The organism is Lapidilactobacillus mulanensis, assembly GCF_003946215.1.
GTDB classification, from domain to species: Bacteria; Bacillota; Bacilli; order Lactobacillales; family Lactobacillaceae; genus Lapidilactobacillus; species Lapidilactobacillus mulanensis.
Window position 1 is genome coordinate 1 of sequence record NZ_RHOW01000012.1, and the last position, 57671, is coordinate 57671.

The following is a 57671-nucleotide window of genomic DNA, read 5'->3' on the forward strand; positions in this document are numbered from 1 at the left end:
AAAAACTCCTTCCTAAGTGTACAAGCTTTGATTATTTGCTTGTCTACTTAAGTAGGAGTATAGCCACGCCTAAGCGTTTTGCTTTTTAAAAGTCTCAATTAGTTTGAGCTGCTTGATGAACTTGTGTAGCTAGAAAGAACATCCTTCAAATCGCTATCTTTAATATCAACGTTAGCTTTCTTGATGACCTTAGCCAAAACTTTTTGCATAACAGTTGAATCAGATAACCATGTATTGTAGATACGCGTCTTCAATGCAGCAGTATGATCAGATTGTTTGCCCTTACCAGGGTTCTTGATCATCCGGATCACTTGATAACCATCACTCGTCTTAACAGGAGCTTTCGTATATTCGCCAGTCTTCAGTTTGAAGGCAGCGGTCTTGAAATCAGAGTTAAGAGAAGTATCCGTATCATCAAAGGTTGTACCTAATTTGCCTTGATTGTCTTTCGTCGTTGTATCGGTTGACTTTTCTTTGGCAACTTTACCAAAGTTTGCTGTGGTATTTTCGGCAGCATCTAATTCTTTGATAACTGCTTCGCCTTCAGCCTTAGTCTTAGTCAAAATATATTGTACTTCAACTTTTGGTTCGTAAGTTTTCCACTGTGCGGCTAACTTCTTCGCAGTGATCTTCTTGCTATCCTTCAAAGCTGCTTCAGTCAGCATGTTAGTTCTGATGTTGTCTTTCAACTGGCTAGCAGTCAGACTATTGCTTGCAAGGACAGATGAGAAGTTAGAGCCGTATTCTTTCTTGAATGTATTAAATTCTTTAGTGACTTTAGACTTAGCAACTTTACTGCCATATTGATCTTCCAAGGCTTTGGTGATGATCATTGTTTGCAAGGTTGATTGGCCAGAAGTCGACTTCTTCATTTCCTTGTAGTATTCGTCTTGGGTGATCTTGCCGCCCTTCATGGAAACAACAGTTTTACTGCTGCAACCTGCTAACGTTACAACTGCAACCAAGCTGGCTGCTGCAAGGACAAGCTTTTTCATAGAGTTCTTCATTATATCCAATCCACATCCTATTAGTTTTTCTACATGACTTAACCTTAGTAATATAACACATTTTATTAATAAATAAAACGCTCACGGGAAATTTAACAGAACCTTCACGACTTGCCAGTTAAATATTCATACTTAAAACACGAATAAGTCGCAAATGCATAAAAATTAATTTTTTGAGTTTCCAGATCATTCCTGAAACTTATCTGTCATTGATTTGATCCGGTTCAGGCGTGGTTCTGTATCAATTTGAAATTCGGTGAGATCGTGTTGAATTGAACTGACCGTTGGCTTCAAGGTAAGTTCGATTTCGTTTTTGAGATTTTTAAGTGCTTTTTGGAACTCTTTGACATTCTTGGCGGCACTCTTGGTTTCAGAGGTTAAATCGTTGACGTAGTTATTGACCTCGTGTTGCCGTTGCGGACCGGTTTTTTTACTAGTCAAGAATACATAAGCTGTTCCTAACACCGCGCCTAAAAGTAACCCATGTCCAAATGTATGTTTACTCATTAATTAATTGACCTCCAATTGTTGCTTGATTTTAGCACCGATCGCTTGTAATTGTGCTGTCGTATATTGGTTCGTGTGATCACCGAAGTGAATGCTGAAATCATCGGCGTCGGAATAGCGGGGGATGAAATGAATATGGGAATGCAGCACGGATTGATAAGCAACTGCACCATTATTATTGCAGATATTCAAACCCTTCATCTCTGGAAATGCCGCGCGTAACCCACGTGCGATCATCGGTACGTGATCGAAGACACGCGTCGCCAAATCGGTATCGTAGTCGAAGATATCTTGAACGTGCTGCTTAGGCACTAACAGCGTGTGTCCTGGCGTGGTCTGCGAAATATCGAGAAACGCCAGCACATCATCATCTTCGAAAACTTTAATACTCGGAATATCACCCTTAATTATTTTACAAAAAACACAATCATCCATTAAATTCACCCTCAATTGTTATACTCATACTAGTGCGATCCATGTTATCATTATACAATGAAATGGTATTGTAAACAAAAACGAAATCATGAGTGACACGGATGATGATAAATCAGGCTTGCTAGCCAAAAAAACTCGTCGAAAATTTCAAAGCGAGTTTGAAATGACTAGCGCCGATCACAACTCCGAAATGTTCACGGTCCGTCACTCGAAAGGATTGCTCATGTTAAAAGTTGAAAATCTAACTGGTGGTTATCAACACCTGAAAATTTTAGACAACGTTAGTTTCGAAGTTGCCGATGGCGAAGTCGTGGGTCTGATCGGCTTGAACGGCGCCGGGAAATCGACGACGATCAAACATATTCTAGGACTATTGCGCCCGCAAAGTGGCACGATCGCGTTAAATGATCAGAACTTGACCCAAGATGCGATTCATTATCGCCAACAAATTGCCTTCGTTCCTGAAACACCGATTTTATATCCAGAATTGACCTTGAAAGAACATTTAGAGCTAACGATCATGGCCTATCAATTAGATGCGGCTGTCGCGTGGGAAAAAGCCAATGAGTTGCTCGAGATTTTTCGACTCGATCAGATGCTGGACTGGTTTCCGATTCATTTTTCAAAGGGGATGCAGCAAAAAGTGATGATCGTCAATGCCTTTATGACCGAGGCTGATTTGCTGATCATCGACGAGCCGTTTACCGGACTGGATCCATTAGCCGTTCATAATTTGCTGGATTTGATCGCGGCCAAGAAGGCAGAAAATAAGTCTATTTTGATGACAACCCATGTTTTGGCAACCGCACAAGCGCAAGCGGACCGCTTTATTCTGTTGAATCACGGTCAAGTGCGCGCACAAGGAACCGTGGCGGAGTTGGCCTCGCAATTTGGCGTTGAGCCACAAAACATTGATCAAATCTATTTGCAGATGGCGAGGGAGAATGGCGATGCATAAGTTTGATGATTTATGGCCGACTCGCCGACGTCGCCATCTGCTTAAGCAAAGTAAATATTTACAGTATGTCTTTAATGACCATTTGATGATCGCCCTGATTTTTCTAGGTGGCGCACTTGCTTACTGGTATAGCCAAAGACTGGCACTGATCAAGCAGCCGGTTTGGTGGGGACCGTTAGTTTTAGTGCCAATGTTATTATTAAGCTTGTCGGTCGGTCACTTGGCCACCTTATTGCGACCGGCGGATCAAATCTTTCTGTTGCCGGCGGAGCATCAATTGCGGAAATACTTCGATCACGCACGCGTTTATAGTTTAGCCATTCCCTTCGTGGCGATCATTGCCATTGTCGGTATTCTGACACCTTTTGCATTGCGAGCCACGCGTATCGATTGGCTGAATTGGCTGTTCATCTTGATCAGTCTATTGCGGTTAAAAGATGTTCATTTATCTTTGCAGTTGGCAGAATTATATGATTTTGATCCTCAATTCAAACAAAGATGGACCGGCCTCTTTTGGCTATTTTCAATGATCGGTATTTTGATCGGTGTCTATGGACTTGGCTGGCTGTTTGCGATATTGACACTGGGTCTGACAATTCTCGGGCAATCACAACTGTACAAATTACTTCCTGCGCGACGATTGCTCTGGCAAACCGCCATCGATAAAGAAAGCCAACGTCAATCCGTGATCGATCGGTTCTATAATTTGTTCGTCGATATTCCCGGCATCAGCGGGAAAATTCGCCGACGCCAATGGTTGGATCCACTCTTGCACCAATTTGCCGGAACGAAATCGGCAGCCTATCAATATTTATACAGCCGTGCTTTGTTAAGACGGACAGAATATGGCAATATTTGGCTTCGCTTTTGCTTAGTGGGCGTTTTATTGATTTTTGTGATCAACCAACCGCTTATTTTATTGATCATTGTTTTATTGTTCCTATTTTTGACGGGCTATCAACTTTTGCCCCTCTATCATCACTTCGATCACAACGCGTTGACTTCGATTTATCCGATCGACCATCACCAACAACAACGCTCATTTCTAAAATTGATGCGTCGGGTTTTATTGATCGAGTGGTTCGTGGATGCAATCGCGCTAGTGATCAGCTTCCGCGCGCAATTGTGGAGTTGGATAATCATTGCGGCCGGGTTGGCGGTTGTTTTGATTTTTGCACAATTATATTTACCATTTAGACTGAAGAAGAAACAGAAGGGAAACTAAAAATGCGTTTACGAAATAAACCGTGGGCACCAGAATTGATCGCGGCTCATCCAGAATTGATTGCGACGGCGGAAACGAGCGACTTGGCTGGCAAATGGGCGCAGCGTTTTGCCGATCCAAAATTGCCAGTCGAACTCGAAATCGGTTCGGGCAAGGGCCAATTTATTATCGGCATGGCGCAAGCCCATCCTGAAATCAACTATATTGCGATGGAATTGCAGACACCGGCGATCGGCATGATCTTGAAAAAACAGCTCGAATTACAGTTGCCGAATTTACAATTATTTTTAGGCGATGGCGCCGATTTGACCGACTTCTTTGCAACAAATGAAATTCAGAATCTGTATTTGAACTTCTCGGATCCCTGGCCGAAAACCAAACACGCGAAACGTCGCTTAACTTATCGAACGTTTCTCAATCAATATCATGCGGTTTTACCGGCTGATGGGCAGCTCCGTTTCAAAACGGATAATCAGGGCTTGTTCGAATATTCATTGATCAGCTTGAATGCCAATCAGTGGCAGTTCGATTTTATCTCGCTGGACTTACATCAAAGTGAGCGCCAAGAAATAAATATTGAAACGGAATATGAGCAGAAGTTTGCAGCAAAAGGGCAAGTGATCTACGCGCTAGACGCACATTATCGAACAGAGACAACTTCATAGGCGAATGATCGATGTGCTGTAAACGGGTAGGTTACTTTTTGGGGTGAAATATTGAAACAGAAAAAGAAATATCAGTTGGAACTGCCACCTGACGTGGTGACCAGTCTGCATTTAGAACATGATGCGGCTGTGGAATTAACGGTTAAGGGTGAAGCGGCAACGATTCGGGCGATCGATCCCAACAAAGATAAGATTCAGCGGCAACTCGAATTGTGGGCCGGGATTCCTGCCGTCATTGCGACGATCGTGTTTTGGGCAGTTGCCACTTTTCGAAATGTCAAGCAAGTGCCGATCAGTGGGGAATATTCGATTGCGAGTTGGCTGATCATCGCCAATATTTTCGTTGGCACGATTATTTTTACCACTTTTTTTGTAAAAAGTCGGCGCGCCAATAGTAGTGCGGCTTCCAATCGCATTTATTGGCGAAACTTTCCAGTGATCGTCATGGCCTTTCTGTTGATTCTGGGCTTGGCGTTGCTGGGGATCTCGTGGCTCATGGGGCAGGTTTTCGTGGGTGTTTCGTTTGATCTCGTCACTTCTAGTTTTATCTTTTTGATTTTTGCCTTCGTGATCAATTATGCGATGGCTTTGGCCGCAATCAATATTGATTCGTCGATGCTGACCACCTTGTTCACAGTGACAATTGTTAGTGGGGTGATCATTTCGATGATCGATAACGGCCGCGATCGTTGGTGGCAACATAATCTGAGTTTTCTCGGCACAGATTTAGCCAAGAACAGCTGGCAATTTAACTTTACGTTGGTTTTCTCCGCGCTGATCATGGTCGCATTAATCGATTATCTCTTTGTTTCCCTACAAGAGACCGTGCCTCGCACCTGGAAAATTAATTTGTTGCGCGCGTTATTGACGGCAACCGCCATCGATTTAGGTGCAGTCGGGGTTTTCCCGAACAACGCGAACTTCCACGTTTTGCATGATCGCTTGGCTTTCTTGCTGGTGGATTTAATGATCATCTTGATTGTGGGGATCAGGTGGTTGTTGCCACAAGTTTCCAAGGAGTTTTTATTGGCGTCATACATTTTAGGCGCATCTTTGGTTGCCTGCGAAATCGCCTTTCAATTTGTGGGTTATCTATCACTGACCGCCTTTGAAATTATCAGCTTCGTGGTGGCGTTCGGTTGGGTGATCTTGCTCTTTCAAAAAATCCGCAACTTAACCGATGGGGTGCAATTTGTGGTGAAGGTGCCGATCAAAGTTAAAAGAGTCCCGTATGAAAAATAAAGAACCGCTTGATTGCATCATCTGCAATCAAACGGTTCTTTTTGATCAGTTGGTTATTTGATCTTTTCGAGTTCTAATAATTCTTTCGTGCGTGCATCAAACATAAATTGATACTGAATGAGTTCGTTGTTTTCTTCGCGCGTAATACCACCGACGAAGACAATATGATGTTCGTTCTGATATGAAGTCAATCTTGGGGATGATTCGATCCATGAGCCGTCAATTGGGCCTTCATGAAGAAATAATTTCTTGATTTCGGCCAGGAGTTCATCTGGCAAGCGTTTCATATAGCGATGCCAGCAAAACGCGCTAGTCAGCCCAATCGTTAAACCCTGAATAAATCCGTAAGAAGCATATTTAATAATCTTTTTGGTTGTGTCATCCATGGTATGATCCTCCATTACCCAATGTTAAAAACTATTCTCCTTTAGAATACGCTGTTTTGACCAGATGAGCAACCAATGTGCCACTTTATATGGGAAAGTTAAAGAAGTTCGGTCACAATAGGCACCCTAAAATTAAAATTTAAAGCTAGCTATTTTTTTTAAATCAATTGGTTGACCCTTACTAAAAGATAGCCTATTATAGTGGTTATGACTGGAGGTTACGCACATGAAACAATTAGACGAATTAGAAAAGAAAGATTTAGCCAGCATTACCGCTAAAGATAAAACAATGTTATTCTTCACAGCAACTTGGTGTGGTGATTGCCGCTTTATCAAGCCACAAATGCCAACGATCGATGCAGAATACCCTGACATTAATTTTGTCGAAGTGGATCGCGATAAATTCATGAGTTTGGCTCAAGAGCTGGGCATCATGGGAATTCCTAGCTTTGTCGCTTACCAGGATGGCGAAGAAGTTGGCCGTTTTGTCAATGGTGATCGTAAGACGAAGCAAGAGATTGAAAATTTCATTAATAATTTAGCTTTCGCAAAGTAATACTTTAAAAATGAATTGAACTATCATACAATATAAAGCGTGCGTGTCTAGCCTAACGAGAAAATCGTTTCTAGACAGGGCATGCTTATTTTTTTGAATGGTTAATGAAAATAATGAAAATTAATAAAAAAGGAAGTTTTTCGATTGCTGATTTCAAGCTACAATCCGACAGCTTTAGGCGATGTCTTGATGATGATCACCGGGCAGGCAACCAATGCTGAACAAGAAGTTGAGCTTAAGGGTGACGTTGCCAGAATATATCGTACCAGCGATCAACAGTTGGTTGGCGTCAATTTACTGAATGCCAACAATTACGTCGACAACTTGACGGGAAACGGCCAAATCTTTCTTGATGATCAACAAGTTGAACAAGTGAATCAAGCTTTGAAAACAAATGGCTTTTCAGATCGATTGCAGGCAGATCACGAACCTAAATTTGTGGTTGGTTTAGTCGAAACCTTGGTTGCACATCCGGACTCAGATCATTTGCACATTGCCCAAGTTGACCTTGGCCAGGAAAAGCTGCAGATCGTTTGTGGTGCGCCGAATGTTGGCGTCGGTCAAAAAGTAGTCGTCGCTAAAGTTGGCGCCATGATGCCAGATGGCAAACTGATTTGGCCAGGAAAATTACGTGGGGTCGAAAGTTTCGGAATGATTTGTAGTGCGCGTGAGCTTGGTTTGTCCGGCGCACCGCAACGTCATGGAATTCTTGTTTTAGACGCCACGAGTGAAGTTGGCGTCGCGTTCGATTTTGATCAAGATTATTCGCGTAATTATTAAGCGCTAGAAATTAGATTTTGGAGATAATACAATGACAATTGAAAATAAAAAAGTTTATTTTATTGGGATCAAAGGTTCAGGGATGAGCGCACTCGCGTTGATTTTAAACGATCTTGGTTATGAAGTTGCGGGTTCTGACATCGATGAGTTCACATTCACCCAGACACCATTGAAGCAGGCTGGAATTCCCATGTATTCGTTTAGTGCCGACAATGTTAAACCAGGTTGGACTTATATCAAGGGCAATGCTTTTCCAGAAAATCATCCGGAAATCGTTGCTGCAAAAGCACAAGGCGATCAGGTGGTCAGCTATCCCGATTTCCTCGGTGAATTGTTGAAGGGTTACACGAGTATTGGCGTTTCTGGTACACACGGAAAAACGAGTACGACTGGGTTGTTGGCTCACGTTTTGAGTGGTGTCGCTAAAACCTCTTATTTGATCGGTGATGGCACTGGTAAAGGTGTCATGGATGCTAAATTCTTCGTTTATGAAGCTGACGAATATCGTCGTCATTTCTTAGCCTATTATCCAGATTATACGATCATGACTAACGTTGATTTCGATCACCCCGATTATTATCAAGATTTGAATGACGTTGTGACCGCATTTCAGTCAGAAGCCAATCAGACGAAAAAAGGAATTTTTGCGTGGGGTGACGATCCTAACTTGCGCGATCTGAAGGCAAGCGTGCCGGTTTATTACTACGGGTTCAAAGATAGCGACGATTTCCAAGCCATTAATATTAAGCGGACGGACAAAGGCTCTGTGTTTGACGTTCAGCACGATGGGAAAAACTTAGGTCATTTTGAGATCCATTTATTTGGCCAACATAATATTTTAAACAGTCTGGCTGTTATTGGCATTAGTTATTTGGAAGGCTTGTCGATGGCTGAGGTCACTGCCGAGTTATTGACTTTCAAAGGCGTCAAGCGCCGTTTCAGCGAGACAGATATTAAACAATACACAATTATCGATGATTATGCACACCATCCTTCTGAAATTAAGGCAACGATCGATGCTGCCCGTCAGAAATATCCTGATAAAAAAATTGTGGCGGTTTTCCAACCCCATACTTATTCACGGACCAAGGCCTTGTTGCCTGGTTTCGTAAAGAGTTTAAATTTGGCGGATGAAGTTTATTTAACGGAAATCTTCGGATCCGTGCGTGAACACCAAGGTGATATTTCTAGTGCTGATTTAGGCGCTCAGATCAGCCATGGTGGGTCCGTGATTCATCTAGATGAAATGGACCGGCTATTGAATGAAAGTGGCTCAGTGATCGTTTTTATGGGCGCAGGCGACATTCAAAAGTATGAGGACGCATTTAAAAAGTTAATTCAAGATTAATGAGAGAGACTGGCGATGTATTTTGTCAGTCTCTTTTGTAGCTTGTTAGTTAAGTTGTGGGGGACTGAAATTAACGGCTCGTTCTGTTGGTGTCGTTAGTTCTACGAGATTAAAGACGACTTGGGTGCTGGACTTTTGGGGTGTCGCTTTTTTTGGCGTTAGTTCTGCGTGATCAAAGACGACTTGGGTGCTGAACTTTTGGGTGTCGCTTTTTTGGCGTTAGTTCTGCATGATCAAAGACGACTTGGGTGCTGAACTTTTGGGGTGTTGCTTTTTTGGCATTAGTTCTACGGGATTAAAGATGCCTTGGGTGGTAAAAAAAATTTGGTTCGTCGATTTTTTTGAAGTCAGTTCTGTGTGATCAAAGATGCGAATGTCTTGAAATTTCGCCTTGTTTATTTTGGTTTATCCTGTTTCTCTGCTAAAATGAACTTAACGCAACATCATGGAGGCTGTTATGGCACAAACGGATCAGAATGAGAAATTATTATTACTTGATGGCAATAGTTTAGCGTTTCGCGCTTTTTTTGCGCTACACAATTCGCTGGATCGGTTCACGAACCAGGAAGGCTTGCACACCAACGCCTTATACACTTTTAGCAATATGCTCGACAGCTTATTAGCGAGCGAACAACCGACACACATGTTGGTTGCTTTTGATGCGGGTAAAACCACTTTTCGGACGAAAATGTTCGACGATTATAAAGGCACGCGCAGTAAAACACCGGCGGAATTATCTGAGCAGATGCCGTACTTTAATAAATTGCTCGATGCTTATGGAATCGCGCACTACCAACTAGCCGATTATGAGGCCGACGATATTATTGGTACTCTTGCAAAAGAAGCTAATGGGGAAATGCCCGTGGTTGTCGTGACGGGTGATCGAGATCTTACCCAACTGACGAGTGACAACACGACGGTTAAAGTAACGGTTAAAGGCGTCAACGATGTGGAAGCCTACACACCAGAACATTTGCAAGAAAAATTAGGACTTACACCGACTCAATTTATCGATCTCAAGGGATTAATGGGCGACAATTCGGATAATTATCCTGGTGTTACAAAGGTCGGTGAGAAGACGGCTCTGAAATTGCTAGATGAATATGGCAGCATGGAAAATCTTTACGAGCATGTTGACGAACTCAAGAAAAGTAAGTTGAAAGAGAATCTGATCAACGATAAAGATCAGGCTTTTTTGAGCAAGCAATTAGCCACCATCAACACAGACGCACCACTGACGGTTTCACTGACTGATACCAAAAGACAAGAGCCAGATCAAGCCGCGTTGATCCGGTTTTATCAACAGATGAACTTCCAGTCAAAATTGGCTAAATTACCGCAAGCAGCAGGTGAAGAAGCATCTGCAGTTAAAATGCCTGAAATTAATTTTACCGAACTGACCAAAGCTAATTTAGAAGTCGCATTAGCGCAAAAAATGCAACGGAGTTTAGTTATTGATATTTTAGGCGACAATTATCACGTTGAAACGCCGATCGGATTTGCTTTTGGCACGCCGGATCAGTGGTATTACAGTGATGATCTCAGCTTATTAACAACAGCTGAAGTGACGCAATGGCTGAACGATCCTGAGCAAGAAAAAGATGTTTTTGATAGCAAAAAGACCAAAGTTTTGTTGACGCGCTTAGAGGTACCCATCGAAAATATGTCCTTCGATTTGTTATTAGCGTCGTATTTACTCGACACCAATGACAACAGTAATGATTTGGGCGTGTTGGCGCAGCAGTATGGTTATACAGATGTACAGACAGATCTGGACGTTTATGGTAAAGGAGTCAAACGCGCCGCACCAACGGATTATCATGAACTCGGCGAACATTTAAGCCGTAAAGCGCAAGCCATTTATCAATTGCGACCACAATTATTGAAGCAGCTCCAAGAAAACGATCAAGATCAACTCTATGATGAAATTGAGGCCCCATTGGCGATGGTTCTGGCTCAGATGGAATTGGCTGGGATCACGATCGACAGTCAACGTTTGAAACAAATGCAAGCCGACTTCAGTCAAACTTTAGTTGACATCGAGGCCTTGATCTACGAAGATGCGGGTCACGAGTTCAATATTAATTCGCCCAAGCAATTAGGAACGGTTTTGTTTGAAGAATTGCATTTGCCGATTATCAAAAAAAATAAGACCGGCTATTCAACGTCAGTCGAAGTTTTAGAGCAGTTACAAAGTGCGCATCCGATCATCGACCGCATTTTAACTTATCGGCAAATTTCTAAGCTACAGTCAACTTATATCAATGGCTTACTGAAAGTAATCCATCCTGATCATAAAGTGCATACGCGCTATTTGCAGACGCTCACCCAAACTGGCCGGTTATCTTCAGTCGATCCTAATTTACAAAATATTCCCGTACGGTTACCTGAAGGACGCAAGATTCGTCAGGCATTTGTGCCTAGTCATCCAGATTGGGAAATTTTTTCCAGTGATTATTCGCAAGTTGAGCTCCGCGTCCTAGCACATGTTTCCGGCGACGAAAATATGCAAGCGGCGTTTAAACGGGGGTTTGATATTCACGCGAATACGGCGATGAAGATTTTCGGGTTGGATGATCCGAGTGAGGTCACCCCAGATATGCGGCGTCAGGCTAAAGCCACGAATTTCGGGATCGTTTACGGCATTAGTGATTATGGTTTGTCGAAAAATATCGGGATCTCGCGCAAACAAGCGGCCACATTTATTGCGGCGTATTTTGAACAGTATCCTGATGTGAAGAAATATATTGACGACATCGTTGCCTTGGCTGAGAAACAAGGTTACGTTGAGACAATCATGCACCGCCGTCGTTATTTACCTGAAATTAATTCTAAAAATTATAATTTACGTTCATTTGCAGAACGAACCGCAATGAACACGCCAATTCAAGGAAGCGCCGCCGATATTATCAAGGTGGCAATGATCAACATGCAAAGCCGCTTGCAAAAGGAAAATCTGCAGGCTAAAATGCTCTTGCAAGTGCATGATGAATTGATTTTTGAAGCGCCAACTGAAGAAATACCAATTCTAGAGAAAATTGTACCAGAAGTCATGGATTCTGCTGTCAGCCTAGATATTCCATTGGTAGTTGAAAGTGGTCATGGCAAAACCTGGTATGATGTCAAAAAGTAGGGAGATCTAAGCGTGCCAGAATTACCAGAAGTCGAAACCGTTCGTCGGTCCTTGTTGCCTTTAATTCAGGGGCGCACAATTACAACAGTCGATATTTATTACGCCAAGATCATTGTGGGTGATCCGGATATTTTTGTGGAAAGTTTAATTGGTCGGCAACTTCAAACAATTGATCGTCGTGGCAAGTATTTACTTTTTAGATTCGATCACGACTTGACGATGATCAGCCATTTACGAATGGAAGGTAAATATTTCGTTCGTCCGACAGCAAAACCTGAGAATAAACACGTCCATGTGGTGTTTGAGTTTGCGGATGGCACGAATTTGCAGTATCAAGATGTGCGAAAGTTTGGGCGAATGCAACTCGTTCCCACTGGAACCGAAGGACAAATTGGTGGCCTGAAAACTTTAGGACCTGAACCGTTCAGCCCGGAATTTACTGCGACAGGTTTATTGGCGGCTTTAAAACGACACCACAAGGCGATCAAACCGGTTCTGTTGGATCAGCATGCGGTTACCGGCCTAGGCAATATTTATGTGGATGAGGTATTGTGGTTAAGCCGAATTAGCCCCTTATTGCCGGCAGATCAACTCACATTACCCCAAGCTGAATTGTTACACGACCAAATTATTGCGGAATTACAAATGGCCGTGGAACATGGCGGCACGACGATCCGCAGTTACGTGGATGCACAGGGAAATTCTGGCCAATTTCAATTTGATCTCCATGTTTATGGACGTGCTGGTCAGCCCTGCCAGCGTTGCGGAACCATTATTCAAAAAATTAAGCTAGATGGCAGAGGCACACATTTTTGCCCGCAATGCCAGCAGCTCCCTCAAGAAACGGAGTAGGTCGATGACGAAAGTTTTAGGATTAACTGGTGGAATTGCCACGGGTAAAACCGCAGTCGCCAAATTATTTCTTGCTCGCGGCGCCGTTGTGATCGATGCAGATCAAGTTGCCCATCAAGTTGTTCAAAAAGGCCAACCTGGTCTGGCCAAAGTGGTCGAAGCATTTGGCACGACTGTATTAACGTCGGCAGGTGAGTTGGATCGCGCGAAGCTAGGTAAAATTGTTTTTGCGGACGCTCATCAGCTTGAATTACTTAACGCAGCGACCCATCCGTTGATCCGTGAACAAATTTTGGCGGCGATTGCCGATTATCAAGCTCAAGGATATCCGCTGGTGGTTGCGGATGTGCCCCTATTATTGGAGTCGGATTATCGATCGATCTGTGATGCGGTTTTAGTCACAGACATACCACTTGATATGCAAGTTCGGCGGGTCATGTCTCGTGATCATTTGACTAGCGAAGCGGCTCAGCAACGGATCAACTCCCAACTGGATCGCAGGGCTCGTTTGGACGCTGCAGATTTCGTCATAGATACTTCTGGCAATCTTGTCCAACTCGAATCGACTTTCGATGAGCTTTGGGAGAGCGATAAGTTTCAAAAATTTTTAATTTCTTAGACGTTGTCGAATTGCTTGCAACCCGAAATAAATAGTGTTAAAAATACCGCGTCGATTTTGAACGCGGTATTTATTTGGAAGGGTCGTAGATTTGCGCGTGAACTCATCGCACTCTTTTTGGCAATGGGGTATAATATGATTAAAAGAGAACTGTAAATGAGGGGTGTGCCATGCAATGTCCACGTTGTCATCATAATTCGTTAAAAGTTGTCGATAGTCGTCCTGCAGATGAGGGACGTGCGATCCGTCGGCGTCGTGAATGTGAGAACTGTAATTATCGGTTTACCACCTTCGAGCGGATCGAGCAAACACCGTTATTGGTTGTTAAGAAGGATGGTACTCGCGAAGAATTTAACCGTGAAAAAATTATGCGCGGTCTAGTTCGTGCAGCAGAAAAACGGCCGATTACGATGGACCAGATGACTGAGATCGTCGATAAAATCGAACATGATATTCGTCAAACTGGCGAGAATGAAATTCGTTCCGAAGATATCGGTGAATTAGTGATGAAATATTTAGCCGCGGTGGATGATGTTGCCTATATCCGCTTTGCAAGTGTTTATCGTCAATTCAAAGATATGAATGTGTTTATGAAAGAGGTCCAAGAAATGATGGCCAGGGAGAAAGATAGTGACTCAAAGCATGAAAGCTGACTTAGCCATCGATCCGCAACTTGGCTATTTTTTAGTTCGCGCGGATCATTGGAGCGACTTGAAACAACGCGTGCTCACTAAGCTATACCAGCCTTTGCTAGATCCGAATGCTTTTACACTTTACTTAACGCTGTGGAGCGAGGTCGATGATCATCAACTGATTTCTCAGCGATCGGCTCATTTCAGATTATTCGATTTAGTGGGCTTAGATGCGCCGACATTTTTACATGCTCGTCAGGAATTAGAAGCTTGTGGTCTGATGAAGACGTTCAAGCAACATGACACTTTGGGTGATTATTTAATTTACCAATTGTTTGCCCCATTAGCGCCAGCAAAATTTTTCCAAGAAGAAATTTTAGCCACTTTTTTACTCGAAAAAGTTTCACGCGCCAAGTTTATGGCTCTACAACGTGAATTTCAGTTACCGGACGTGAGCGTGCACGCAAATCAGGAAATTACCGCTGGATTTTTAGACGTGTTCCATTTATCAACCAGCGCACTTTTAACACCACCTGCAGAAGTACACGCGGGGGCTGCCAAGTTCAAAGACAATCAACCGACTGCGTATGTGGGCGAAATCAGTCCGGCGGAATTAGCAAGTTTCGATTGGGAAACATTGATTGCGTTAGTCGGTCGTCAACAAATCGAAGAGTCAGAAATTTTGACGCATAAAAACGATATTTATGGTTTGCAAAAATTCTATGGATTCACGGTGACGGATATTGCCCGGTTGATCGGACGTAGTATCAATCTCGAAACCAACAAAATTAATTTCAATATGCTGGAAGAACGGGCGTTGGCTTTGTATCAGCAATTAAATCCGACTGAATCTAAGCCGACGAATGAACCAGCTGAATCTGTGAAACCGGCGAGTGTCCAAGGCTTCTCAGAAATTCAATTAGACTTGTTGAAACGAGCCAATGAGCTAACACCGGCAGATTTTCTCCGTGAAACAAAACAGCGCCAGCAATCTTATGCAGCTGAAAATGAATATCGCAACGTGAAGAAGCTGCAACAACGCGGCGTCTTGAATGATGCGACGATCAATATTATGTTGAACACCGTTTTGTCGAGCTATACCACGCTAACGCAAGCGTTGATCGATACTTTTGCGCAAGATTGGTTGAAACAAGGCATCAAAACACCCGAAGCTGCGTTGAAATATCTGGCACAGAAACAAACCGCACCGCTCAAACAACAACATCGTTCGCAGAAACGTCAGCAACCCGCGGGTGTCACGCCTAATTGGTTTAAAAAAGGCACGCAAGATGCAGCGGCCAATCAGACAACAGATTCCAAGCAACGCCAACAAATTGCACAGAAGCTAGCCAATCTGAATAAGACGAGTCAGCAACGGGGTGAATAAATGCAAAACATCAACGATTTTTTCAAAAAATATTTAGCACAAAATCAATTTACAACGAGTTATCGTCAGCTGATCAATCAAGCCTTAGCCGATCCTGATGTGCAGGCTTTTTTAAAGGTGCATCAAGATGAACTCCATGAAGAGACCATCGAGAAATCTGCGGCGGCGATCTATGAATTTGTGACCATTAAAAAAGGTCATTCTGACGATGAAACGATTTCTGCGGCCGGTTATGAACCAGTTTTGCAGATGAATAATGGGGATATTGAAGTCGGCTATCGGCCAACAGCAAAATTAGTTGATCAACGCCAGGCGGCCGCACAGGCAGATCGTATCAAGGTCGTGAATCTACCTAAAGACTTAGCAGATGTGACCTTCGATGATTATTCGCAGAAATTTGCAGGGCGGATGACGGCGTTTGAGGCTGCCATTGATTTAACCACGCAATTGATCGGGCGCGAAACGTCGGAGACTTATGTGAAGGGCGTTTATTTAAGTGGCCCATTTGGTTTGGGTAAGACGTTCTTACTGGGTGCGATGGCCAACAACATCGCCAAAAACGGCATTACCAGTACACTCGTTCATTTTCCGACCTTTGCAGTTCAAATGAAGCAGGCAATTAATGACCACAAGGTTTGGCAACGACTACAAAATTTAGAGGAGACGCCAGTATTGATGATCGATGACATCGGCGCCGACGCATTGAGCCCGTGGATCCGCGATGAAGTCTTGAGTGTGATCTTACAGTATCGGATGCAAGAAAGACTGACGACTTGCTTCACGTCTAACCTGAGTATGTCTGAATTGCAAGCTTATTTGAGTCAGACGAATCAAGGAGTCGATGAGATCAAATCGGCGCGGATCATGGAACGAATTCATTTTCTAGCAACAGAATATCAGATGACGGGACCAAATCTACGACAAGAAAACCTAACTCAAGAATGATCTAACAAGTTTCAACAGTTTCCAACTTTCCAGATAGTTTTTTACATTTTTTCTTTCAAAAAGCTTGCACCGATAATTCACTTGTGCTTTAATGATTCATGAAGATACCACAGATTAAGTTGAATCGTTCAGAGAGAAAAGTCTTGGCTGAAAACTTTTCCGTTTCATCAATTTGCGACCACTTCGAATCAATTGGCTGATCTCTTTATCGATCATCAAGAGGGTATTGTGTCTGACATAATACTGAATTCGGGTGGAACCGCGTTAAATAAACGTCCCTAGGTCATCATTTATTGATGGCTTAGGGATTTTTTTGTGGCAAATAATAGGAGGACGAAAAAATGGCAGAAATTTCATTAACTTTTCCAGATAACAGTCAGCGTCAGTTTGAAGCAGGCTCAACAACATTAGACGTTGCCAAAAGTATTGCGAGCAGCCTGGCTAAAAAAGCCGTTGCGGGTCAATTAAATGGGACTTTAGTTGATATTGAACAACCATTGACTCAAGACGGTAACTTTCAAATTTTAACCAGCGATGATGCAGAGGGTCTCAAAGTTCTACGGAACACGGCGACGTTTGTGTTAGGTGCTGCTTTGAAGAAAATTCATGCGGACATTCATTTTGGCGAGCATCAATCAAGCGACGATGGTTTCTATCTCGATACCGATCGTGCGGCTGGTCAAGTGACCGTCACTGAATTACCTGAGATCAAAAAAGTAATGGCGAAGATTATTTCGGCCAACCAACCAATCGAACGCCGTGTCGCTGATAAAGCAGATTTATTAAACGAGTTCAAAGACGACCCTTATCAAGAATCATTACTGAATGCACAAGATGCCGTTCAAGTTGCCGTTTATCAATTAGGTAACTACACCAGTTTTGGTGATCGTGCTTTACTCAAGAGCTTAGCACCTTTGAAACATTATGAATTATTATCGGTTGCCGGTGCTTATTGGCAAGGCAAGTCAAGTAATCCCATGCTACAACGGATTTACGGGACTGCATTCTACAAGGCACCTGAATTAGAGGCAGATTTGAAACGTCGCGCTGAAATTAAAGAGCGTGATCATCGGACGATCGGCCGCGACTTGGACCTATTCTTTGTTGATCCAGAAGTTGGTGCAGGCTTACCATATTGGATGCCAAATGGTGCTACGATCCGTCGCGTGGTTGAACGCTATATTATCGACAAAGAAGTTGCCAATGGCTATCAACATGTTTATACGCCAGTATTGGCTAACTTGAATTTATACAAGACGTCTGGTCACTGGGCACATTATCGTGAAGATATGTTTCCACCAATGGACATGGGTGACGGCGAATTTCTAGAATTACGGCCCATGAATTGCCCATCTCATATCCAAATCTACAATCACCATAATCGTTCATATCGTGAATTACCGATCCGTATTGCTGAATTGGGGATGATGCACCGTTACGAAAAATCTGGTGCCTTATCCGGTTTGCAACGTGTCCGTGAAATGACTTTGAATGATGGTCATACTTTCTTGGCACCTGAACAAATTCAAGATGAATTCAAGAGCGTTTTGAAAATGATGATGGAAGTTTATGATGATTTCAATATTACCGATTACACTTTCCGTTTGAGTTATCGTGATCCTGCCAATACTGAAAAGTATTTCGATGATGATGAGATGTGGAATAATGCTCAGGCGATGTTGAAGCAAGCCATGGACGACCTTGGCTTAGATTATTATGAAGCAGAAGGCGAGGCCGCATTCTATGGTCCTAAGCTAGACGTTCAAACGAAGACAGCCATGGGCGGCGAGGAAACCATGTCGACGATTCAATTAGACTTCATGTTGCCAGAGAAATTCCAACTCACTTATACAGGTGCAGATGGTCAAGAACATCGTCCAGTCATGATGCATCGTGGTATTGTTGGCACGATGGAACGTTTCGTTGCTTATTTGATGGAAATGTACAAGGGGGCTTTTCCAACCTGGCTCGCACCAGTGCAAGTTGAAGTTATCCCTGTTAACTTGGATCTGCATACCGATTACGTTAAAGACATTCAGAAACAAATGGCTGCTAAAGGATTACGTGTCAAAGTCGATCTACGTAATGAAAAGATGGGTTATAAGATCCGTGAAGCACAAACACAAAAGGTGCCATATACTTTAGTTGTCGGTGATCAAGAATTAGCCGATCAAAGTGTTTCGGTTCGTCGTTACGGTGAAAAGGACGCTGCGGATGAACCACTGCAAGAATTTATTCAAAGTGTTCAAGCCGATGTCAACAATTACAGTCGTACGACTGAAACCTCTGCTAATTCAAGCATCGAAGCAAAGCTTGACAAGTAAACTGGCAGTTGGTATACTAATTAAGTTGAATTAAGCAGAAGTTCCCGCTTCTCACCCACGCTTCAGGCCTCTGGGTTTATAGACGTTAGTTAATTTGCTGATGAATCTTCACGCTGCGGGTGCTTTTGTGCCCGCAGTTTTTTTATGTTCTTGGGTTTTGACGATAAACGTCGTCAATTACATTTGGAGGTGGCTTCTCATAGCAAAAGATTTAATCGTTAATGAAAACATTCGTGCACGCGAAGTTCGTTTGATCGGTGCCGATGGTGAACAACTAGGTGTGAAACTTAGAGCTGAAGCTGTTCGTCTAGCCGATGAAGCAAGTCAAGATTTAGTTTTAGTTTCGCCGAATGCAAAACCACCAGTTGCAAAAATCATGGACTATGGTAAGTATCGATTCGAGCTCCAGAAGAAAGATCGTGAAGCTCGTAAGAAACAAAAGGTTGTTAACGTCAAAGAAGTTCGTTTAAGTCCATCAATTGGTGAGAATGACTTTAATACTAAGCTTAATAATGCACGTAAGTTTTTAAGCAAGGGTGATAAAGTTAAAGTTTCGATCCGCTTCAAAGGACGCGCAATCACCCATAAGGATGTCGGACGTAAGGTGCTTGAACAGCTTGCTGAACAAGCTTCTGACGTTGCCAATGTTGAGGCGCATCCCAAGATGGATGGCCGTAGTATGTTCTTAATGTTGGCACCAAAAGTTAGTAAATAAAGCTTTATTCGACATCAGATTAATTTAGGAGGATTTTTTCATGCCAAAGCAAAAAACACATCGCGCTTCTGCAAAGCGTTTTAAGAAAACGGCAAGTGGCCAATTAAAGCGAGGCCACGCTTACACAAGTCACCGTTTCCACGGCAAGACGAAGAAACAACGTCGTCAATTAAGCAAACCAGGTATGGTTTCACATAGCGACATGCGTCGTATTCGTCAAATGCTTTCACAAGTTCGTTAATACTTGTGAACCTGTTAAATTAAGCCAGAAAGTACTCAAGGAGGAAATTAAATATGCCACGTGTAAAAGGCGGTACTGTTACCCGCAAACGTCGTAAGAAAGTTCTTAAATTAGCTAAAGGTTATCGCGGTGCTAAACATTTACTTTTCAAATCAGCTCATGTTCAATTAATGAACTCATATCACTATGCATTCCGTGATCGTCGCCAAGTTAAGCGCGAATTCCGTAAGTTATGGATCGCACGGATCAATGCTGCAGCTCGTATGAACGAATTAAGCTACAGCAAGATGATGCACGGTTTGAAATTAGCTGGTATCGATATCAACCGTAAAATGTTAGCTGATATTGCCGTTACAGATCCAGCAGCTTTCACCGAAGTTGCTAACCAAGCAAAGTCAGCTCTGAAATAAATATCAATGAGATAAACAATGATTATTTTGGTCATTGTTTTTTCTTTGTCTAAAAGTGGACCAGGTTTTTTTTTGATCATTTGCGTTCGTGTTTACAAGTAAAATCGTCGAGAAATTAGGGCGCATTATGCTATACTGGATTGTGAATGGGAGTGATGCTATGGCTATTGCGACATTTAATTTTTATTCGCAGAGTCTTAAGAAACAAACACAGTTCAATGTTTATTTACCTACACAATTGCAAAAGCAGCAGCCCGTATTATTCTTGTTGCACGGTATGGGTGATAATCAAAATAGTTGGCTAGATAATAGTTCTTTATCGCGTTATGCGAATGAATATCCGTTTGTGATCGTGATGCCGGATGCTGGGCGAAGTTATTATGCAAACACGGCCTATGGTGCCAACTACTGGGATTATTTGACAGTTGAATTGCCCACCTATTTGCAGACTTGGCTAAAGCTTGATCTGTCGAAAAAAAATACGTTTGTTGCTGGTTTATCAATGGGTGGCTACGGTGCTTTTAAATGGGCGCTAAGAAATCCAGATCGAATTGGCGCAGCAGTCAGTTTTTCGGGTCGCTTGGACATTGGATCATCATGGAATGAGCGTATCGAGAATTTTCAGCATATCTTTGGCAGCCAAGCTAGCTTTCAAGATAGTCAGAGTAATTTACTCAATTTGGTAGCTGATCGACGAGTGCGTCAATTACCACTGTTTCAGTTGATTGGAACTGATGATCAGCTGCTGGAAAACAATCGAACTTTCCACACATTTGCGCGACAATCTCTGGATAAACTGGATTATCGTGAACAGACTGGTAATCATGATTGGAATTTCTGGGACACTTATTTACCAACGGCATTGCGGTGGTTAACTGAGCAATATCGACTACTCAATCGCTAAATCAATTAAGACACACACTTTAATGGATGATGGAGGTTTCTTTATGAGTTTAACTGATACTTATACCTTAAATAATGGCGTTAAGATTCCGGTGGTCGGTTTTGGGACTTGGCAAACACCAGATGGTAATGTGGCATCGTCAGCCGTTTTAAGCGCCTTGAAAGCTGGGTACCGTCATATTGACACGGCCACTGCGTATGGCAATGAAGAGAGTGTTGGCCAAGGTATTCGCAAGAGCGGCCTGCCTCGCGATGAAGTTTTTATTACGAGTAAATTATGGAACAAAGATCATGGTTACCAAGCAGCCAAACAAGCAATTGATTATTCGTTGATGCAACTCGGTATCGATTATTTAGACCTTTATTTGATTCACTGGCCCAATCCAGTGGCATTTCGTGATCACTGGCAAGATGCTAATGCTGAATCTTGGCGGGCAATGGAAGAAGCCGTTCAAGCAGGCAAAATCCGAGCAATTGGTGTTTCAAATTTCCATCCTCACCATTTAGATGAATTGTTGAAAACAGCGACAATTAAGCCAGCCGTCAATCAAATCTTTCTGAACCCGAGTGACTTGCAGCCTGAAGTCACAGCTTATAATCAGAAACATGATATTTTAAGTGAGGCATACAGTCCACTTGGCACTGGTAAAATTTTCAAAATCAGTGAGCTGCAAGACATCGCCGCTAAATATCAAAAGACAGTTGCACAAGTTGTTTTAAAGTGGAGTCTCCAACATGGATTTTTACCATTACCAAAATCAGTTCATCAAGAACGGATCGTTGAAAATGGTCAGCTGTTTGATTTCACATTGACAGATGCTGACATGATAGTAATCGATGGGTTCCATGGACAAGCCGGGCTAGCAACAGACCCCGACACGATCACTTGGTAAAGTAATTCTTTATTGAGAATTGGCAAAATAAAGTCACAGATAATACAGGTCAATGAAAAAAGCCGTGATATTTGAGTTGGAGCACTTAACTCCCAAATATCATGGCTTTTCATTATTTTACAATTATTAATTGACCCAAACGACGAGCTTTCCTTGGTGATGTGACTCAATCAACTCATGAGCCTTGACGATTGCTTCTTGTTCAAACGGAAATGTTTGTTGAACGGCTAGTTGCAGAGGATGCTCCGCTAAAAAGTCGCTCCAAAAAGCAAAGACATCTGCATCTTTCAAATCTTTGCGGAAACCTACAGCAACCGTATCCACATTTGGCAAGTTTAAATCATCGGGAACACCGGTGAAAAAGACCAGTTGACCGTTTTCTTTAACGAGTTGTTCACTTAAGTGCTGATCTGAACCAGCAAAAATCGTATTGAAAACGACATCTGCTTGATGTTGCCACGTTTCTTCTTCCGGGAGTTGATCATATGCGATGAATTGATCAACCTGTAGTTCTTTTGCGAGCTCTTGGTGACGGCCCTTGGCAACGCCAATCACGCGATGACCTGCGGCGTGCGCAATTTGCGCAATTAAGGAGCCGACTGCGCCGCCTACACCGACGATGCCGATCACATCATTTGATTGGATATTTGCAAAAGCGTGCCAAGCATTGTATGCTGCAATTCCGGGCGTGGGCAAACTAGCAGCCTGTGCCAGATCTAATCCTGCAGGCAACGGCATTATTTTAGCAGTCGTTGCGGTAACATATTCACTATAAGCACCACTTGCACGATGATTGATCACAAAATCGCCGATTTGATAATCATTAACGGCCGTTCCAACTTCAACGATTTTCCCAACTAAATCAGAACCTAAAATATACGGGAATTTCAAGGCACGCTGATCTTGAAAATTACCACGGCGCATTGAGGCATCATAAGGATTGATCGCAAACGCAGACACTTTAATTTTAACCTGATTGTCCTTAGGAATTGGTTCATCTTTGGTGTATTCTTGAATGACAGAAGGTGGTCCATAACTTTGAATGCCAAAAGCTTTCATTTGTATCGCCTGACTTTCCTTAGAGTTGATTATAGCGTACAACATTGGTCACCAAAAGTCTGTTGATTTGATTGAAATGTCCGTTACGCTGTTTCATATTCTGGTTGTGATTGTACTTAGGGACTTTTTCCCTTATAATGAAAGGATATAAATGAGGTGGGTCATGGCGTTGTTTAAACCTAATTGGTTAGTGAATCGAATATATAATTTAACTCCAACAGAATTAAAGCGGCATCAAATCAATGCGATATTAACGGATCTTGATAATACCTTGATTGCTTGGCATGAACCCAATTATTCTGCTGAGTTGCAGGAATGGCTTGAAGTCATGAAACAAAATCATATTCAAGTGATCGTGGTTTCCAACAATCGTAAGAAGCGGGTTGCTCTAGCAGTTTCTGATTTGCATATCCCGTTTATTTGGAACGCTTTAAAACCTTTCCCATTTGGAATTAAACGGGCACTGCGCCACTTTAATCTTGACGCGGAACATACGGTCATGGTGGGAGATCAATTACTCACAGACATTCAGGCGGGGCATTTGGCCGGTGTTAAAACCGTGATGGTTCGTCCAATCGTTGAAACGGATAGTTGGAATACAAAGTTTAATCGCTTCTTGGAAACGAGAATTATGAGACATTATTATCAAAAAAATCCAGAAACAACTTGGCGGGAGCATTTAGATGACTGAAATAACAGATGATTTATATTGTATTGGCTGCGGTGCAAAGCTGCAGAGTGCCGATCCAGAATTAGCAGGATACATTCCTGCCAGTTCGTTGAAAAAGCAACTCGAAGAAAATAATGAAGTTTTTTATTGCCAACGTTGCTTTCGCTTGCGTCATTATAATGAGATTACGGATATTAAAATTGACGACAGTGAATTCACGGATCTACTGAACTCGTTAGGCCAGCAAAAGGCACTGATTGTGAATGTGGTCGACTTATTTGATTTCGATGGTAGCGTGATTCCTGGATTACATCGATTTGTCGGTGATAATCCAGTGATCTTAGTCGGTAATAAGGCGGATCTTTTACCTAAAAGTGTTCACCGTCCTAAAATATTAAATTGGTTGCAACAACAAGCTGCCAAAGAAGGCTTGCACCCTGTTGCAACACTCTTGACTAGTGCTAAGAAGTTATATCAAGTCGACGAATTACTCGCAACTATTGAGAAACAACGGCATGGTCAAGATGTTTATGTGGTTGGGACGACAAATGTGGGTAAGTCAACGCTTATCAACGCAATTATCAAGCAGACGTCAGGACCCAACGATATGATCACAACGTCTCGTTTTCCCGGGACAACGCTAGACCAGATTCAGATTCCATTAGCTGATCATCATTCTTTGATCGATACACCCGGAATTATTAATGGGACTCAAATGGCTCATTTCTTGGATCCTAAAGAATTGCGCTTTGTCAGTCCTCAATCTGAGTTGCGGCCACGTGTGTTTCAATTAACACCACCACAAACTTTATTCCTAGGTGGACTCGTCCGTATCGATTTCTTAGGTGGGAAGCGAAGCAGTCTGATTGTCTATGTTGAAAACAATCTCTTGGTTCACCGTACGAAAACAGAGACTGCAGATGAGTTCTATCAACGTCAACGCGGGAAATTATTAGTACCACCTGCTGATCCAGATAAATTACCTGCATTCAGATCACATGAGTTCACGACTAAAGACGCACAGGATTTAGTTATTGCTGGATTGGGCTGGATTCGCTTGCCAGCAAGCAGCCAATTTCGTGTGCTGATTCCCGAAGGCGTGAATTACAGTTTACGCACGCCGATCGTTTAATAAGGAGAAATAAAGATGTTAACAAGTAAACAGAAACGATTTTTGAAATCACAGGCAAATCAAATGCGACCCATCGTTCATGTTGGTAAGAATGGTGTCAATGAGGCCTTAGTGACAGATTTGAGCCAAACGATTGAAACTCATGAACTTTTGAAGATCAATATTTTGCAGAATAGTGATCTGACACCAGCCGAACTGAAGGCTGCTCTGACGGACGCAATGCCCAGCATGACCGTTGTACAAATTTTAGGCCGAGTTCTAACGGTTTTCCAACCGGCAAGACTCGAGAAGAATCGGAAGTTGTCTGAAAAAGTGAAATCAATCAAATGAAACAAACTGAAATAAAAACACCCGTACAAACAAAAGTGCAAATGCAAACGCCTAAGTTATCTCGCCATCCAGTGGGGATTATGGGTGGTACCTTTAATCCCATCCATCTTGGTCATTTGATTATGGCTGACCAAGTGATGTCACAGCTGAAGTTGGAGAAAGTTTTATTTATTCCAGACGCTCAGCCGCCACATCAAGATGAGAAGCTGACGATCGATGCTAAAGATCGCGCAGAAATGGTTGAATTAGCAATTCAAGGACATCTCGGGTTTGAATTAGATTTGTTGGAAATCGCGCGTGGTGGGAAAAGTTATACCTACGATACGATTGTCGATTTGAAGAAACATCATCCTTTGTCTGATTACTATTTAATTCTTGGTGCTGATATGATTGCCTATTTACCGACTTGGCATAAAATTGACGAATTGGCACAACTGGTCACTTTTGTGGGTGTGAAACGTCCTGGTATCAAGGTAGAAACCAAGTATCCGGTAATCTGGGTCGATACACCCGAGATTGCGCTAAGCTCTACGAAAATTAGAGATTTAGTTGCACGCCATTGCTCCATTAATTATTTGGTACCTCAAAAAGTACAGCAATACATTCGGGAAAAGGGGCTTTATCTTGGCAAGTGATTATGATCCACAACTTTTTCAAGAATTGGTGCCACACACCCATGAGGAAGTCGTTGCAGCTTTAAAAGAACATTTAGGTGATTACCGATTTCAGCATTGTCTTCGTGTTGAGAAGCAAGCAATGACCATTGCGGAGACGGTCGGTGCAGATGTGACGCGTGCGGGGATTGCCGGTTTATTGCATGATTATGCCAAGGAACGTACCGATGAAGAATTTCAAGTCATGATCACTGCGCAACATTTATCTGCGGACCTTTTGGATTATGGAAACGCCATTTGGCATGGTGTCGTCGGTCGATATTTCGTCGAGCAAGAACTCGGAATTCACGATGAGCCGATCCTCCAAGCCATCGGTCGTCATACGATTGGTGATCCACAGATGACCACGCTTGACAAAATCGTCTTTGTTGCTGATTATGTTGAACCTGGTCGGGATTTCCCTGGCGTAGAAGATGCCCGAGCGGCGCTAGCAATTGGCTTGGATCAAGCAGTTGCTAAGGAATTACAGGAAACAATTTTGCATTTAGTTCAAAAGCAAAATAAGATTTACCCAACAACTTTTGCAACATATAATGAATTAGGAACTAATTAGGAGGATTTTTTTGGCAAATAGTGAAGAAATTTTAAAAACTGCGGTTAAGGCCGCGGATGATAAGAGTGCAGAAGAGATCGTCGCGTTAGATATGCGTAATGTTAGTTTATTGGCCGATTATTTTTTGATCATGCATGCAGGTTCAGAACGTCAGGTTGAAGCCATTGTGGATGAAATTCAGAAAAAAGTCGAAGCACTCGGCGGTGTCGAAGGACATGTTGAAGGCAAAAAAGGCTCAAAATGGGTCTTGATCGACTTTAAAGACGTTGTTGTCCATGTATTTGTGGAGGAAGAACGTCGCTTCTATAATCTTGAAAAGTTATGGGCAGATGCACCAGAGGTCGATCTAAAGGACTGGATCGCGGAATAATGTATCAGACCTTTGCCTATTATTATGATCTGCTCATGGATAAAGACCTTTATTTGAAATGGAATCAGTTTACGCAGCGTCATTTTGGGCCATTATCGAATCGGAAAATTTTGGATTTGGCCTGTGGAACAGGTGATTTGGCCGTCTTATTTGCTCAGGAAGGGGCACGGACTTATGGTGTGGACCTTTCTGAAGAAATGTTGACGATTGCTTCAGAACGCAGTATGGAGGCTAATCAACAGATAACGCTCTTACAAGGTGACATGTTGAACTTGAACGACGTAGAAATCACCGATTTAGATGTGGTGACTTGTTTCGATGATTCGATCTGTTATTTAGCTGATTCTCAAGCCGTTTCCCGGTGTTTCGAACAAGTTTATCAAGTTCTCAAGCCAGAGGGCACCTTTTTATTTGACGTACACTCACTGTATCAGGTCAATGAAGTTTTTCCAGGGTATATGTATAATGAGCATGATCAAGATTGGGCGTTTATGTGGTCTAGTTATTCAGGAGACGAGCCTGATAGTGTCTCGCATGATTTAACTTTTTTCGTGTGGCGTGATGAACTAGAGGCTTATGAAGCCTTGAATGAAGAGCACTTTGAACGTACCGATTCAATTGCGACGTATCGACAACTTTTAGAAAAAGCCGGGTTTACGCAGATTGAAGTTTATGGCGGGTTTGATGATGAATCCGTCACAGAAACGACGCCACGATGGTTCTTTACGGCGAAGCGAGGTGCTTGATGAAGGCTTGTGGTGTGATTGCAGAATACAATCCATTTCATAATGGGCATGCCTACCAATTAACACAAGCACGTGAGAAAGCTCACGCCGACGTGATGGTCGTAGTCATGTCAGGCAATTATGTGCAACGTGGTGAGCCAGCAATCGTGGATAAATGGCAGCGTGCGCGAATGGCGTTAACCAATGGTGCAGATCTCGTGATCGAATTACCTTTTGCAATTTCTAGTCAACCAGCAGATCGATTTGCGGCCGGTGCGTTACAAATCTTAGACGCACTCAATTGTCAGACCCTTGCATTTGGTGTCGAAAAAAGCGAGTTTGACTATAAGACGTTGCTCAATGAAATTGCGCCGAAATTGAAACGACCACAGTTTACGGTCAATTATACTAAAACTTACGCTACACAGTGGAATGACTTTTTAGAGGAAAAACTGGGTCAGCGGATCGAGAAACCTAATCAGTTATTGGCACTGAGTTACGCATACGCGAATGCTCAATTAGACCGGCCACTTGAATTATTGCCGATCACCAGAATTGGTGTTGCACACGATGACTTGAATTCAACGGCATCATATGCCAGCGCAACGGCTATTCGTCAACTTTTGCTAGCAGGAGAAATGGAATCTGTTGCAAGATTTGTGCCTTACGATTTGAGCCTATTTTCAGACAAATTATTAAGTTGGCAAGATTTGTGGCCTTATTTGCATTATGCTTTAAATGTTTCCTGGCCGCAGGAGCTTACGCCAATTTATCAAATGTCGGAAGGTTTGGAATATCGTTTCTGGCAACAAAATCAAAAAAGTACAGATTTTGATCAGTTTTTGCAACTGGTGAAATCAAAACGCTACACTTATGCTCGTTTACGACGATTAGCTCTCTATACAGTTCTGCAGGTGACTGCCGCCGACATCACAGCTGCGTCTACGGTGGATCAACCAATACGTGTGCTCGGATTCAATTCTGTGGGTCAAGCCTACTTGCGCGAACTTAGAAAAAATAATGCCGCTCATTTGATCACCAAAGTGACCGCGGATCTTGGTAAGCCCTCAGGCTCTCTGGGATTGCAGGTGCGTGTTGATCGGCTGATTGAACAGCTGACGGGCGTGGAACAGAATTTTCGTCAGCACATCATCATGATTAAATAAAGGAGTAAGAAAATGTCTCTCAAACTGACTTCAGAGCAGTTATTAAGGTTACAACACGAAACATTACATCTCGATGAGCAAGCTGATTTATTCGACTCGTTGAAAAAAAGACTACCAGATTTGATTAGCTCTACTTCGTTACACGTGGTGGGAACATTACGCAATGATGGATTGGGTTGGGTCAGTGATCTCAAGGTAACCGGTACGATCACGCTACCATCTACACGCAGTCTGGCACCAGTTGAATTACCAGTCGATTTAAATATCGAGGAACTTTATGTTTTACCGGCGGATCTGCCATCACAAGATGAGTTGGAAGAGATGGATCAAACGGTCATTACGATTGAAGATGATTTGCTTAATTTAGAAGTTGCGATTGAAGATCATATTATTTTAATGATCCCAACGCAGATTTTTTCTGAAGATGAGATTGCCAATCAAACGATGCCGGCTGGTGAGGGTTGGACGGTAATTTCAGAAGATCAATTTGCAAAAGTGGCTGAAGAAAATGCAGAGCAACCAAATCCGGAGTTTGCAAAACTAAAGGATTTATTTAAAGACGAAGATGAATAAGCCAGCGCACTCTTTTCTTTCATTTTTTGTTATTTTTTGATAACATTAACTTAGGCTTTGTCTGAAAACACCTGCCTGGTTTTTCTGAAATCGATGAATGGGAACCATCGGGAAAACTTGTTAGTTGTTTTCAGACAAATCTGATTAAATTATGGAGGCATTATTAATGGATAAACCACAAATTGGCGTCATTGGCATGGCTGTCATGGGCAAGAATCTTGCCTTGAATATTGAGAGTCGTGGTTACACTGTCGCAATTTTTAACCGAACTGGTAGCAAAACTGAAGCTGTTGCAAAAGAACACAGCGATAAGAAGTTGGTGCCAAGTTATAAGATCGAAGACTTCGTTGCTTCACTTGAGAAGCCACGTCGTATCATCATGATGGTTAAAGCCGGTGCTGGTACAGATGCCGTTATCCAGGAATTATTGCCATTACTTGATAAGGGCGATGTTTTGATTGATGGTGGTAACACCTTCTTCAAGGATACAATGCGTCGTAATTCAGAACTCGATAAATCAGGAATCAACTTTATTGGTATGGGTGTTTCCGGCGGTGAATTAGGTGCCTTGCAAGGCCCTTCAATGATGCCAGGTGGCCAAAAAGAAGCTTATGATCTAGTTGCACCAATTCTCGAACAAATCTCTGCAAAAGCTGAAGATGGTGCTCCTTGTGTTGCTTACATGGGCGAAAATGGTGCCGGACACTATGTCAAGATGGTTCATAATGGTATCGAATATGGCGACATGCAATTGATTTCAGAAAGTTACAGTATTCTTCGTAACGTTTTAGGCCTTTCCGTTGAAGAAATCGCTGATATTTTCAACGAATGGGACCAAGGCGAGCTGAAGAGTTACTTGATCGAAATTACGGCGGATATTTTAACTCGTAAGGATGATTTAGGTACTGGTAAGCCAATCGTTGATGTTATTTTGGATGCTGCAGGCAATAAGGGAACTGGTAAGTGGAGTTCACAAGATGCCCTTGAAGTTGGCGTGCCCCAATCATTGATCACTGAAGCTGTTTATGCTCGTTACATTTCTGCTCTTAAAGATGAACGTGTTAATGCCAGCAAGATTTTATCTGGTCCTAAACCTGAATTCAAAGGCGATAAGAAAGCTGTTATCGAACAGATTCGTCGTGCCTTGTACTTCAGTAAGGTCATGAGTTACGCTCAAGGTTTCGAACAGATGTTATTTGCTTCTAAGCACTATGACTGGGATCTTGATTTCGGTAAAATTGCTTCGATCTGGCGTGCAGGTTGTATCATTCGCGCACAATTCTTGCAGAAAATTACCGATGCCTATGATCAGGACAGTAATTTACAAAACTTGTTGTTAAACCCATACTTCACAGATATTACCAAGAATTATCAATCAGATGTTCGTGATGTTGTTGGTTTAGCTGTTCAAAATGGTGTGCCTGTTCCTGGATTTAGTGCTGCTATTTCTTATTACGATTCTTATCGTGCTGAAGTTTTACCAGCTAACATTGTCCAAGCACAACGCGATTACTTTGGTGCTCATACGTATCAAAGAACTGACCGTGAAGGGATTTTCCATTATACGTGGTACGAAGAACAATAGTCATTCCAGATGATTTAGTCGAAGCCTATTTATAATCAACAATCGTTGATTATAAATAGGCTTTTTTTCTAACGAGGTGTTGGAAAAATGTGGAGAGTTGCATTTTTTCGAATTAATAACGTTTGCCATTTTTGTATTCAATTACGACGATTTCATGAGACAGATGGTTGACTTTTCTGATAAATTCTAATATATTAGAAGAATATGAGAATAAGTTAGCTTAATATGCTCGATTAATTATCAAAAATATCTAATCTTGCATTTATGATGGGGGTTGTCTAAATTAGACACGCGTAAAAAAATTTTAATTATCGAAGACGAAAAAAATTTAGCTCGTTTCTTAGACTTAGAATTATCACATGAAGGTTATGAAACTAGCGTTGAAGGTAACGGCCGCTCTGGATTAGACTTGGCATTGAGTCAGAACTGGGACGTTATTTTACTTGATTTAATGTTGCCCGATTTAAATGGTTTTGAAGTTTGTCGGCGCATTCGTAAAGAAAAGTCGACGCCAATTATCATGGTCACCGCTAAGGATTCTGTTTTGGATCGGGTTGCTGGATTAGATGATGGCGCAGATGATTATTTAGTTAAGCCATTTGCCATCGAAGAATTACTCGCGCGTTTACGTGCGCTGATTCGGCGTTCAGAAGCTGGTCAGCAAACTAAAAAGGCAGAGCAGCAACAAATTGTCTTTCGCGATTTGATTATCGAACCGCAAACACGGACAGTTATTCGTGGTAACGAAATTATTCAGCTTTCTAAACGTGAATCTTCTTTACTGTTGATTCTGATCGAAAACGCGAATACGGTTGTTGCCCGTGATGAACTACTCAAGAATGTTTGGGGGTACAACGAGGAAGTTGCGACGAACGTCGTCGATGTTTATATTCGTTATTTACGTAATAAGATCGATCGTCCTAACCGCCGCAGTTACATTCAGACCGTTCGCGGTACTGGTTATGTCATGCACTCGTAGGTGATTTTTTGAAAAAAGAAACGCAACAAAAACCTAAAAAAAAGTTTCGTTTCACGCTAAGAATTAAATGGTCGTTGGCTGTTGGCCTGACCATTTTTTTGACGTTCATGGTTTTCGCCAGCTTGCTCTACGCGTCCTTTTATAATAATTTGTTGACGCAGGAGAAACAGTCGACCCAAGAGACTGCCAAACTGATTACCGATCGTTTGGGTACGATCAAAGGCAATTTAAAGAGCGATGACGTGCTTCCGTTGATGATGCCTGAATACTACAGTGGCGATGAACAGGATGCGGCTACCAAGCTCTCACAAGATTCTATCGTCAATCAATTGTCTCGGGCGGATCTGAGTATTGCAATTTTTGATCGGCAGGGCAAGGAAATCTTTTCATCACAAAAGGCAACCGTTAAATTCAAGCGAGTTGGCAATAATAAGCAGCAGATGATCCGTTCTGATGGTCGCTCAGTTATTGTGACGACGATGCCCGTTTACGAACGACCAAACTATCAATTAACCGGCTATGTGTTCATTGTTAATCGCATGGATAACGTGCGACGCTCTGCCGATGAATTACGTTTGCAAATGTTCGTTCTGATCGTCGCCGCTGTTTTATTTAGCGGGTTTATTGGTTATTTGATTGTTTCGCGGCTTTCGAAGCGAATCCGCATTATTTCGGATACCATTGAAAAAATCGATCGCTCACCAGAATCAACGGCTAGAATTCCGAAATTATCTGGTAACGACGAAATTAATGATTTGGCAACACAATTTAATGCGATGTTGGATCAAGTCCAAAGATATATTGAACAGCAGAAGGAATTCGTGGGCGATGTGTCACACGAGTTACGAACGCCAGTCGCGGTGATACAGGGGCATCTGCAACTGCTCAATCGTTGGGGCAAAGATGATCCTGAAGTTTTAGCCGAATCGTTGGCTGCCGCCACTCAAGAAGCCAATCGAATGAACTCATTGATCGAAGAAATGCTTCAGTTAACGCGCGCCGAACAAGTTGAGCAGAAGAATGTTCAAGAAGTGACGGATGTGCGGGAAGTGATCATGCAGATCATCGATAACATTCAGATGCTTCACCAGGATTTTTCGATCATGAGTGATATTGAAATGGATGATGAAGTTTCAGTCCGAATGAATCGCAATCACCTGGAACAAATTCTCGTTATTTTGTTAGATAATGCGATTAAATATTCTGCCGATCGCAAAGAGATTCATGTGAGTGCCGATAGTGATCAGCAACAGATCATGATCTTGGTTCAGGATTTTGGGATGGGGATCACGCCCGCAAATCAGCAGCGTATCTTTGATCGTTTCTATCGCGTGGACAAGGCACGTTCGCGTGAACGAGGCGGTAATGGGCTAGGGCTTTCAATTGCCTATCGTTTAGTCAAGGCATACGGTGGTCAATTGACTGTCGAAAGTGTTGAGGGTTCTGGATCGATCTTTAAAGTTGCCTTGCCAGTTATTCGAACAATGAATACATCCGAACCTACCGATAAAAGTAAATCTTGATTCGAGGTCATTAAAAAAACCATCAAATCAGCTAAACGATGTTGTCGTTGCTGATTTGATGGTTTATTTTTTTGCGAAATTATTTTCTTTTTTGTTTGCCGGCATTGCGAGCACGAAGATCTTGGTGAAGTTGTTTTGATTCAACTTTCACGGATTGATCTTGGGCGCTTTCCGCGGTTGCAAAGGTACTTTCATCAACAACAGTCACAATTGGGTGTTCCTTCAATTCTGCATCGACTGCAGCTTTGATCCGCGGTTGAATGACAAAAGTTGTTAAGATTTGTTGAACTAGGATAATGATCCCACCAGCGAGGAAATAAAGGGCTAACGCTGATGGTGCCACGATACTGATGAAGAAGGTCATCCCAGGACTCAAGACGAGCATCATCATCATTTGTTTGCGTTGTGCGGCAGGAATGCCGACTAACGATAATGCACTTTGAGCGAGATAGAATAATGTGGCAATAATGGCGAAAATCAAGCTTGGTTTTCCTAAAGCGACGCCGAGAAAAGTTTGCTTAGCCAACATCGGTGAAAACTGAACGGCTTGATATAAGGCTGCAAAAATTGGTAATTGGATCAGCATCGGCAAGCAACCCATGGCGCCGGTCATACTTAAATTATTTTTTTGGTACACTTCCATCGTTAATTGGCTGTACTTGGCAGCATCTGCCGTACTTGCGCCAGCACGATGTTTTTGAATCAAATCGATTTGTGGACGAACGGCATTCATCTTTTCGGTTTGGCGAGTCGATTTTTTAACCTGATTCAACATGATCGGTAGCAAAATTAAGCGAATGACCAAAGTGATCACGATAATTCCCCAACCATAACCGTTGACACCACCGATCAAATTGCCGACCCAGAGGAGCAGCTTTTGCATCGGAACCGCTAAATATTTATAAATTGAACCGTAAAAGAATCCAGTTGGTGCTTTTAAATTCTGGTACTGGTTAGCACATCCGCTTAGGACAAGTAATAGGACGGCGAACATGCTGACCAAAATAATCAGTTTTTGCTTTCTCTTCATAAAAAAATCCCTTTCTACACTTCTCAAAAAACAACTATACCTAAAGTTACAAGAGATTTCCAGTGTTATCAGGGATATTAGTGGATTATTAAAAATATTGTGTGTACAAAATGACAAAATAAGGTCAACTGACTCGAAATTTCCCTAACGCTGATTCGGCACTGATTTCGTTTTCCTCAACGCGCTCAACGTGACCGCTGGGTGTGGGTGAAGCTTTGACTGCCGCAATGAATTCTTGAAGATTATTTTCTTCACCACTGGCTTCAATATAAACACTGCCGTCATCGTTGTTAGTCGCTAAGCCGACAATATTTAACTGGTCGGCCACCATTTTTGTCATCCACCGAAAGCCGACGCCTTGAACACGACCATGAACCGTTAATGAAACGCCACGACGCATAAATATCACCTCGAAAATAAATTTGATTGATTAAGAATGGGACATCAAGTGATCACCTTTATCTTAGCAAAATGTTTTTTTTAGTACAACAGAAGTGTTTGTCGGTCGAATAATCTGGTATGATAGAAAGCAATAAGTGAGGGAAATTATGCAAAAAATCGAATCGACTAAAAATGAACAGATCAAACAGATCAATAAATTAAAACAAAAGAAATATCGCCAACAAACGAATACTTATTTGTTGGAAGGATGGCACGTGATTAAAGAGGCGCTGACTCATCAGCCAGCCGAAATTTTAACGCTGTTGATGACGAATGATCACTTTGAAGAAGTTGATCCGTTTCTAGTCAACGCCAAATTTGCCGTATTACAAATTAGTCCGCAGATCGCCGAGATACTAAGTGATACGGTACACACTGATGGTATCTTTGCCGTAGCTAAGTTGCCAGATCCGCAAAAAATTGAGTTAGACATCGAAAAACCATGGTTAGTTTTGGACCACATTGCTGATCCAGGTAACGCTGGTACTATGGTGCGAACTGCAGATGCTGCCGGCTATGCGGGTGTCGTTTTTTCTGCTGGTGCGATCGATCCATTCAATAGCAAAGTCGTTCGTGCCATGCAGGGGAGTCAATTTCACTTGCAGGTTTTGCAACTCGATGATTTAGAAGCGTTTTTGACGGCACAGCGGAAAAAAGGGTATCGATTATTTGGAACGCTGGTTGATGATAGCGCCACGGATATTCGTGAGGTGACTTTGAAAGATCAGCATTATGTGTTGATGATGGGGAACGAAGCACACGGCTTGTCGCCAGAATTAGCAGAGATTGCCAACGACAATCTATATTTGCCGATTTTTGGAAATGCAGAGTCTTTAAACGTGGCGATTGCGGCGGCCGTGATCATGTATCAATTACAAATGAAACTGTAACTTATTAAAGGTAAGCAAAATAGTTTCTTTTTTCGAAAAAAGTTGCTACAATTGTTCTTAATAACATTGTTGGAATACGAAAAGCAAGGGAGCTTGTACATGACAGAGGATCAACCTTGGCAACAAGATCAAGACTATCTGGCTTTAGTCGATGATTTATTATCTACGCCGCAAGTGCAAAAGTTGGCTGAGTATACACAGCATCACTACACTGATCGTTTACAACACAGTTTGCGAGTTTCTTATTTCAGCTATTTAATTGCGAAAAAACAACATCTTGATTATCGAGCAACCGCACGCGCAGGGTTACTTCATGATTTGTTCTATTATGATTGGCGTACGACGAAATTTAGTTCGGGCACACATGCTTACATCCATCCGCGAATTGCCTTGCGGAATGCCGAGCGATTGACCGATCTCTCGCCAAAGGAAAAAGATATTATTATTAAGCATATGTTTGGCGCAACCATGGCTTTACCGAAGTATCGAGAAAGTTGGATTGTTTCAATGGTTGATGATTATGTTGCTGTCAAGGAAGTTTCTGTACCATGGAAAGGTGTTCTCAAACACCGGCTGCTAAAGCAGTTTTCATTCATCAAGCATTAAGACGATGATTTAGTTTAGGAGGAATGGCAATGCTTCAAGAGCATTTATTCGCGACCAGCGTCGAATCTGACGAACCCTGTCAAATTTGTCCACGCTTTGAAAAAACGTTTGAATTATTAGGCAAAAAATGGAACGGTTTGATCATCAGCGTACTTTGCGAAAATGATCAATTACGCTTCAAAGATTTAGCAAAATCAATTACAAAATGTTCCGACCGAGTTTTAGTCGAACGTTTAAAAGAATTAGAAAATGAAGAAATTGTCACGCGAGTTTCTTCCTGTGAAGGTCATCAGGTAACCTATTCATTAACTGAAAAAGGGCGTGCACTGATGCCAGTGATGGATGCTGTTCATGACTGGGCAGATCAATGGGAACCCGTTGCGTCATAAAAAGAACTGATGTAATATAAAGACAGTTAAATAAATAACATTGATGAAAATCAGTAATTGTTGAAGACAGATCAGAGAGACGGTGTTTGCTGGAAAGCCGTTACTGTTGCAGGCGATGAATTCTTTTCGGAGTTAGTTTCTCAACACGGTGATCGATTTTTGGATTTAACACCGCTAGTAAGAAGTTACGCGGTTCGGCGTTATGAAATAAGTGTTGAAGTTATTTTTTGCGAACTTCGAAATTAGGGTGGTACCGCGATGCCTCGTCCCTTTGTTGGGCGGGCTTTTTTTGTGCACTGAATCAGATCGAATTAATTATTGGAGGTATTGAAATGGGATTGAAACAGCAACTCGAACAGTTGAAAGAGCAAGGACTTGAACAAATCAAGTCGGTCAATGATCCACAAGAATTAAACCAAATCAGAGTGAGACTACTCGGTAAAAAAGGACCGATCACCGAAGTTTTGCGGGGCATGAAAGATCTGTCTGTAGACGAGCGGCCAAAAGTGGGTTCGTTTGCTAATGAAATCAAGCAAGAAATTGCGGGTGCTATTGAAAAACAGGTCAAGGTACTAGATGCGGTGGCCTTACAAAAACGCCTAGAACACGAAACAATCGACGTGACCCTTCCTGGTCGTCCAGTCAAAACCGGAACGCCCCATATTTTGAATCAAGTGATCGATGACTTGGAAGACTTATTCGTTGGTTTAGGTTATCAAGTGATCGATGGTCCCGAAGTTGAAACGGATCATTATAATTTTGAAATGATGAATATCCCTAAGAATCATCCAGCACGCGATATGCAGGATACTTTTTATATTACCAAGGAATTATTAATGCGGACACATACGTCACCAAATCAGGCGCGGACGTTAGAAGCACATGATTTCAGCAAAGGTCCATTGAAAATGATCAGTCCCGGTCGTGTTTACCGTCGCGATACAGACGATGCGACTCATTCACATCAATTTCATCAGATCGAAGGCTTAGTCATCGACAAGCATGTGACCATGGCAGATCTTAAAGGGACGTTGGAAGTCGTTGCCAAACATGTCTTTGGTGAAGAACGCAAGATTCGTTTGCGCCCCAGCTATTTTCCGTTTACCGAACCTTCAATTGAAGTCGATATTTCGTGTTTCGCTTGTGGTGGTAAAGGCTGCAGTGTTTGCAAGTATACTGGCTGGATCGAAGTTTTAGGCGCAGGGATGGTTCATCCTAACGTCTTGCGTGGCGCTGGAGTTGATCCTGAAGTATACGGTGGCTTCGCGTTTGGATTAGGGCCTGATCGTTTTGCAATGTTAAAATACGGCATCAATGATATTCGCGAGTTTTATCAAAATGACTTACGATTCTTGCAACAATTTCAACAGGAGGTCAAATAAATGAAAATTTCATATCAATGGCTTAATTCGTTTGTCAATCTACAAGAAATTGATCCCCAAAAATTAGCGGATCAAGTTTCTTTGACCGGGATTGAAGTTGCAGGTGTGATTGCACCCGACGAAGGCTTGAAAAAAATTGTTGTGGGTCATATTTTATCGACACAACCACATCCAGACTCAGATCATTTAACTTTGTGTCAAGTTGACATTGGCGAGGATGAACCCGTTCAAATCGTTTGTGGCGCGCCTAATGTTGCCACAGACCAGTATGTCATCGTGGCCTTACCAAATTCACGAATTAGCGGCAACGTTAAAATTAAGCGTGGTAAGATGCGTGGACAAGCTTCTGAAGGCATGATCTGTTCGTTACAAGAAATTGGATTTAGCGACAGTGTAGTGCCAAAAGAATTCCAAAATGGCATTTATGTTTTTCCAAAAGCCGAATCTGCTGGTCAGCCTGTTTTTCCATTGCTGGGAATGGATGATCGCATGATCGACTTCGACATTACGCCTAATCGCGCCGATACACTGGGCATGCACGGCGCTGCTTGGGAAGTTGGCGCCATGTTACATGAACGGCCACAATTTCCAGAAGTTGAAGTGAGTGAGACGGGTCAGCCAACTGGTGATTTGTTGAAGGTTTCGGTGTCGGAAAAAAATTTGGTACCACAATATCTTTTAAAAGTTGTCCAAAATGTTGAGATCAAACCAAGCCCACTTTGGTTGCAGATTCGTTTGTGGAATAATGGCATTCGGCCAATCAATAATGTGGTCGACGTGACTAATTTTGTTTTATTGGAATATGGTCAGCCACTACATGCATTTGATTACGATAAATTGACGACGCACGAAATTTTAGTTCGTCGTGCTCAACAAGAAGAACCAATGGTCACACTAGATGGACAAACACGGACGTTGACTTCTGAAGATTTGGTGATCACAGATGGTCAGAACCCAGTTGCAATTGCCGGTGTCATGGGTGGTTTATCCAGCGAGATCACTGCCGATACACACAATGTAGTTCTTGAATCTGCAGTTTTCGATGGCACGAGCATTCGGAAGACGGCACAACACCACAATTTGCATACAGAAGCATCGACTCGTTTCGAAAAGGGTATCGATCAAGGCTCAGTCACAGAAGCGCTCCAACGTGCGGTGCAATTGTTGGAGAAACTCGCCAATGGTGAATCGAGTCAAAGTATCTTAGTTGGCAATCAAGAATTACCAGAAGAAAAACAGATCTTGATGGATCCCAAACGTGTGAATCACGTTCTGGGAACAGAAATTAGTGTCGCGGAAATGGGCACGATTTTAGATGATCTTGGCTTTGGTTATGAATTAAAAGCGGAAAAATATTCAGTGACGGTGCCATTGCGTCGCTGGGATATTTTCATTGAAGCAGATTTGATCGAAGAAATTGCGCGGCTGCATGGCTATGATAAATTGCCAAGTACGTTACCTGTTGGCATTCAAACTGTTGGTGGGTTCAACAAACGCCAATTATTGATCCGTGAAGTGAAACAGAGTTTATTAGCCAACGGACTCGATGAAGTGATCAGCTATGCACTCGTTAAAGAAAACGAAGCCGCAGCTTTCACTTATGATCCAACCGAAAACATTGAATTAGACTGGCCAATGACGCAAGATCATGCGGTTTTACGTCAGAATTTAATCAGCGGTTTATTGAATGACCTCCAATATAATTTGGCGCGCAAGCAATCAAACGTCGCAATTTTTGAGCAAGGCAACATTTTCCAAAAAGTTAATGACACAGATCAACCGACCGAGGTGCCTACAGTTGCCGTCTTGTGGGCAGGCAACGTCACGGATAGTAATTGGATCGCAAAAGATCGCGCGGTTGATTTTTATGACCTGAAGGGTGTCTTGACCAATCTGCTGAAGACGCTTGGATTAGCCGATCGGGTGACTTACGTTGCTGACCAAACGCTACCCGAATTACATCCAGGGCGTTCGGCTAAATTGTTGATTGATTCGCAGACCTTAGGGTTTATTGGTGAGGTTCATCCAAGTCTGCAGCATGATCGCCAACTGCCACCAACTTATGTGCTGCAATTAAATTTGCAGCTCATTCTCGACCAGAAACAAGCGTCACTTGTTTCTCAATCTGCTGCTAAATATCCAGCAGTTGAACGTGATCTTGCCTTGATTGTTGATCATCAAGTGACCAATTCAGATATTTCTGATCTCATCAAATCAAATGGTGGTAAATACTTGAGTGATGTACAGATTTTTGACGTCTTTACGGGTGAAGTAATTGGTTTGAAAAAGAAATCGTTGGCTTATCGTTTACATTTCCAAAATCCAGCTGCAACTTTGACGGATGATCAAGTTACTCAAGCCATGGATAAGATCCAGACTGCGTTACAAGATCAAATCGATGCACAAATCAGATAAATTAAGTCAGTTTGAAATATGCATGTTAAGATAACCAGAGTTCGTTTTCGGTTTCGTTAAATGCCCGCGGGCACACAATCCAAGTGGTTGGCGAAGGCCAATCATTAAATCTTTTTAAAAAAAGGGTGCTTAGGCGCCCTTTTTGGTATAATGGGTCAAGATAGTTTTAAGGGAGGATGTCTATTTTGGCTTCTCGACAGGAAAAACAAGAAAAAAGGCGTTCAGAAGTATCACCAGAAATTAAAGAAAAACAAACACGACTAGCAGCAGAAAGCCGGGCAGTTCACCGATTAGTTTATTGGATCGTGGGCATTATTGCTGCGCTCTTGGTTATTATTGGGTTGATGACTTATCGCTATGTCAAACAATCCTTAAAACCTCTCGATGCGACGGATGACAAACGCGTCACCGTTACTGTTCCGATTGGCTCTAGCAATAAGGAAATTGCGGCGCGTTTACAAAGCCACAACGTGATTAAGAGTGCGACGGTGTTTAGTTATTATGTTAAGATGCATAATTTCACCGATTTTCAAGCGGGCAAATATTATTTCAGTCCTTCCATGACCCTCGACCAGATTATCACCCAGTTACAAAAGGGACATTCCCAACGGAAAATTGTTGGCAAAGTGTTGATCAAAGAGGGCGTAATGGTCGCAGATATTGCCAAAACCGTTGGGAAGAATACGAAGTGGTCAGAAAAAGATTTTCTTGCTTTAATGACCAATGAAAAATTCTTACAATCGCTTGAAAAGAAATATCCAAAACTCTTAAAATCTTCCATGGATTCAAAAGATGTGCGTTATCATTTGGAAGGGTATCTTTTCCCACTGACGTATAGTGTTTATGAAGGCGAAACGTTGAAAGAATTGGTTACCGAAATGGTTAAATCAACGGATGAGCGCTTGGCAAGTTATTACTCTGCAATTGCGGGTAAGAATCTGACCGTTCAACAAACTTTGACTTTGGCGTCATTGGTTGAGCGTGAAGGTGTTCAAGAAACAGATCGTAAGAAGATTGCCGGTGTCTTTTTCAACCGATTAGCAATTGATATGCCGATCCAATCCGATATTTCAGTCATGTACGCCTTGAATACGCATAAGGAAAGTTTGACTAACAAAGATACCGCGGTCGATTCACCATATAACTTATATGTCCATACGGGTTATGGACCTGGACCGTTTAATTCGCCAAGTTTGCAATCAATTCGTGCCGTTCTTTCGCCTAGTGATCAGGACCAGAATTATCTCTACTTCGTTGCTAATTTGAAGACGGGCAAAGTATATTACTCGCATACTTATGAAGAACATTTGCAAACTAATTCAAGCATTGGTCAATAAGATGTTTGCAACACCGTCCAATTAGTGAGGTCGGTTCATAAAGGATCAGGATTTAATTTTTGAAGTAGAGGAGTTATATTGTGCAAAAACCAATTATTATTGGCGTTACCGGTGGTTCTGGTAGCGGTAAAACGACCGTCAGTCAAAAAATCTACGAGAGTGTTTCGGGTCATTCCGTGGCGATGATCCAAGAAGACGCTTATTATAAATATTCTGAGTTACCAATTGAAGAACGGCGCAAAATCAATTTCGATCATCCATTATCGTTTGATTCGGATTTGTTGCTGAAACATATGCAACAATTAGTCGATCGTCAGGCAGTCAACATTCCAATTTATGATTATAAATTGCGAAATCCTTCTGAGGAGACTCGTTATCAGGCACCCAAAGATGTGATCATTGTTGAGGGTATTTTGATTTTGGATGACCAACGTTTGCGTGACTTAATGGATATCAAAGTTTATGTGGATACGGATGATGATATTCGTCTCTTGCGACGAGTTGAGCGTGATATTCATGAACGTGGTCGCAGTTTAGAAAATGTTTTTGCACAGTATTTGAAAACAGTCAAACCGATGTATCATCAATTCATCGAGCCCACTAAACGTTATGCCGACGTCATCATTCCAGAAGGCGGCGAAAATAGTGTGGCCATCGATTTGTTGGTGACGAAGGTTCGCTCGGTCTTAAAACAGGCTAAAGAAAATATTTAACAAATAGATTGACAAAATGCGATCTTGCACATATGATATTGTCTTGTATATCAATTGCAAGATTGATTTTTATTATTATTAATTTAGAGGTGTATGAAATGCCCGATAAAGTTTTTCCCATGACCACTGAAGGCAAGGCTAAGCTTGAGCAGGAACTTGAAACATTAAAAACTGTTAAGCGTCCACAGATCGTTGATAGAATTAAAGTTGCCCGAGGATTTGGCGATTTATCCGAGAATTCGGAATACGAATCTGCTAAAGATGAACAGAGCGTGACAGAAACACGGATCAGCCAAATCGAAGAAATGTTGCATTATGCGCAAGTCGTTGACTCAAGTAATATTGACCCTGATGAGGTTTCAATTGGCCGTCACGTGACTTTCGTTGAAGATGGTGATGATGAGCCTGAAACTTATTTCATCGTTGGTGCTGCCGAATCAGATCCTAGTGAAGGCAAGATCAGTAACGATTCACCGATTGCAAAGGCATTGCTTGGCAAGAAAAAAGGCGACACGGTCTCAATCGAAACGCCTGGTGGTTCATTCGATGTTAAAATCACTGAAGTAAAATAAGCTTTCAAAAAAATGATGACCAGATTCTGGCCATCTTTTTTTGTAGCTTGTTCTCAATTTCTTACTTTTATTTTCGACTAGCATGTTCAAGCACATTTTTGCAAAGGAAGGCATCTGTGATCAAGCAGAACTAATGCCACAAAACGAATGAGACGTATCTAACAGTTTCAATCCAAAAAAACTAACAAGCTACACAATTCAGTCTCTAGACAGATGTTTCATCTTGATCATTTGGTATAATTGAGCTAATTGAGTAGGGACGAGGATGAAGTAAATGCAAAAAATGCTACCTTTTTTTGGAATTGTTGTGGCAGCAAGCCTTATTTTGCTTGGTTGGCAGATATTTAGCACACCACAGTCGCTGGCACTCGTTGTCTGCGGCAGTTTGCTCTGGCTATTGATCAATAAACGCCGGCAAAAGAACAAAAAAAATAACAATTTCTTGGTATTTATGGCAATATTTTTAATTATACTGGGCTTAGCGTCTAACTTGGCCTTCTGGTGGCTGTTATTTCTCGCGCTACTCGGTGTGGTTGCCTTCTTGCCTCGGTTATTTGGTGAGTCGAATCATTTCTTCTGGCAAAAGAAGAAATATATTGCGCCTCAAATCGATCCCTCAGAAACGGATGATTCTGGAGATTGGCAAATTTCGACGAATCAATGGCTCGGTGATCAAACGATCGGTAACCAGGTTTATCAATGGCATGACGTGAATCTGAAAGAGCTAGCTGGTGATACCATCATTGATTTAGGAAATACTTTATTACCAGTCGACCGTGAAAATATTGTAATTTTACAAAAAGGATTTGGCAACACGCGAATTCTGGTGCCTTTTGGGACGGGTATTTATTTAGAGCACGCCACTTTTATGGGTGAGGTTAAATTTTCTGACCAACGTCATCAACTTAAAAATCAATCCATCCAAATCAAAACGCCGGACTATCAAACTAGCGAACGCCGGATCCGTGTGGTCACGAGCATCTTAGTGGGCAACTTGGAGGTGGTCTACGTATGAGTCGTTTACGTAGCGTTTGGCTATTTACGCTGATCATGATTGGTACGCTGGTCTTTTCGTTTATTCCGATTGTTGGTGCTGCTAAGGCTGGCAACGATTGGGAAATGATCCGTTTTACGATGACCCAAGAAATTTTGGACTTGCCTTTGATTATTTATCTAATTGTGGGTGCGGCATTATTTAGTTTACTGATCGTGATGTTAGTCAATTGGCTTTTTCGTCAATCGGTTAGCCGTCAATTGAATTCGATCAATGGCATTTTACACGGGAATTTTGTCGTTCAACAAGCTAAAGGCACCTTGGAGTTCACCGCTCAGGAAAAAATTCTGAGACAACGTTATCAGCAATTGAATGAACGGATCGTGAGTCTTCAGCAAGAATTACAAGTTTATTCGAATCAGCCGTTGCGTTTCGAAGGTGAAACTCGTGAAGAAATTCTTGAAGGTGAGCGTCATCGGTTAGCTCGTGAACTGCACGATTCCGTTTCGCAACAATTATTTGCAGCAATGATGATGTTGTCGGCCTTGAATGAATCGGCCAAGCAGAATCAAATTGCCGATAATTATCAACAGTTGATCACCAAAATCGAAGCGGTGATCAATCAGGCGCAATCAGAAATGCGGGCGCTTTTACTCCATTTACGGCCTACGAGCTTGGAAGGACGTTCGCTTAAAGAAGGTCTCATCCAACTGCTAAAGGAATTACAAACTAAGATCAAAATTAAAATTTCTTGGGAAATGGATGAAGTTAAGTTACAATCTGGTGTAGAAGATAATTTGTTTAGAATCGTTCAGGAATTACTTTCTAACACATTGCGCCACGCTAACGCGGATCAGATGCAAGTTTTCCTGAAGCAAGTTAAACAAACCGTTGTATTACGCGTCGTTGATAATGGCGTCGGATTTGATATGCAACAGCAAGAAAAAGCCGGAAGTTATGGCCTGACCAATATTAAAGAACGCGCCGAATCTGTCGGCGGTACTGTAAAAATAATCAGTTTCAAAAATGAAGGCACTAGTGTAGAAGTTCGCGTGCCCATCGTAATGGAGGAAAACCATGATTAAAGTATTGATTGTTGATGATCATGAAATGGTACGTTTAGGAATTTCAACTTATCTCTCGGTGCAACCAGATATGGAAGTTGTTGCAGAAGCAGAAAATGGTGTTGAAGGCGTCCAAAAAGCATTGGATTTACGGCCGGACGCAATTTTGATGGATGTGGTCATGCCTGAAATGGATGGTATTGAAGCAACCAAAGAAATTCTCAAGCAATGGCCCAAAGCTAAAATTATTATTCTGACGAGTTTCATCGATGACGAAAAAGTTTATCCTGCCATTGAAGCCGGTGCGGCGAGTTACATACTGAAAACATCGACCGCCGCTGAAATTGCCCAAGCGATCCGCGCGACGGCCAAAGGTGAATCTGTCTTGGAGCCAGAAGTGACGACCAAGATGATGAATCGCATGTCACAACGCAATCAGCCACAGTTGTATGAAGATCTGACGGCGCGGGAACGCGAAGTGTTATTACTGATCGCCCAAGGGAAAAGTAATAAAGAAATCGCCGACGAATTATTTATTACACTTAAGACGGTTAAGACGCATGTTTCTAATATCCTGGCAAAATTGCAAGTTGAGGATCGCACGCAAGCGGCAATATACGCGTTTCAACATCATTTAGCAAAGTAGCTTGTTAGTTGTGTGGTGGGAACTGGAATTTAACGTCTCATTCTGTTGGTGGCGTTAGTGCAGATTGCTGGAAGACCCGGAGTTGGTGTGGTGGTGACTAGAGAGCTTTTTGTCTTAATTGGTCGTTGAATCTGTCTGGTACGATGAACGATCCTTCGCTCTGAAATAATGTTAGCTTGCTAAATAAAAATGGACCTTCTGTTTTTTTACAGAGGGTCCATTTTTTTATTTGTGGTGCTTTCTTTGTTTTTGACGCTTGTGTTGTTCTAGGGTGAACGTGGTCAGCATCAGTAATATAGTTGCTAGTGTGATCAGCCAGCCGGTGGTCCAGCCGACTGGACGGTAGGTTAGTTTGAATTGATGCTTTCCTCGGCTGAGTTTGGCGCCTAAGAATGTTTTAAGGACTTTTTTCAGTGGTTGCGATTTGCCATCCACCGTGAGCTGCCAACCTTGGTTGTAAGGGATCGTTGTCATCATGACTTGATCCTTTTTCAAGTTGACCGTGCCTGTGACCGTTGCACCGCTCATTTGTTTGATTGTGGCGTTTCCCTTTTTCAAAGTTTGGAATTTTTGATTGACGGCACTCTGATCAAGTTGATAAAGACTCAGAGCTTGTAGCCAGACGCTCGGCTTTTTTAGATTGATCTGAATTTTGATGGTTTTACCAATGTCACGATGAGCGACATTTAACAAAATTGTGTCGCGGAAATTCTCATCGATCGGAACTTTCTCGTTATTGACAGTAATATCGATCTGATCTGAGTCGACCGAACTGCCGAGGCTCAGGTAATAAGAATCGTTGGTGGTTGGTGTGAACGTGAACGAAATGGAAGCGGGTAAGTTTTGATCAGTCTTCGTGTACGTTGAGTCAGGGTTGAGCGCCGTACTTTTAGCATTGATCAATTTCGGCTGATCGAGGGTGACTGCACGAAATAGCGTTTGATAACTTTGACCGCTGACTAAATTGTTAACGATTTTTTCTTGATTCAGAATTGGCTGGCTCGTGGTGAGCTTTGTTTTCAAAATAGCTTGGTCGGCTGCAAAAACGAGGTTCAGTGCATTCTTGTTTTCACGAATAGAAATGGCGCCGTCTTGTTGAGTCAGGGAATAATTTTGGACGTCTGGTCGCCAAGAAGTGATCGTTAAACCGGCATCGAGATCTGGTAATGCAGGCAACAAATCATCGTTGGTATCACGGTCTAACCAAGTTTTAAAGCCTAACAAGCTGTCGGTAACTTCGGTGCCATACTTATAAGTGACAAAATTATCGCCGGCAGCCTGGCCGATCTTATCGTAGAAATGACCAATGATCGGATTTTGCATCGAATTAAAATGCGCGCCGCCAGCATAGCCAAATTGCATTGGGTCATCATTCGTTCGGTTGAAAGTTTTCTCGACTCGTGTGCCGACCAAAGATTTCGCAGAGATTTTTTCGACCGTGTTCGTGACCAATCCAGTGTAGTTCCAATATTCCGATTGATTTGTGTAAGCAATTTGATCGAGTGACGCACGATAATTGGCGACGGAATCACTGACCATGACTACCAACATGATCGTCATTAGAACGCGACTTCGCTGTGGCGAATAATAAAAAATCAACAAGAAGAAACTAACGATGCCAAAAACGATACTGACGCTTGTGTTCGTCTTGGTCAAGAAGTCGTAATTATGTTCATTCAATAAAATATAAGCGCACCAAGCGATTAAGAGGCTGCCAAGCACGCCTAGCTGCCACAGCTTAAGATCAACATGCACGGCCAAAACATCACTAGCTAGCACGATCAGCCAAGCACTGAAGATAAAACTGAAACGAGAAGGATACCAAACCGGAAATTGACCACCATGCCATAGTAGATCGAGTGGTTCAAGGAAGAATGAATAAATTAAGAAGATGGTGATCAAAGCGGCGGCTATTTTTTGTCGTGGAGAGATTTTCTTGGTGAGAAAGAAGAGAATTGCTAACAAAAGAATTAGGCTGCCTGTAAAAATATTGGCTTGGCCAGATGACATTTGATCGAAACTGTAGCCACCACTAACGAGCTTAGGTAAAAGTTTGAGCGGATTATATTCCAGGTTCCAATGGATTTTGGCGGCGTTATAGGTTGCTTTTGTGGATTGTAGTTCGAAATATGTTGGAATCAATAGCCAGGCATTGATCAAGCCGGCGGCAATCGAACCGCGCGCAAAAGCAATAATGTTCACGCCGATTTTCTGACGGAAGGGTTGCTTGATGGCAAGCAGATATGCAAAATACAGCAGGCTGAAAACGCAGAGCATGTAGCCGATGTAGTAATTCGTGAAGAGACTGAATGCTAAGACGACAAAATAAGGACGCCAGCGTTGTTTCTCGGCGAGTAATTCTAGCGCGTGAAGTAATAATGGCAATAAATAAACGCCGTCGAGCCACATAATGTTTAATTGATACGCGGTATTGTAACCGCATAGCGCGTAGGCAACGGCCAATCCTAAGACGAGCGTGTTATCGAGGCGATTTTTGCGATGGGTGAGATAATAACTCATGGTCAACCCACATAACCCTAACTTAATGATCGTGATCAACCACACGCCAGCAGGCAACCATTTGCCCGGTGTGAGCAACATGATCAAGTTGAAGGGACTTAACAGGTAATAGCTCCAAGTGCCCAGCATCGGCCCGCCAAGGCTACTGCTGAACGTGTAAAAGAACTGGTTCGGGTGTCCCAGCAATACCCGCCGATAATAACTGTAGAAATCGATGTATTCCTGGCCGAGATCGGTCGTCAGTAGGGTGTTATTGCCAAATGGAAAAGTTTTTTGGATCATAAAATAAATCAATACAGTTGCAGCGGGAATTAACCAACTCAACAAATAAAGCAAGCGATGTTGGTCCAACCGTTTAATGAATTGGTGCCGTGAGTTTCTAGTCATTGTGAACTCCTAGTTGATTTGTGTTCGATCTGACTGTCTGCTATAGCTAAGTTATCAAAACTGAATTCAAAAAACGAATTAAGTTTTTGATAGACTTAGCTTACGCAGCCAACCCGTCAGATCTCACAACATGATTTGTGTTCTGCGGCACTGAAATTAAGTGTCTAAGCACCAATAACTTGAATCCAAGAGCAGGATTTAAGTTATTGGCGGCTTAGTCATTAATTTCACCCGTGCCACCTCACAACATGATTTGTGTTCGATCTGACTGTCTGCTATAGCTAAGTTATCAAAACTGAATTCAAAAAACGAATTAAGTTTTTGATAGACTTAGTTTACGCAGCCAACCCGTCAGATCTCACAACATGATTTGTGTTCGTAGCCATTGAAATTTCCGCTTAACTGACGCATGATGAAATTCAAAAAGCAGAATTTTATCATGCGTCGCGTTAATGCTCAATTTCAACCAGGGCTACTCACAACATGATTTGATAAAATTTCGTGAAGTCTTCTGGCTTTCTTTGTCAGCGTCGGCTTTTTTTGTTAGAATTGGGACAGCTATTCGAAAGGGGAACGCTCATAATATGATGCGTCGTCGCAATAAAACTAAATCGAAGAAATCACACTTAAGATTTCGTCTCAATCTGCTATTTTTTATCGCCTTTCTCTTATTGGCTATTTTAGTCGCTCAGCTTGGCTATTTGCAAATTGTTTACGGTGATCGATTTGAAACGGAAATCGAGAGCACGGACAAGACGGTCGTCAGTGGTAACGTGCCGCGTGGTATGATTTATGATTCGCAAGGACGCACGCTAGTTGGCAATCAAGCCGAAAATGCGATCACCTATACTAAAAGTATCAGTATAAAGAGTGGTGAAATGCTAGTCACCGCCCAAAAATTAACGAAATATTTAACTGTTCCTGACGATAAATTGCAGAAACAGGATATTGCGGATTACTATTTGGCGAATACGGATCATTATAAGGCGGTTTTGAAAAAGCTGCCGCGTTCACAACGATATTCTGCCAGCGGTGATAACTTAGCGGAAAGCAAGTTGTATCATAACGCCAGTCAATATGTCATTAAAAAAATGAAACTTAAATTAACGGCCGATCAAAAACAAGTGGCCTTAATTTACAGTAAAATGTCTGCCGCTTTCCAATTATCAACTGTCTATATTAAAGATGATAAGGTGACCCAGACTGAAATTGCCGAGATCGGCGAACATTTATCTGAATTACCTGGTATCGGCGTGGGAACAAACTGGACGCGTGATTATCCCAATGGCAATTCGATCAGTAGTATTTTGGGTACGGTCACGACTGAGAAGCAAGGGCTGCCCGCCGACACTTTAAACGAAATGTTAGCGACTGGTTATTCACGAAACGATCGAGTAGGTAATAGTTATCTCGAAAAAGAATACGAATCGATTTTGCGTGGGACTAAATCGCAAAAGCAAGTGACGGTTAATAATAATAACCAAGTTCTAAATGAGGTGACGGAATATGCCGGCACCAAGGGTAGTAATTTAAATCTAACGATCGATTCTGCCTATCAGACTAAAGTTGAACAAGCGTTAAACAGCAATTATACGGCTGCCAAAAAAGCGGGGGCAACTGGTTATTCAGACGGTGCCTACGCGGTGGCTATGAATCCAAAAACGGGTGCAATTTTGGCGATGGCTGGTCTGCAAAATAACACGAAGACCGGTAAGACGACCGATGATGCCTTAGGGGTGATCAATCGGACGTTCGTCATGGGATCCATTGTCAAGCCAGCGATGGTGCTCGGGGCGATGATGGATGGTGTGATCACGCCAAATAGTAATACTTTGCCCGATGATGCGATTTATTTACCAAGTACGCCGATCAAGAAGTCGTGGTATCCAGCGGGGACTTTCAGCACAATGACGGCCAAACGCGCGCTGGAAATTTCATCTAACACTTACATGATGCACTTGGCCTTGTTGGAAGGGAATGCGAAATATACGCCGAAGTCTTATATCAAGATGGATAGCGACATTTTCTCGAAGATGCGTGGCTACTTCGAACAATTCGGTCTCGGTTATAAAACCGGCGTCGATTTGCCTGGTGAAGTCGATGGGTTCCTGGGCTCAACGACCAATGAATATAATCAAGTTAAATATGGTAGTGCCTTAGATTTAAGCTTTGGTAACTACGATGCGTACACTTTGATGCAAGTTGCTCAATATGTATCCACGGTTGCAAATGGTGGCTACCGAATGGAACCTTATCTGGTCAATTCAATTCAAAAGACCACGACATCTGGTCAAAAGGGTGCAGTGATTTATCAACATGATCCCGTGGTTTTAAATCAGGTTGCTTTTACAAGTGCTCAATTAGCCGTCGTCAAAGAGGGGATGAACGCCGTCGTCAACGGGACCGATTCCTATGGGACGGGTCATACGTTGGCCGGGTTGAATCCTAAGGTTGCTGGTAAAACCGGTACCGCACAGTCGTTTTACTATGATCAAGACAATCCGACGAATCCGGATCCGCCAGAAACAATTACCCACTCCTTCGTCGGTTATGCGCCGGTTGATAATCCGAAAATTGCTATCGCCGTTGTATTCCCTAACTTCACAACTTCGAGTGCGTCTAGCTACTTGATGAACACGGCGAAACAAATGTTTACAGATTACTTTAAGATCAACGGCAATAATTGATCGAATCAATTTTGAAGGCTTCGAAAGAACGGCTTTATGGAAAAATAAATCCGTTGAAAAAAATTAGCTCATTCCCACAAATTTACGACAAAAATTAATGGTATTCTAGATAATTTTCTGCTATACTTGTTAAAGTCGTGAAAACCACGGAGTTCAGTAGAATGGAGGGTCACACAATGAGAGTTCATATTACTATGGAATGTACAGAATGTCATGAACGGACTTACTTATCAAATAAGAATAAGCGTAACAATCCTGATCGCTTAGAATTAAAAAAGTATTGCCCTCGTGAACATAAAGTAACTTTGCATCGCGAAACTAAATAACTAAGATAAATCGCGGGTCATTAAGGCTCCAGAGTGGCCGATTCACATTAATGTGAATCGGCCATTCTTTCTTTATCAGATTGGAAATTATGATCAATAAAAAAGAATTGCGACAACAACAAATTGAGAACTTGCAGCAACTAGATCGAGCAACACGGAAAAAATATGAACATGATCTTTATGAGCAATTGTTTGCAGATCCATCTTTTCAAGCCGCCGATTCAATTGGGATCACGTATAGTAGCAATTTTGAAATCAACACGTTGCCGATCATTAAACAGGCTTGGCAACTAGATAAGGAAATTTATTTACCGCGGACAATTGCGGATGGTCATCAGATGAATTTCATTCGTTATGATAAGCATGACAAACTTGAGCGTTCTAAATTCGGCGTGCTCGAACCACTGGATGCTCCTCAAAAAGTTGAGAATTATTTGGACCTGATCATCGTGCCGGGCTTGGCCTATACAGATTTTCCACATTGGCGGATTGGTTTTGGTGGTGGGTATTATGATCGTTTCTTGGCAAAATATCCGGCCACAACTATTTCATTGGCGTTTCCGTCGATGTATTTTGAAACACTCGACTGGGAAACTTTCTCATATGATCGTTTGATCGATCGTGTCTTGTTACCGAAAGGATAGGTGATCGCGTGAATTCTAATTTCGTTAGGCGTTGGCGTCAACAAAATTGGGTCATGTTACTGATTTTGGTCGTGCAACTATTGGTCTTTGCTGGTGAGACTTTTTCTGGTGGTAGCGAATCTGGACTGGTTCTTGTCAATTGGGGTGCTAAGTATGACCCGCTGATCAGAATAGGCGAATGGTGGCGTTTGATCACACCGGTTTTCGTTCATATTGGCTTCATGCATATTTTAGTCAATTCATTTACGCTATATTATATCGGTGGCGCCGTTGAGGAAATGATCGGCCATTGGCGTTTCTTCTTGGTTTATTTCCTCAGCGCACTCAGTGGTAATTTAATGAGTTTTGCATTTGGTGGCGGTGCTTTATCCGCCGGTGCCAGCACGGCATTGTTTGGTTTATTTGGTGTTTATATTGCCTTAGGCGTCGTTTTTGACGACAGCATGTATTATCGTCAAACTGGGCGTCAATTTTTAATGCTGGCGGCTTTTAACCTGGTTTTTGATTTGTTTGCACAAGGTATTGATATTTGGGGACATATCGGTGGCTTACTCGGTGGATTCCTGTTGATCATTGTGTTCGCTTTACCCGGTCAAAAGTTGCGCAAAGGCGTGTATTGGCAAATTGGCGCTTCCGTGTTATTTTTAGCAATTTGTGCTTTCTTATATTGGTTAGGAATGGTACGCTAATAATGGTTAATTCTGAACCACAATTTAGACATTATTATGATGTTGAACAATTATTAAAACGTTTTGGGATCTATGTTTATATGGGCAAGCGTTTATGGGATATCGAGATGACTGGCGTCGAGCTGCAGAAGCTGCACGATTCTGGATTGATCACAGATACCATTTACGCCCATGCAAAAATCGTGTTGCGTCATGAACACGAATTAGAAATAAAACGTTCTAACAAGTCCAAGGAGGATCAATAGCGCAGTATGGAAGAACAAAAAATTATTGGGATCGATCTTGGTGGTACCTCGATCAAGTTTGCAATTTTGACCAAAGACGGTGATATTCAACAACGTTGGAGTCAAGAGACAGATATTTTGGATGATGGGAGTCATATCATTCCGGATATTATTGAATCCATCAATCATCATTTGGACATTTATGCGATGACACCGGACCAATTCTCTGGTATCGGGATGGGTTCACCAGGTAGTGTTGATCGTGATAATGGAACTGTCATCGGTGCCTTCAACTTGAACTGGAAAGAATTAGTATTCCCTAAACGCGATATCGAAGCTGGCACGCACATTCCTTTCTATATCGATAATGACGCCAACGTTGCTGCATTAGGCGAACGCTGGAAGGGTGCTGGTGATAACCAACCAGACGTAACTTTTGTCACCTTAGGAACTGGTATTGGCGGCGGTATTATTGCCAACAATCACCTGTTACATGGTGTTTCAGGTTCTGCCGGTGAAATTGGTCATGTGACTGTTGATCCTAAAGGTTATCTTTGTACTTGTGGCAAGCATGGTTGCTTAGAAACAGTTGCTTCTGCAACGGGTGTCGTTCGCGTTGCTCGTGATATGGCCGAAGAATATGCCGGGACTGCCAAGTTGAAAGAACAATTAGATGCTGGCGAGGATATTTCTTCTAAGATCGTGTTTGATCTAGCTAAAGAAGGCGATCCTTTGGCAACTGCCGTCGTTGATCGGGTCAGCTATTATCTTGGGTTTGCTTTAGCAAACGTTGGGAATACGTTGAATCCTGCTTTTATCGTCATCGGTGGTGGCGTCAGTGCTGCTGGTGAATTCTTATTAGAAAAAGTTCGTGCGACTTTCGCACAGAACACTTTTCCTAATGTTCGCGAGAACACTAAGATCCGCTTAGCAACGTTGGGCAACGAAGCCGGCGTGATCGGTGCGGCGTCGTTAGTATTAGAAAATAACAAAAATTAAGGATGTTAATGAGTATGGTGTTGTTAGAGGTAACTAATTGGACAATTATTAATATTATATTGATCCTAGTTTTATTGTATATGTTTGGCAACTGGGCGATCGTGAAGCTGCGTGGACGACGCGCAGGCGGTGCCTTGGATTCTGCGGAGTTTGAGAAAACCATGCGTAAAGCACAGCTAATCGATCTGCGTGATAAGAAGGAATTCAAGGCGGGCCACATTCTAGGTGCCCGCAATATGCCTTCCGTTTCTGTGAAAACATGGGAAACCGAATTGCGTAAAGATATGCCCGTGTATATGTATGAGACCGGTGAGAACATCTCGATCCGAATTGCCTTGCGTTTGAAAAAAGCCGGCTACACCGACGTTAAGTGGCTTAAAGGCGGCTATGGTAAATGGGAAGGTAAAGTTAAGAAAGACGACAAAAAGTACGACGATTAGTTTTTCTGCACTTGCCTGTCCGTAAATAATTAAGAAAACAAAAAAACGAATGATGAGATTTCTCAATCACCATTCGTTTTTTGTTACAAATAATTATACAATTAGCCTTGGTGAGCCGCGTGACTTTTACGATTTGCACGTCTGCGGTTATCTTCGACTTTGCTATCGAATTCTTCTTGTGGTTCGATAACGGCCTTCTTGAATGCGTATAATGAACCTGCAACCGCACCAAGTGTTGTTAAACTACCGATTAAGAGTCCTTTTACAAAATGTTTTGCCATCACAATGACCTCCTTAGAATTCGCGCGTAAAATAAAATAGCGTGATATCTCAATAACCATATTATCGCTTATTGACACCTAATTAGCAATTAAGAACCAATGAAGTATTCGAAAAAACATTAAATTCGATAATCATGAACAGTTTCGAAAATATTTAGAATAGAATCGAGGGCTATCATGAAGCCAAAAGTTCTTGTGATCGTTGGACCCACCGCCGTCGGAAAAACAGATCTCAGTTTAAAACTAGCTAAACAATACCACGGTGAGATTATTTCCGGTGATTCACTGCAAGTTTATCGACACTTAGATGTTGGTACCGCCAAAGTGACGCCGACAGAACGCCAACAAGCGCCTCATTTTTTGATCGATATTCGTGATGTGGACCAACCTTATTCGGCGTTTGATTTCAAACAGTTAGCCACACAAAAAATTGAAGAAATCACACAACGGGGTCATTTGCCAATTATCGTTGGTGGAACTGGACTTTATATTGCCAGTTTACTCAAGAATTTCACTCTAGGCGGCGATGCCGATGATCAGGCGCGCTTACAAATTCGTCATGAATTGGAAAAAGAGCTTGATCAAGTCGGTGCACAAAAGATGTGGACACAATTAGCGCAACTTGATCCGAACGCGGCTGCTAAAATTCCGGTTCAAAATTCACGACGGACTATTCGTGCCTTAGAAGTGATCCGCCAAACTGGTCAACTTTTTTCTGAACAGGAACAGGCGGCACAACAATTCGATGCCTATTTAATCGGCTTGAATACGAGTCGCGAATCGTTATACCAACGAATCGATCAGCGGGTTGAATTAATGATCGAAGCGGGGTTGGTGGATGAAGTTAAATGGTTGTTCTCACAAGTTTCGACGGAAAGCCAGCCAGCCAAGGGAATTGGTTACCGCGAATTTCCGGGTTATTTGAGTGGGAAACAAACTTTAGCACGAACAATCGAATTAATTCAGCAAGATTCGCGCCATTATGCGAAAAGGCAGCTCACTTATTTTCGCAATCAGTTACCGACAAACTGGTTTGACTTGATCGAAGATCCGCAGGCGTTAAAAGCAATCAAGCAAGAAATTGAATTGTGGTTGCTTAAATAGTCTGTTGTTTCACTTAAAAAAAATAATTGGTCTGATGTTAGCTTTCCTGACATTAATAGTTGCATCTAAAACTGGATGTTGATATGATTGAATACATTAGGAGTGAATGATTGTGGCATATGAACAATTGCGTGCTGATTTGTCGATTTTACCAATTGGTACGGCTATGAAATTGACCGGATTAACAGCCCGCCAAATTCGCTATTATGAGGCCAATCAGTTGATCAAAATTGTGCGTAGTGAAAGTAATCAACGTTTATTCTCGTTGGTGGATTTGCAGTGCTTGATTCAGATCAAGAATTTATTGCATGACGAGCACAATGTGGCGCAAGTTCGTCAGCTTCTAACGCAATTGGACGTACAAAATTCCGAGCACCATGACAGTCAATTGCGCCAGACTTTACAGGATGAGCTGTGGTTGGCCAGTCCGTTCAGTCGCTCGCAGTCGGGTACGCGCCAGAGCCCATTCTTCAAGCCATGATCATCACGACCAACGGATTTTAATCTATAATTAATTAAGGAGAGCTTATGGCAAAAAAAGTGTTTACAGTAGACGAAATCAAGAAGATCATTCTCGATGAAAATGTCCAATTTTTAAGATTGATGTTCACCGATATTAATGGTGTGATCAAAAACGTTGAGGTTCCCGCCGATCAGATCAACAAAGTGTTGGGCAACAAGGTCATGTTTGATGGCTCCTCGATCGACGGTTTCGTGCGGATCGAAGAGAGTGATATGTTGTTGATTCCAGATTTGTCGACGTTTTTGATTTTCCCCTGGGGATCTGAACATGGGAAAGTTGCACGCTTGATTTGCGATATCAACACGCCTGAAGGTGAACCATTTATGGGTGATCCCCGGAATAATTTACGGCGGATCGTTGCCGAAATGAAGGCGGCTGGTTATAGTAGTTTCAATATTGGACCTGAGCCCGAATTTTTCTTATTCAAGCTGGATGCTAATGACAAACCAACACTTGATTTGAACGACGATGGTGGCTATTTCGATTTTGCGCCAGTCGATTTAGGCGAGAATTGTCGTCGCGATATTGTGCTTGAGTTGGAAAAAATGGGCTTTGAAGTTGAAGCAAGTCATCATGAAGTCGCACCAGGACAGCACGAAATCGATTTTAAATATGCCGATGCTGTGGAAGCTGCGGATAATATTCAGACGTTTAAACTTGTGGTCAAAACGATTGCGCGCAAACATGGCTTGCACGCGACTTTCATGCCTAAACCACTGGAAGGTATTGCCGGTTCTGGAATGCACATCAACATGTCATTGAGCAATGAATCTGGAAATGCGTTTTACGATGAAAACACACCCGACAAACTTTCAGCAGAAGCTAAACATTTCATTGCTGGTTTGATGGCGCATGCGCGTGCGTTG

The 57671-nt window shown here is 42.3% G+C and carries 61 protein-coding genes and 1 other annotated feature (1 of these 62 running past the window's edge); of the genes, 52 read left to right on the forward strand and 9 right to left on the reverse strand.

Annotated elements, in window-relative coordinates; genetic code table 11:
• Positions 1–98 precede the first annotated feature (98 nt).
• The 3 genes from EKM67_RS04405 to EKM67_RS04415 form a co-directional block, all read right to left on the reverse strand.
• Positions 99–995: a peptidylprolyl isomerase gene (locus EKM67_RS04405; protein ID WP_125577677.1), complete on the reverse strand. Its 897-nt coding sequence runs from the start codon at positions 993–995 to the stop codon at positions 99–101.
• A 198-nt stretch (positions 996–1193) separates the two neighbouring features.
• Positions 1194–1514 carry a YtxH domain-containing protein gene (locus EKM67_RS04410; protein ID WP_125577678.1) on the reverse strand — a complete coding sequence of 107 codons (321 nt, stop codon included), beginning with the start codon at positions 1512–1514 and terminating at the stop codon, positions 1194–1196.
• A gap of 3 nt (positions 1515–1517) precedes the next feature.
• On the reverse strand, positions 1518–1949 hold the full coding sequence (locus EKM67_RS04415; protein WP_125577680.1) for an HIT family protein: 432 nt from the start codon (positions 1947–1949) through the stop codon (positions 1518–1520).
• 223 nt (positions 1950–2172) lie between these two features.
• Here EKM67_RS04415 and EKM67_RS04420 point away from each other — a divergent pair, with 223 nt between their 5' ends.
• Genes EKM67_RS04420 through EKM67_RS04435 form a run of 4 tightly spaced genes read left to right on the forward strand, consistent with a single transcriptional unit; the run spans position 2173 to position 6039 of the window.
• A complete protein-coding gene (locus EKM67_RS04420) occupies positions 2173–2907 on the forward strand; it encodes an ABC transporter ATP-binding protein (RefSeq protein ID WP_225417308.1) in 735 nt (244 codons plus the stop codon).
• On the forward strand, positions 2900–4132 hold the full coding sequence (locus tag EKM67_RS04425) for an ABC transporter permease (RefSeq protein ID WP_164506562.1): 1233 nt from the start codon (positions 2900–2902) through the stop codon (positions 4130–4132). The genes EKM67_RS04420 and EKM67_RS04425 overlap by 8 nt, the downstream gene beginning before the upstream one ends.
• Before the next feature lie 2 nt (positions 4133–4134).
• Positions 4135–4797, forward strand: coding sequence for a tRNA (guanosine(46)-N7)-methyltransferase TrmB (gene trmB / locus EKM67_RS04430; RefSeq protein ID WP_125577684.1), 663 nt, complete (start codon positions 4135–4137; stop codon positions 4795–4797).
• A 51-nt stretch (positions 4798–4848) separates the two neighbouring features.
• Complete coding sequence (locus EKM67_RS04435) at positions 4849–6039, forward strand: DUF998 domain-containing protein (protein ID WP_225417309.1); 1191 nt, start codon at positions 4849–4851, stop codon at positions 6037–6039.
• 53 nt (positions 6040–6092) lie between these two features.
• Here EKM67_RS04435 and EKM67_RS04440 read toward each other — a convergent pair whose 3' ends face one another.
• On the reverse strand, positions 6093–6425 hold the full coding sequence (locus tag EKM67_RS04440) for a peptidase (RefSeq protein WP_125577688.1): 333 nt from the start codon (positions 6423–6425) through the stop codon (positions 6093–6095).
• Between the two features lie 226 nt (positions 6426–6651).
• Here EKM67_RS04440 and EKM67_RS04445 point away from each other — a divergent pair, with 226 nt between their 5' ends.
• The 15 genes from EKM67_RS04445 (at position 6652) to EKM67_RS04515 (ending at position 22163) form a co-directional block, all read left to right on the forward strand.
• Positions 6652–6981 (forward strand): thioredoxin family protein, encoded by a 330-nt coding sequence (locus tag EKM67_RS04445; protein WP_125577689.1) that lies wholly within the window; start codon positions 6652–6654, stop codon positions 6979–6981.
• A 144-nt stretch (positions 6982–7125) separates the two neighbouring features.
• Positions 7126–7761, forward strand: a complete 636-nt coding sequence (gene ytpR, locus EKM67_RS04450; protein WP_125577691.1) for a YtpR family tRNA-binding protein — start codon at positions 7126–7128, stop codon at positions 7759–7761.
• Positions 7762–7792: 31 nt separating this feature from the next.
• Positions 7793–9109 (forward strand): UDP-N-acetylmuramate--L-alanine ligase, encoded by a 1317-nt coding sequence (gene murC / locus EKM67_RS04455; protein WP_191986407.1) that lies wholly within the window; start codon positions 7793–7795, stop codon positions 9107–9109.
• Between the two features lie 457 nt (positions 9110–9566).
• The gene (polA, locus tag EKM67_RS04460; RefSeq protein WP_125577693.1) at positions 9567–12242 is read left to right on the forward strand and encodes a DNA polymerase I; all 2676 of its coding nucleotides are present in this window, start codon (positions 9567–9569) and stop codon (positions 12240–12242) included.
• 12 nt (positions 12243–12254) lie between these two features.
• Positions 12255–13094 (forward strand): DNA-formamidopyrimidine glycosylase, encoded by an 840-nt coding sequence (mutM, locus tag EKM67_RS04465; RefSeq protein WP_125577695.1) that lies wholly within the window; start codon positions 12255–12257, stop codon positions 13092–13094.
• Positions 13095–13098: 4 nt separating this feature from the next.
• On the forward strand, positions 13099–13713 hold the full coding sequence (coaE, locus tag EKM67_RS04470) for a dephospho-CoA kinase (RefSeq protein WP_164506563.1): 615 nt from the start codon (positions 13099–13101) through the stop codon (positions 13711–13713).
• A gap of 170 nt (positions 13714–13883) precedes the next feature.
• A complete protein-coding gene (gene nrdR, locus EKM67_RS04475; protein WP_125577699.1) occupies positions 13884–14366 on the forward strand; it encodes a transcriptional regulator NrdR in 483 nt (160 codons plus the stop codon).
• On the forward strand, positions 14344–15732 hold the full coding sequence (locus EKM67_RS04480) for a DnaD domain protein (RefSeq protein WP_125577701.1): 1389 nt from the start codon (positions 14344–14346) through the stop codon (positions 15730–15732). The genes nrdR and EKM67_RS04480 overlap by 23 nt, the downstream gene beginning before the upstream one ends.
• On the forward strand, positions 15733–16677 hold the full coding sequence (dnaI, locus tag EKM67_RS04485) for a primosomal protein DnaI (RefSeq protein ID WP_125577703.1): 945 nt from the start codon (positions 15733–15735) through the stop codon (positions 16675–16677).
• A gap of 341 nt (positions 16678–17018) precedes the next feature.
• Entirely contained in the window at positions 17019–19001 is a 1983-nt protein-coding gene (thrS, locus tag EKM67_RS04490; RefSeq protein WP_125577704.1) for a threonine--tRNA ligase, read from the forward strand.
• Between the two features lie 181 nt (positions 19002–19182).
• Complete coding sequence (gene infC / locus EKM67_RS04495) at positions 19183–19716, forward strand: translation initiation factor IF-3 (protein WP_225417314.1); 534 nt, start codon at positions 19183–19185, stop codon at positions 19714–19716.
• Between the two features lie 40 nt (positions 19717–19756).
• Positions 19757–19957, forward strand: a complete 201-nt coding sequence (gene rpmI / locus EKM67_RS04500) for a 50S ribosomal protein L35 (protein ID WP_125577709.1) — start codon at positions 19757–19759, stop codon at positions 19955–19957.
• A 53-nt stretch (positions 19958–20010) separates the two neighbouring features.
• A complete protein-coding gene (gene rplT / locus EKM67_RS04505; RefSeq protein ID WP_125577711.1) occupies positions 20011–20367 on the forward strand; it encodes a 50S ribosomal protein L20 in 357 nt (118 codons plus the stop codon).
• A gap of 160 nt (positions 20368–20527) precedes the next feature.
• The gene (locus tag EKM67_RS04510; RefSeq protein WP_164506564.1) at positions 20528–21271 is read left to right on the forward strand and encodes an alpha/beta hydrolase; all 744 of its coding nucleotides are present in this window, start codon (positions 20528–20530) and stop codon (positions 21269–21271) included.
• A 43-nt stretch (positions 21272–21314) separates the two neighbouring features.
• On the forward strand, positions 21315–22163 hold the full coding sequence (locus EKM67_RS04515; RefSeq protein ID WP_125577714.1) for an aldo/keto reductase: 849 nt from the start codon (positions 21315–21317) through the stop codon (positions 22161–22163).
• Between the two features lie 126 nt (positions 22164–22289).
• Here EKM67_RS04515 and EKM67_RS04520 read toward each other — a convergent pair whose 3' ends face one another.
• Positions 22290–23222: an NADP-dependent oxidoreductase gene (locus tag EKM67_RS04520; RefSeq protein ID WP_164506565.1), complete on the reverse strand. Its 933-nt coding sequence runs from the start codon at positions 23220–23222 to the stop codon at positions 22290–22292.
• A gap of 163 nt (positions 23223–23385) precedes the next feature.
• On the opposite strand from EKM67_RS04520, the gene EKM67_RS04525 reads away from it, so the two are divergent.
• The 12 genes from EKM67_RS04525 to EKM67_RS04580 all read left to right on the forward strand — a co-directional run bounded on the left by EKM67_RS04525 (position 23386) and on the right by EKM67_RS04580 (position 33502).
• Positions 23386–23913, forward strand: coding sequence for a YqeG family HAD IIIA-type phosphatase (locus tag EKM67_RS04525; RefSeq protein ID WP_225417310.1), 528 nt, complete (start codon positions 23386–23388; stop codon positions 23911–23913).
• A complete protein-coding gene (gene yqeH, locus EKM67_RS04530; RefSeq protein WP_125577720.1) occupies positions 23906–25024 on the forward strand; it encodes a ribosome biogenesis GTPase YqeH in 1119 nt (372 codons plus the stop codon). The genes EKM67_RS04525 and yqeH overlap by 8 nt, the downstream gene beginning before the upstream one ends.
• A 15-nt stretch (positions 25025–25039) precedes the next feature.
• Entirely contained in the window at positions 25040–25354 is a 315-nt protein-coding gene (locus EKM67_RS04535) for a YhbY family RNA-binding protein (RefSeq protein WP_125577722.1), read from the forward strand.
• Positions 25351–25989, forward strand: a complete 639-nt coding sequence (locus EKM67_RS04540; RefSeq protein WP_125577724.1) for a nicotinate-nucleotide adenylyltransferase — start codon at positions 25351–25353, stop codon at positions 25987–25989. Before EKM67_RS04535 ends, EKM67_RS04540 begins: the two co-directional genes overlap by 4 nt.
• A complete protein-coding gene (yqeK, locus tag EKM67_RS04545) occupies positions 25979–26581 on the forward strand; it encodes a bis(5'-nucleosyl)-tetraphosphatase (symmetrical) YqeK (protein ID WP_225417311.1) in 603 nt (200 codons plus the stop codon). Before EKM67_RS04540 ends, yqeK begins: the two co-directional genes overlap by 11 nt.
• A 10-nt stretch (positions 26582–26591) precedes the next feature.
• On the forward strand, positions 26592–26951 hold the full coding sequence (gene rsfS / locus EKM67_RS04550) for a ribosome silencing factor (RefSeq protein WP_125577727.1): 360 nt from the start codon (positions 26592–26594) through the stop codon (positions 26949–26951).
• Positions 26951–27697 (forward strand): class I SAM-dependent DNA methyltransferase, encoded by a 747-nt coding sequence (locus EKM67_RS04555; RefSeq protein ID WP_225417312.1) that lies wholly within the window; start codon positions 26951–26953, stop codon positions 27695–27697. The genes rsfS and EKM67_RS04555 overlap by 1 nt, the downstream gene beginning before the upstream one ends.
• Complete coding sequence (locus EKM67_RS04560) at positions 27697–28842, forward strand: nucleotidyltransferase (protein WP_125577729.1); 1146 nt, start codon at positions 27697–27699, stop codon at positions 28840–28842. Before EKM67_RS04555 ends, EKM67_RS04560 begins: the two co-directional genes overlap by 1 nt.
• 12 nt (positions 28843–28854) lie before the next feature.
• Positions 28855–29415, forward strand: a complete 561-nt coding sequence (locus tag EKM67_RS04565; protein ID WP_125577732.1) for a YceD family protein — start codon at positions 28855–28857, stop codon at positions 29413–29415.
• Positions 29416–29581: 166 nt separating this feature from the next.
• Positions 29582–31000, forward strand: a complete 1419-nt coding sequence (gndA, locus tag EKM67_RS04570; protein WP_125577733.1) for an NADP-dependent phosphogluconate dehydrogenase — start codon at positions 29582–29584, stop codon at positions 30998–31000.
• Positions 31001–31274: 274 nt separating this feature from the next.
• On the forward strand, positions 31275–31979 hold the full coding sequence (locus EKM67_RS04575) for a response regulator transcription factor (RefSeq protein WP_125577735.1): 705 nt from the start codon (positions 31275–31277) through the stop codon (positions 31977–31979).
• 8 nt (positions 31980–31987) lie between these two features.
• Complete coding sequence (locus tag EKM67_RS04580; RefSeq protein WP_125577737.1) at positions 31988–33502, forward strand: sensor histidine kinase; 1515 nt, start codon at positions 31988–31990, stop codon at positions 33500–33502.
• 79 nt (positions 33503–33581) lie between these two features.
• Here EKM67_RS04580 and yidC read toward each other — a convergent pair whose 3' ends face one another.
• Positions 33582–34532: a membrane protein insertase YidC gene (gene yidC / locus EKM67_RS04585; protein WP_125577739.1), complete on the reverse strand. Its 951-nt coding sequence runs from the start codon at positions 34530–34532 to the stop codon at positions 33582–33584.
• A gap of 124 nt (positions 34533–34656) precedes the next feature.
• Positions 34657–34932 carry an acylphosphatase gene (locus EKM67_RS04590; protein WP_125577741.1) on the reverse strand — a complete coding sequence of 92 codons (276 nt, stop codon included), beginning with the start codon at positions 34930–34932 and terminating at the stop codon, positions 34657–34659.
• Between the two features lie 148 nt (positions 34933–35080).
• On the opposite strand from EKM67_RS04590, the gene EKM67_RS04595 reads away from it, so the two are divergent.
• The 11 genes from EKM67_RS04595 to EKM67_RS04645 all read left to right on the forward strand — a co-directional run bounded on the left by EKM67_RS04595 (position 35081) and on the right by EKM67_RS04645 (position 45981).
• On the forward strand, positions 35081–35863 hold the full coding sequence (locus tag EKM67_RS04595; protein ID WP_125577743.1) for a TrmH family RNA methyltransferase: 783 nt from the start codon (positions 35081–35083) through the stop codon (positions 35861–35863).
• A gap of 99 nt (positions 35864–35962) precedes the next feature.
• Complete coding sequence (locus EKM67_RS04600) at positions 35963–36469, forward strand: HD domain-containing protein (RefSeq protein WP_125577745.1); 507 nt, start codon at positions 35963–35965, stop codon at positions 36467–36469.
• Positions 36470–36498: 29 nt separating this feature from the next.
• A complete protein-coding gene (locus EKM67_RS04605; RefSeq protein WP_379895081.1) occupies positions 36499–36858 on the forward strand; it encodes a winged helix-turn-helix transcriptional regulator in 360 nt (119 codons plus the stop codon).
• A gap of 31 nt (positions 36859–36889) precedes the next feature.
• Positions 36890–37132 (forward strand) — a binding site (T-box leader).
• Between the two features lie 58 nt (positions 37133–37190).
• A complete protein-coding gene (gene pheS / locus EKM67_RS04610) occupies positions 37191–38240 on the forward strand; it encodes a phenylalanine--tRNA ligase subunit alpha (protein WP_125577749.1) in 1050 nt (349 codons plus the stop codon).
• A complete protein-coding gene (pheT, locus tag EKM67_RS04615; RefSeq protein WP_125577751.1) occupies positions 38241–40655 on the forward strand; it encodes a phenylalanine--tRNA ligase subunit beta in 2415 nt (804 codons plus the stop codon).
• 176 nt (positions 40656–40831) lie between these two features.
• Positions 40832–41992: an endolytic transglycosylase MltG gene (mltG, locus tag EKM67_RS04620; RefSeq protein ID WP_125577753.1), complete on the forward strand. Its 1161-nt coding sequence runs from the start codon at positions 40832–40834 to the stop codon at positions 41990–41992.
• Between the two features lie 77 nt (positions 41993–42069).
• Positions 42070–42705: a uridine kinase gene (gene udk, locus EKM67_RS04625; protein WP_125577755.1), complete on the forward strand. Its 636-nt coding sequence runs from the start codon at positions 42070–42072 to the stop codon at positions 42703–42705.
• Between the two features lie 98 nt (positions 42706–42803).
• The gene (gene greA / locus EKM67_RS04630) at positions 42804–43277 is read left to right on the forward strand and encodes a transcription elongation factor GreA (protein ID WP_125577757.1); all 474 of its coding nucleotides are present in this window, start codon (positions 42804–42806) and stop codon (positions 43275–43277) included.
• A gap of 274 nt (positions 43278–43551) precedes the next feature.
• The gene (gene liaF, locus EKM67_RS04635) at positions 43552–44292 is read left to right on the forward strand and encodes a cell wall-active antibiotics response protein LiaF (protein ID WP_125577759.1); all 741 of its coding nucleotides are present in this window, start codon (positions 43552–43554) and stop codon (positions 44290–44292) included.
• Complete coding sequence (locus EKM67_RS04640) at positions 44289–45356, forward strand: sensor histidine kinase (RefSeq protein WP_125577761.1); 1068 nt, start codon at positions 44289–44291, stop codon at positions 45354–45356. Before liaF ends, EKM67_RS04640 begins: the two co-directional genes overlap by 4 nt.
• The gene (locus EKM67_RS04645; protein ID WP_125577763.1) at positions 45349–45981 is read left to right on the forward strand and encodes a response regulator transcription factor; all 633 of its coding nucleotides are present in this window, start codon (positions 45349–45351) and stop codon (positions 45979–45981) included. Before EKM67_RS04640 ends, EKM67_RS04645 begins: the two co-directional genes overlap by 8 nt.
• 225 nt (positions 45982–46206) lie before the next feature.
• On the opposite strand, the gene EKM67_RS04650 is transcribed toward EKM67_RS04645, so the two are convergent.
• The gene (locus tag EKM67_RS04650) at positions 46207–48888 is read right to left on the reverse strand and encodes a YfhO family protein (RefSeq protein ID WP_125577765.1); all 2682 of its coding nucleotides are present in this window, start codon (positions 48886–48888) and stop codon (positions 46207–46209) included.
• A 584-nt stretch (positions 48889–49472) separates the two neighbouring features.
• Between EKM67_RS04650 and EKM67_RS04655 the strand changes: the two genes are divergently transcribed.
• From EKM67_RS04655 to EKM67_RS04685, 7 genes are all read left to right on the forward strand, one after another.
• On the forward strand, positions 49473–51575 hold the full coding sequence (locus EKM67_RS04655) for a peptidoglycan D,D-transpeptidase FtsI family protein (RefSeq protein WP_379895074.1): 2103 nt from the start codon (positions 49473–49475) through the stop codon (positions 51573–51575).
• A 161-nt stretch (positions 51576–51736) separates the two neighbouring features.
• Positions 51737–51901 (forward strand): 50S ribosomal protein L33, encoded by a 165-nt coding sequence (rpmG, locus tag EKM67_RS04660; protein ID WP_263853139.1) that lies wholly within the window; start codon positions 51737–51739, stop codon positions 51899–51901.
• Between the two features lie 89 nt (positions 51902–51990).
• Positions 51991–52545, forward strand: coding sequence for a 5-formyltetrahydrofolate cyclo-ligase (locus tag EKM67_RS04665; RefSeq protein ID WP_125577769.1), 555 nt, complete (start codon positions 51991–51993; stop codon positions 52543–52545).
• 8 nt (positions 52546–52553) lie between these two features.
• Complete coding sequence (locus EKM67_RS04670; RefSeq protein ID WP_225417313.1) at positions 52554–53234, forward strand: rhomboid family intramembrane serine protease; 681 nt, start codon at positions 52554–52556, stop codon at positions 53232–53234.
• A gap of 2 nt (positions 53235–53236) precedes the next feature.
• On the forward strand, positions 53237–53479 hold the full coding sequence (locus EKM67_RS04675; RefSeq protein ID WP_125577771.1) for a YqgQ family protein: 243 nt from the start codon (positions 53237–53239) through the stop codon (positions 53477–53479).
• A 6-nt stretch (positions 53480–53485) separates the two neighbouring features.
• Entirely contained in the window at positions 53486–54457 is a 972-nt protein-coding gene (locus EKM67_RS04680; RefSeq protein ID WP_125577773.1) for an ROK family glucokinase, read from the forward strand.
• A 14-nt stretch (positions 54458–54471) separates the two neighbouring features.
• A complete protein-coding gene (locus tag EKM67_RS04685; RefSeq protein WP_125577775.1) occupies positions 54472–54897 on the forward strand; it encodes a rhodanese-like domain-containing protein in 426 nt (141 codons plus the stop codon).
• 101 nt (positions 54898–54998) lie between these two features.
• Here the strand turns inward: EKM67_RS04685 and EKM67_RS04690 are convergent, their stop codons facing one another.
• Positions 54999–55178: a DUF3042 family protein gene (locus EKM67_RS04690; RefSeq protein ID WP_125577777.1), complete on the reverse strand. Its 180-nt coding sequence runs from the start codon at positions 55176–55178 to the stop codon at positions 54999–55001.
• 177 nt (positions 55179–55355) lie between these two features.
• On the opposite strand from EKM67_RS04690, the gene miaA reads away from it, so the two are divergent.
• The 3 genes from miaA to glnA form a co-directional block, all read left to right on the forward strand.
• A complete protein-coding gene (gene miaA, locus EKM67_RS04695) occupies positions 55356–56282 on the forward strand; it encodes a tRNA (adenosine(37)-N6)-dimethylallyltransferase MiaA (RefSeq protein ID WP_125577779.1) in 927 nt (308 codons plus the stop codon).
• A gap of 112 nt (positions 56283–56394) precedes the next feature.
• Positions 56395–56763: a MerR family transcriptional regulator gene (locus tag EKM67_RS04700; RefSeq protein ID WP_125577781.1), complete on the forward strand. Its 369-nt coding sequence runs from the start codon at positions 56395–56397 to the stop codon at positions 56761–56763.
• A gap of 47 nt (positions 56764–56810) precedes the next feature.
• A protein-coding gene (glnA, locus tag EKM67_RS04705; protein ID WP_125577783.1) for a type I glutamate--ammonia ligase crosses the window boundary here: on the forward strand, positions 56811–57671 show its 5' portion. Its footprint extends 477 nt past the window's final position; only the first 861 of its 1338 coding nucleotides appear in the window; the start codon lies at positions 56811–56813; its stop codon lies beyond the right edge, outside the window.

Excerpts from the sequence above, each read along its gene's own strand:
- rplT (WP_125577711.1), top strand. The coding sequence starts at position 20,011 with ATGCCACGTGTAAAAGGCGGTACTGTTACCCGCAAACGTCGTAAGAAA.
- EKM67_RS04560 (WP_125577729.1), top strand. The coding sequence starts at position 27,697 with ATGAAGGCTTGTGGTGTGATTGCAGAATACAATCCATTTCATAATGGG.
- EKM67_RS04540 (WP_125577724.1), top strand. The coding sequence starts at position 25,351 with ATGAAACAAACTGAAATAAAAACACCCGTACAAACAAAAGTGCAAATG.
- thrS (WP_125577704.1), top strand. The coding sequence starts at position 17,019 with ATGGCAGAAATTTCATTAACTTTTCCAGATAACAGTCAGCGTCAGTTT.
- nrdR (WP_125577699.1), top strand. The coding sequence starts at position 13,884 with ATGCAATGTCCACGTTGTCATCATAATTCGTTAAAAGTTGTCGATAGT.
- EKM67_RS04685 (WP_125577775.1), top strand. The coding sequence starts at position 54,472 with ATGGTGTTGTTAGAGGTAACTAATTGGACAATTATTAATATTATATTG.
- EKM67_RS04675 (WP_125577771.1), top strand. The coding sequence starts at position 53,237 with ATGGTTAATTCTGAACCACAATTTAGACATTATTATGATGTTGAACAA.
- trmB (WP_125577684.1), top strand. The coding sequence starts at position 4,135 with ATGCGTTTACGAAATAAACCGTGGGCACCAGAATTGATCGCGGCTCAT.
- EKM67_RS04410 (WP_125577678.1), bottom strand. The coding sequence starts at position 1,514 with ATGAGTAAACATACATTTGGACATGGGTTACTTTTAGGCGCGGTGTTA.
- EKM67_RS04525 (WP_225417310.1), top strand. The coding sequence starts at position 23,386 with ATGGCGTTGTTTAAACCTAATTGGTTAGTGAATCGAATATATAATTTA.
- EKM67_RS04645 (WP_125577763.1), top strand. The coding sequence starts at position 45,349 with ATGATTAAAGTATTGATTGTTGATGATCATGAAATGGTACGTTTAGGA.
- EKM67_RS04405 (WP_125577677.1), bottom strand. The coding sequence starts at position 995 with ATGAAAAAGCTTGTCCTTGCAGCAGCCAGCTTGGTTGCAGTTGTAACG.
- EKM67_RS04565 (WP_125577732.1), top strand. The coding sequence starts at position 28,855 with ATGTCTCTCAAACTGACTTCAGAGCAGTTATTAAGGTTACAACACGAA.
- mltG (WP_125577753.1), top strand. The coding sequence starts at position 40,832 with ATGTCTATTTTGGCTTCTCGACAGGAAAAACAAGAAAAAAGGCGTTCA.
- miaA (WP_125577779.1), top strand. The coding sequence starts at position 55,356 with ATGAAGCCAAAAGTTCTTGTGATCGTTGGACCCACCGCCGTCGGAAAA.
- liaF (WP_125577759.1), top strand. The coding sequence starts at position 43,552 with ATGCAAAAAATGCTACCTTTTTTTGGAATTGTTGTGGCAGCAAGCCTT.
- EKM67_RS04510 (WP_164506564.1), top strand. The coding sequence starts at position 20,528 with ATGGCTATTGCGACATTTAATTTTTATTCGCAGAGTCTTAAGAAACAA.
- EKM67_RS04415 (WP_125577680.1), bottom strand. The coding sequence starts at position 1,949 with ATGGATGATTGTGTTTTTTGTAAAATAATTAAGGGTGATATTCCGAGT.
- EKM67_RS04595 (WP_125577743.1), top strand. The coding sequence starts at position 35,081 with ATGCAAAAAATCGAATCGACTAAAAATGAACAGATCAAACAGATCAAT.
- rpmI (WP_125577709.1), top strand. The coding sequence starts at position 19,757 with ATGCCAAAGCAAAAAACACATCGCGCTTCTGCAAAGCGTTTTAAGAAA.
- pheS (WP_125577749.1), top strand. The coding sequence starts at position 37,191 with ATGGGATTGAAACAGCAACTCGAACAGTTGAAAGAGCAAGGACTTGAA.
- EKM67_RS04515 (WP_125577714.1), top strand. The coding sequence starts at position 21,315 with ATGAGTTTAACTGATACTTATACCTTAAATAATGGCGTTAAGATTCCG.
- EKM67_RS04445 (WP_125577689.1), top strand. The coding sequence starts at position 6,652 with ATGAAACAATTAGACGAATTAGAAAAGAAAGATTTAGCCAGCATTACC.
- yqeH (WP_125577720.1), top strand. The coding sequence starts at position 23,906 with ATGACTGAAATAACAGATGATTTATATTGTATTGGCTGCGGTGCAAAG.
- dnaI (WP_125577703.1), top strand. The coding sequence starts at position 15,733 with ATGCAAAACATCAACGATTTTTTCAAAAAATATTTAGCACAAAATCAA.
- EKM67_RS04605 (WP_379895081.1), top strand. The coding sequence starts at position 36,499 with ATGCTTCAAGAGCATTTATTCGCGACCAGCGTCGAATCTGACGAACCC.
- EKM67_RS04555 (WP_225417312.1), top strand. The coding sequence starts at position 26,951 with ATGTATCAGACCTTTGCCTATTATTATGATCTGCTCATGGATAAAGAC.
- rpmG (WP_263853139.1), top strand. The coding sequence starts at position 51,737 with ATGGAGGGTCACACAATGAGAGTTCATATTACTATGGAATGTACAGAA.
- coaE (WP_164506563.1), top strand. The coding sequence starts at position 13,099 with ATGACGAAAGTTTTAGGATTAACTGGTGGAATTGCCACGGGTAAAACC.
- EKM67_RS04520 (WP_164506565.1), bottom strand. The coding sequence starts at position 23,222 with ATGAAAGCTTTTGGCATTCAAAGTTATGGACCACCTTCTGTCATTCAA.
- EKM67_RS04600 (WP_125577745.1), top strand. The coding sequence starts at position 35,963 with ATGACAGAGGATCAACCTTGGCAACAAGATCAAGACTATCTGGCTTTA.
- EKM67_RS04680 (WP_125577773.1), top strand. The coding sequence starts at position 53,486 with ATGGAAGAACAAAAAATTATTGGGATCGATCTTGGTGGTACCTCGATC.
- EKM67_RS04425 (WP_164506562.1), top strand. The coding sequence starts at position 2,900 with ATGCATAAGTTTGATGATTTATGGCCGACTCGCCGACGTCGCCATCTG.
- murC (WP_191986407.1), top strand. The coding sequence starts at position 7,793 with ATGACAATTGAAAATAAAAAAGTTTATTTTATTGGGATCAAAGGTTCA.
- EKM67_RS04655 (WP_379895074.1), top strand. The coding sequence starts at position 49,473 with ATGATGCGTCGTCGCAATAAAACTAAATCGAAGAAATCACACTTAAGA.
- EKM67_RS04420 (WP_225417308.1), top strand. The coding sequence starts at position 2,173 with ATGTTAAAAGTTGAAAATCTAACTGGTGGTTATCAACACCTGAAAATT.
- pheT (WP_125577751.1), top strand. The coding sequence starts at position 38,241 with ATGAAAATTTCATATCAATGGCTTAATTCGTTTGTCAATCTACAAGAA.
- greA (WP_125577757.1), top strand. The coding sequence starts at position 42,804 with ATGCCCGATAAAGTTTTTCCCATGACCACTGAAGGCAAGGCTAAGCTT.
- EKM67_RS04590 (WP_125577741.1), bottom strand. The coding sequence starts at position 34,932 with ATGCGTCGTGGCGTTTCATTAACGGTTCATGGTCGTGTTCAAGGCGTC.
- gndA (WP_125577733.1), top strand. The coding sequence starts at position 29,582 with ATGGATAAACCACAAATTGGCGTCATTGGCATGGCTGTCATGGGCAAG.
- EKM67_RS04640 (WP_125577761.1), top strand. The coding sequence starts at position 44,289 with ATGAGTCGTTTACGTAGCGTTTGGCTATTTACGCTGATCATGATTGGT.
- yidC (WP_125577739.1), bottom strand. The coding sequence starts at position 34,532 with ATGAAGAGAAAGCAAAAACTGATTATTTTGGTCAGCATGTTCGCCGTC.
- EKM67_RS04665 (WP_125577769.1), top strand. The coding sequence starts at position 51,991 with ATGATCAATAAAAAAGAATTGCGACAACAACAAATTGAGAACTTGCAG.
- EKM67_RS04690 (WP_125577777.1), bottom strand. The coding sequence starts at position 55,178 with ATGGCAAAACATTTTGTAAAAGGACTCTTAATCGGTAGTTTAACAACA.
- EKM67_RS04440 (WP_125577688.1), bottom strand. The coding sequence starts at position 6,425 with ATGGATGACACAACCAAAAAGATTATTAAATATGCTTCTTACGGATTT.
- EKM67_RS04650 (WP_125577765.1), bottom strand. The coding sequence starts at position 48,888 with ATGACTAGAAACTCACGGCACCAATTCATTAAACGGTTGGACCAACAT.
- polA (WP_125577693.1), top strand. The coding sequence starts at position 9,567 with ATGGCACAAACGGATCAGAATGAGAAATTATTATTACTTGATGGCAAT.
- EKM67_RS04535 (WP_125577722.1), top strand. The coding sequence starts at position 25,040 with ATGTTAACAAGTAAACAGAAACGATTTTTGAAATCACAGGCAAATCAA.